This window comes from Nocardiopsis nanhaiensis (genome assembly GCF_054778635.1).
Genome location: NZ_BAAGZJ010000068.1, coordinates 1 through 42,088 on the forward strand (window position 1 = coordinate 1; position 42,088 = coordinate 42,088).

The 42,088-nt window shown below is 68.7% G+C and carries 38 protein-coding genes; 25 read left to right on the top strand and 13 right to left on the bottom strand.

What is annotated here, in order from left to right:
• Positions 1-871 precede the first annotated feature (871 nt).
• Genes ACYVD1_RS25800 through ACYVD1_RS25810 form a run of 3 tightly spaced genes read left to right on the top strand, consistent with a single transcriptional unit; the run spans position 872 to position 3,837 of the window.
• The gene (locus ACYVD1_RS25800) at positions 872-1,999 is read left to right on the top strand and encodes an extracellular solute-binding protein (RefSeq protein ID WP_460777075.1); all 1,128 of its coding nucleotides are present in this window, start codon (positions 872-874) and stop codon (positions 1,997-1,999) included.
• A gap of 5 nt (positions 2,000-2,004) precedes the next feature.
• Positions 2,005-2,931 carry a carbohydrate ABC transporter permease gene (locus ACYVD1_RS25805; RefSeq protein WP_460777106.1) on the top strand — a complete coding sequence of 309 codons (927 nt, stop codon included), beginning with the start codon at positions 2,005-2,007 and terminating at the stop codon, positions 2,929-2,931.
• A complete protein-coding gene (locus ACYVD1_RS25810) occupies positions 2,932-3,837 on the top strand; it encodes a carbohydrate ABC transporter permease (RefSeq protein ID WP_460777076.1) in 906 nt (301 codons plus the stop codon). It begins immediately after the preceding gene.
• Here the strand turns inward: ACYVD1_RS25810 and ACYVD1_RS25815 are convergent.
• The 6 genes from ACYVD1_RS25815 to ACYVD1_RS25840 all read right to left on the bottom strand — a co-directional run bounded on the left by ACYVD1_RS25815 (position 3,763) and on the right by ACYVD1_RS25840 (position 8,203).
• A complete protein-coding gene (locus ACYVD1_RS25815) occupies positions 3,763-4,530 on the bottom strand; it encodes a formylglycine-generating enzyme family protein (RefSeq protein ID WP_460777077.1) in 768 nt (255 codons plus the stop codon). The genes ACYVD1_RS25810 and ACYVD1_RS25815 overlap by 75 nt on opposite strands.
• Positions 4,531-4,551: 21 nt before the next feature.
• Positions 4,552-5,301 carry a sirohydrochlorin chelatase gene (locus tag ACYVD1_RS25820; protein ID WP_460777078.1) on the bottom strand — a complete coding sequence of 250 codons (750 nt, stop codon included), beginning with the start codon at positions 5,299-5,301 and terminating at the stop codon, positions 4,552-4,554.
• On the bottom strand, positions 5,298-5,999 hold the full coding sequence (locus ACYVD1_RS25825) for a phosphoadenylyl-sulfate reductase (RefSeq protein ID WP_460777079.1): 702 nt from the start codon (positions 5,997-5,999) through the stop codon (positions 5,298-5,300). The genes ACYVD1_RS25820 and ACYVD1_RS25825 overlap by 4 nt, the downstream gene beginning before the upstream one ends.
• Positions 5,996-6,202 (bottom strand): hypothetical protein, encoded by a 207-nt coding sequence (locus ACYVD1_RS25830; RefSeq protein WP_460763260.1) that lies wholly within the window; start codon positions 6,200-6,202, stop codon positions 5,996-5,998. The genes ACYVD1_RS25825 and ACYVD1_RS25830 overlap by 4 nt, the downstream gene beginning before the upstream one ends.
• Before the next feature lie 23 nt (positions 6,203-6,225).
• Positions 6,226-7,923: a nitrite/sulfite reductase gene (locus ACYVD1_RS25835; RefSeq protein WP_460777080.1), complete on the bottom strand. Its 1,698-nt coding sequence runs from the start codon at positions 7,921-7,923 to the stop codon at positions 6,226-6,228.
• 190 nt (positions 7,924-8,113) lie between these two features.
• Positions 8,114-8,203 carry a putative leader peptide gene (locus ACYVD1_RS25840; RefSeq protein WP_394296592.1) on the bottom strand — a complete coding sequence of 30 codons (90 nt, stop codon included), beginning with the start codon at positions 8,201-8,203 and terminating at the stop codon, positions 8,114-8,116.
• Positions 8,204-8,297: 94 nt separating this feature from the next.
• Between ACYVD1_RS25840 and ACYVD1_RS25845 the strand changes: the two genes are divergently transcribed.
• The 3 genes from ACYVD1_RS25845 to ACYVD1_RS25855 all read left to right on the top strand — a co-directional run bounded on the left by ACYVD1_RS25845 (position 8,298) and on the right by ACYVD1_RS25855 (position 11,912).
• Positions 8,298-9,308 (top strand): YihY/virulence factor BrkB family protein, encoded by a 1,011-nt coding sequence (locus tag ACYVD1_RS25845; protein ID WP_460777107.1) that lies wholly within the window; start codon positions 8,298-8,300, stop codon positions 9,306-9,308.
• Positions 9,309-9,713: 405 nt separating this feature from the next.
• A complete protein-coding gene (locus tag ACYVD1_RS25850; RefSeq protein ID WP_460777081.1) occupies positions 9,714-11,162 on the top strand; it encodes a hypothetical protein in 1,449 nt (482 codons plus the stop codon).
• 27 nt (positions 11,163-11,189) lie between these two features.
• On the top strand, positions 11,190-11,912 hold the full coding sequence (locus tag ACYVD1_RS25855) for a hypothetical protein (protein WP_460777082.1): 723 nt from the start codon (positions 11,190-11,192) through the stop codon (positions 11,910-11,912).
• A 110-nt stretch (positions 11,913-12,022) separates the two neighbouring features.
• On the opposite strand, the gene ACYVD1_RS25860 is transcribed toward ACYVD1_RS25855, so the two are convergent.
• Positions 12,023-13,201, bottom strand: coding sequence for an MFS transporter (locus ACYVD1_RS25860; protein WP_460777108.1), 1,179 nt, complete (start codon positions 13,199-13,201; stop codon positions 12,023-12,025).
• 343 nt (positions 13,202-13,544) lie between these two features.
• On the opposite strand from ACYVD1_RS25860, the gene ACYVD1_RS25865 reads away from it, so the two are divergent.
• Together ACYVD1_RS25865 and ACYVD1_RS25870 are read left to right on the top strand one after the other, a co-directional pair.
• On the top strand, positions 13,545-14,105 hold the full coding sequence (locus ACYVD1_RS25865; protein WP_460777083.1) for a GNAT family N-acetyltransferase: 561 nt from the start codon (positions 13,545-13,547) through the stop codon (positions 14,103-14,105).
• 450 nt (positions 14,106-14,555) lie between these two features.
• Positions 14,556-15,863 (top strand): phosphoribosyltransferase family protein, encoded by a 1,308-nt coding sequence (locus tag ACYVD1_RS25870; protein ID WP_460777084.1) that lies wholly within the window; start codon positions 14,556-14,558, stop codon positions 15,861-15,863.
• A gap of 167 nt (positions 15,864-16,030) precedes the next feature.
• Here ACYVD1_RS25870 and ACYVD1_RS25875 read toward each other — a convergent pair whose 3' ends face one another.
• A complete protein-coding gene (locus tag ACYVD1_RS25875) occupies positions 16,031-16,330 on the bottom strand; it encodes a WhiB family transcriptional regulator (protein WP_017588640.1) in 300 nt (99 codons plus the stop codon).
• Between the two features lie 741 nt (positions 16,331-17,071).
• Between ACYVD1_RS25875 and ACYVD1_RS25880 the strand changes: the two genes are divergently transcribed.
• The 11 genes from ACYVD1_RS25880 to ACYVD1_RS25930 all read left to right on the top strand — a co-directional run bounded on the left by ACYVD1_RS25880 (position 17,072) and on the right by ACYVD1_RS25930 (position 30,069).
• Positions 17,072-17,479: a YccF domain-containing protein gene (locus tag ACYVD1_RS25880; protein WP_460761693.1), complete on the top strand. Its 408-nt coding sequence runs from the start codon at positions 17,072-17,074 to the stop codon at positions 17,477-17,479.
• Positions 17,480-17,549: 70 nt separating this feature from the next.
• On the top strand, positions 17,550-18,860 hold the full coding sequence (locus ACYVD1_RS25885; protein WP_460777085.1) for an AI-2E family transporter: 1,311 nt from the start codon (positions 17,550-17,552) through the stop codon (positions 18,858-18,860).
• A gap of 215 nt (positions 18,861-19,075) precedes the next feature.
• Positions 19,076-20,674, top strand: coding sequence for an ABC-F family ATP-binding cassette domain-containing protein (locus tag ACYVD1_RS25890; RefSeq protein WP_460777086.1), 1,599 nt, complete (start codon positions 19,076-19,078; stop codon positions 20,672-20,674).
• 223 nt (positions 20,675-20,897) lie between these two features.
• On the top strand, positions 20,898-21,104 hold the full coding sequence (locus tag ACYVD1_RS25895) for a helix-turn-helix domain-containing protein (RefSeq protein ID WP_460761684.1): 207 nt from the start codon (positions 20,898-20,900) through the stop codon (positions 21,102-21,104).
• Between the two features lie 71 nt (positions 21,105-21,175).
• Positions 21,176-22,018 carry an enoyl-CoA hydratase/isomerase family protein gene (locus tag ACYVD1_RS25900; RefSeq protein ID WP_460777087.1) on the top strand — a complete coding sequence of 281 codons (843 nt, stop codon included), beginning with the start codon at positions 21,176-21,178 and terminating at the stop codon, positions 22,016-22,018.
• Between the two features lie 353 nt (positions 22,019-22,371).
• On the top strand, positions 22,372-23,877 hold the full coding sequence (locus ACYVD1_RS25905) for a DEAD/DEAH box helicase (RefSeq protein WP_460777088.1): 1,506 nt from the start codon (positions 22,372-22,374) through the stop codon (positions 23,875-23,877).
• Between the two features lie 203 nt (positions 23,878-24,080).
• Entirely contained in the window at positions 24,081-25,679 is a 1,599-nt protein-coding gene (locus ACYVD1_RS25910) for an alanine/glycine:cation symporter family protein (protein WP_460777089.1), read from the top strand.
• 144 nt (positions 25,680-25,823) lie between these two features.
• On the top strand, positions 25,824-26,906 hold the full coding sequence (locus ACYVD1_RS25915; RefSeq protein ID WP_460777090.1) for a permease: 1,083 nt from the start codon (positions 25,824-25,826) through the stop codon (positions 26,904-26,906).
• Positions 26,903-27,766 carry a TIGR03943 family putative permease subunit gene (locus ACYVD1_RS25920; protein WP_460777091.1) on the top strand — a complete coding sequence of 288 codons (864 nt, stop codon included), beginning with the start codon at positions 26,903-26,905 and terminating at the stop codon, positions 27,764-27,766. Before ACYVD1_RS25915 ends, ACYVD1_RS25920 begins: the two co-directional genes overlap by 4 nt.
• A 111-nt stretch (positions 27,767-27,877) precedes the next feature.
• Positions 27,878-29,290 (top strand): sensor histidine kinase, encoded by a 1,413-nt coding sequence (locus ACYVD1_RS25925; protein ID WP_460777093.1) that lies wholly within the window; start codon positions 27,878-27,880, stop codon positions 29,288-29,290.
• 20 nt (positions 29,291-29,310) lie between these two features.
• Positions 29,311-30,069: a TVP38/TMEM64 family protein gene (locus tag ACYVD1_RS25930; RefSeq protein WP_460777095.1), complete on the top strand. Its 759-nt coding sequence runs from the start codon at positions 29,311-29,313 to the stop codon at positions 30,067-30,069.
• Between the two features lie 19 nt (positions 30,070-30,088).
• Here the strand turns inward: ACYVD1_RS25930 and ACYVD1_RS25935 are convergent, their stop codons facing one another.
• Both ACYVD1_RS25935 and ACYVD1_RS25940 read right to left on the bottom strand, forming a co-directional pair.
• Complete coding sequence (locus tag ACYVD1_RS25935; RefSeq protein ID WP_460777096.1) at positions 30,089-31,402, bottom strand: ABC transporter substrate-binding protein; 1,314 nt, start codon at positions 31,400-31,402, stop codon at positions 30,089-30,091.
• Between the two features lie 283 nt (positions 31,403-31,685).
• The gene (locus ACYVD1_RS25940; protein ID WP_460777097.1) at positions 31,686-32,609 is read right to left on the bottom strand and encodes a LysR family transcriptional regulator; all 924 of its coding nucleotides are present in this window, start codon (positions 32,607-32,609) and stop codon (positions 31,686-31,688) included.
• A gap of 196 nt (positions 32,610-32,805) precedes the next feature.
• Here ACYVD1_RS25940 and ACYVD1_RS25945 point away from each other — a divergent pair, with 196 nt between their 5' ends.
• Positions 32,806-33,957 carry an acyl-CoA dehydrogenase family protein gene (locus tag ACYVD1_RS25945; RefSeq protein ID WP_460777098.1) on the top strand — a complete coding sequence of 384 codons (1,152 nt, stop codon included), beginning with the start codon at positions 32,806-32,808 and terminating at the stop codon, positions 33,955-33,957.
• 22 nt (positions 33,958-33,979) lie between these two features.
• On the opposite strand, the gene ACYVD1_RS25950 is transcribed toward ACYVD1_RS25945, so the two are convergent.
• Positions 33,980-34,750: a 4'-phosphopantetheinyl transferase family protein gene (locus tag ACYVD1_RS25950; RefSeq protein ID WP_460777099.1), complete on the bottom strand. Its 771-nt coding sequence runs from the start codon at positions 34,748-34,750 to the stop codon at positions 33,980-33,982.
• Positions 34,751-34,851: 101 nt separating this feature from the next.
• Between ACYVD1_RS25950 and ACYVD1_RS25955 the strand changes: the two genes are divergently transcribed.
• From ACYVD1_RS25955 to ACYVD1_RS25975, 5 genes are all read left to right on the top strand, one after another.
• The gene (locus tag ACYVD1_RS25955; protein ID WP_460777100.1) at positions 34,852-34,986 is read left to right on the top strand and encodes a hypothetical protein; all 135 of its coding nucleotides are present in this window, start codon (positions 34,852-34,854) and stop codon (positions 34,984-34,986) included.
• A gap of 58 nt (positions 34,987-35,044) precedes the next feature.
• The gene (locus ACYVD1_RS25960) at positions 35,045-35,851 is read left to right on the top strand and encodes a DeoR/GlpR family DNA-binding transcription regulator (RefSeq protein WP_460777101.1); all 807 of its coding nucleotides are present in this window, start codon (positions 35,045-35,047) and stop codon (positions 35,849-35,851) included.
• Between the two features lie 142 nt (positions 35,852-35,993).
• Positions 35,994-36,830 carry a polyprenol monophosphomannose synthase gene (locus ACYVD1_RS25965; protein WP_460777102.1) on the top strand — a complete coding sequence of 279 codons (837 nt, stop codon included), beginning with the start codon at positions 35,994-35,996 and terminating at the stop codon, positions 36,828-36,830.
• 50 nt (positions 36,831-36,880) lie between these two features.
• A complete protein-coding gene (locus ACYVD1_RS25970) occupies positions 36,881-37,174 on the top strand; it encodes a hypothetical protein (RefSeq protein ID WP_460777103.1) in 294 nt (97 codons plus the stop codon).
• A 140-nt stretch (positions 37,175-37,314) separates the two neighbouring features.
• Positions 37,315-37,605 carry a hypothetical protein gene (locus ACYVD1_RS25975; protein ID WP_460777104.1) on the top strand — a complete coding sequence of 97 codons (291 nt, stop codon included), beginning with the start codon at positions 37,315-37,317 and terminating at the stop codon, positions 37,603-37,605.
• A gap of 12 nt (positions 37,606-37,617) precedes the next feature.
• Here ACYVD1_RS25975 and ACYVD1_RS25980 read toward each other — a convergent pair whose 3' ends face one another.
• Together ACYVD1_RS25980 and ACYVD1_RS25985 are read right to left on the bottom strand one after the other, a co-directional pair.
• Positions 37,618-39,255, bottom strand: coding sequence for an MFS transporter (locus ACYVD1_RS25980; RefSeq protein WP_460777105.1), 1,638 nt, complete (start codon positions 39,253-39,255; stop codon positions 37,618-37,620).
• A 136-nt stretch (positions 39,256-39,391) separates the two neighbouring features.
• The gene (locus tag ACYVD1_RS25985; RefSeq protein ID WP_460777110.1) at positions 39,392-42,085 is read right to left on the bottom strand and encodes an ABC transporter permease; all 2,694 of its coding nucleotides are present in this window, start codon (positions 42,083-42,085) and stop codon (positions 39,392-39,394) included.
• Between the last annotated feature and the right edge of the window lie 3 nt (positions 42,086-42,088).

The following is a 42,088-nucleotide window of genomic DNA, read 5'->3' on the forward strand; positions in this document are numbered from 1 at the left end:
TGTTTTGTCATGGGTGCAGGGGTGTGGTGTTACGGACTTGACATCGGGCCCGGAGCGCTAACTACGCGGTCTTGGCGCGAAGCGCTCGATGGCGACGACCTTGAGGCGCGCAGCGGAGACGGCCACACTCGGGCGGCGGGAAAGGAGGACACCCTAGCCCGGGAGGCAACCTCAAGCTGACAGGGCAAACCCCCGTTGCCCCAGCCTGCCTAAGCCTGTCCACAGCTGCCCACAGCTGCCCACAGCTGCCCACAGCTGCCCACAGCCGTCCCAGCTGTCTCAGCTGCCCAAGCATGCCCACAGCCGTCCCAGCTGCACCATATGTCCATCTCTGTCAGCAGCTATCGCTTTATGTCACTATGCGTCCATTTATGTCGCCAACCGTCCTTGAATGGCCATAACTGTCAGTGCCGAACGTGGGCAACTATTCGAGATCATCGATGCGGCGGCCGACCTTGGATGGCGGGCCTTGGGTGCAGGTTCTTGGGTGCAGGTTCTTGGGTGTAGGACCTTGGATACCGGTCCATGGATGCCGCCCCTGGACACCGACCCCGCGCGTCCAGGAGTATCGCAGCGAAATCCCAAGTAGCAGGTTGGTAACCGCCTCTTGCCGTCGTGAGTGTTTTTGATGTCTAATCGCGAAAAAGAGGCAGAACTGATCACTGTGGTGCGTTCAGCGTGCCCGGTTGGCGAGCACGTGCCGAGCCACTCCCGGACACTTCACGCTCACCCAGCTCCAACGGAGAGACGGTGGTAAGACATGCATCCGCGAGCAAAACGGCTCCTCCCAAGCGCGGCGGCGCTGGGGCTTCTGATTCCCCTGGCGGCGTGCGAAGCCGGGGGTGGGGGCGGGGACAACACCATCACCTTCATGGCGGCCGAATACAGCCCCGAGACGCAGCCCTACTGGGAGAACCTCATCGATGAGTTCGAGGAGGCCAACCCGGACTACAGCGTCGAATTGCAGGTGGTCAACTGGAACGACATCGACCAGGAGATCGTCACCCGCATCCAGACCGGTGAACAGCCCGACATCCTCAACCTGAACAAGTTCTCCGAGTACGCGCTGGACGACCTGCTGGTGCCCGCAGAGGACGCGGTCTCCCCAGAGGTTCTCGACGACTTCGACGAGGGCTTCGCCGAGGCGGCCAGTTACGAGGGAACCCAGTACGCACTGCCGTTCATCGCCAGCACACGACTCCTCTTCTACAACGAGGAACTGTTCGACGAGGCGGGAATCGAGGAGCCGCCCGCCGATTGGGACGAGCTTCGGGAGGCCGCCGGAGCCATCGACGACCTGGACGGCGACTCCATCGGCTACGGCCTGCCGCTGGGCCCGGAAGAGGCCCAGGCCGAGTTCCTGATGTGGATCGCCGGCAACAACGGCACCCTGTACGACGGTGATGACTGGCAGATCAACAGTCCCGAGAACACCGAGACCTTGGAATTCCTCTCCGGGATGGTCGACGACGGTCTCACCCAGCCCAACCCGGGCGGGACCGACCGCACCGACCTGTTCAACGTCTTCGCGCAGGGGGACATCGGCATGCTCAACGGTGCCGTTTTCCTGCCCGGCATGATCGAGGAGCAGAACCCCGACCTGGACTACAACGTCGCGGAGATCCCGCTGGCCGACGCCGGGGACCCGCCGATGACGCTGGGGGTCCAGGACTTCCTGATGGCCTTCGACAACGGAAACGACGAGACCGTCAACCTGTTCCTGGACTTCTTCTACCAGGAGGAGAACTACTCGGAGTTCCTGGAGCTGGAGGGCTTCCTGCCAGCGACCGAGGCCGCCGTCGACCACATGGACGACGACCCGCTCATGGAGCCCTTCATCGAATCGCTGCCCACGTCGGAGTTCTATCCCACGGAGCACCCGGCCTGGACCACCGTAGACGGTGCGGTCAAGGAGGAGGTCGGCGCCGGAGTGCAGGACGGCGACCCGCAGGAGGTGCTGGACGAGATCCAGCGCCGGGCAGAGGAAGCATCGGATTGAGCAGGGTGACCGCTGAGCGGGCCAAGACCGGGCGGTCGCGACGTCTCGCCCGGGCCTTGGCCCCGCTTCCCTGGATCGGACCGGCACTGCTGCTGATCTTCGCCGTGGTGCTGTGGCCGGCGGTGGAGATGCTCCGCACGTCCTTCTCCGAGATCTCGCTCACCGGCATGGTGCGCGGTTCGGCCGGGCTGGACAACTACCGCACTCTGCTGGCCGAACCGGAACTGGTGCCGGTCGTCCTGCGCACCGTGGTGTGGGTGGCCGGGATCGTGACCATCACGGTGGTGCTCGGTCTGCTGCTGGCCCAGCTGTTGCAGCAGAGGTTCCCCGGCCGGCGTGTGGTGCGGTGGCTGATCATCCTGCCGTGGGCCGCCTCGCTGGTGATGACGGCCATCGTGTGGCGGTGGATGCTGGACTACTTCTATGGTCTGGTCAACGCCGTCCTCACCCGGCCGCTGCCGCTGGTCGGGCCCATTCTCGACGGCCCGGTGGACTGGTTGGGGCAACCCTCCACCGCCCTGCCGTGGATGATGTGGGTGGCGGTGTTCGTGTCCCTGCCGTTCACCATCTACGTGATCATCGCGGGGCTGTCCGCCATCCCCCAAGAGGTGTACGAAGCCGCCCGGATGGACGGGGCGTCCGCGTGGCAGGCCTACGTCGGCATCACGCTGCCGATGCTTCGCCCTGCCATCCTGATCGCCACCGTCATCAACATCATCAACGTGTTCAACTCCTTTCCGATCATCTGGGTGATGACCGGGGGAGGTCCGGCCTCGGCAACAGACACGACCACCACGTTCATGTACAAGTTGGCGTTCGTGCGAAACGACGTCGGTGCCTCGGCGGCCATGGCGGTGGTCAACTTCCTCCTGGTGCTCGTTGTCGTGCTGGTCTACCTGCGGATCGTGCGCAAACGCGGGATGGAGGTCTGAATGTCGAAGGCAGCCCCGGGGGGAACCCCGGAACGCAACCGTGCGCCGCGGCGCCTCGGAGCCAGTCGTACGGGCCGCCCCGCGGGATTCACGCTGCGCCGGGCGCTCATCACCGGTGGCGCCTGGCTGGTGGGCTTCGTCTTCTTGGCTCCCTACCTGCAGATGCTGCTGACCTCGCTGAAACCGGCGCAGGAGCTGTTCCGCACCCCGACCTCGATCCTGCCCGAGCAGTGGCAGTGGGCGAACTTCGTCGAGGTGTGGAATGTCGCGCCGATCGGTGAGCACCTGCGCGTGACGCTGATCGTGGCCACCTGTTCCACCTTGCTGGTGCTGTTGGTGGCCACTCCGGCCGCCTATTACACGGCCCGCAACGCCTATCGCGGCCGTACCGCATTTCTGCTGTTGGTGCTGGTGACCCAGATGTTCGCGCCGACGGCACTGGTGATCGGCCTGTACCGGCAGTTCGTGGCGCTGGACCTGGTCAATACCTACTTGGCCCTGATCCTGGTGAACGCGGCTTTCAACCTGGCCTTCTCCACCTGGATCCTGACGGCGACCTTCGCCGCCATTCCCAAGGACCTCGAGGACGCGGGCATGGCCGACGGGTTGGGCCGCATCGGTGTGCTGCTGCGCATCACCATTCCCACCGCGCTTCCCGGTGTGGTGACCGCGGTCATCTTCACCTTCATCTCGGCCTGGAACGAGTTCGTGGTGGCGCTGACCCTGAGTACCTCGGAGGACCGGCAACCGCTGACGGTGGGCATCACCGCCTTCATCGGCCAGTACGAGGTTCAGTGGCAGTACCTGTTCGCGGCCTCGCTGGTGGCGGTGCTACCGGTCGTGGTGCTGTTCGTCTTCATCGAGCGCTACCTGGTGACCGGCCTGACGGCGGGCAGCTTCCGTTGAGCGGGCGATGCGGAAGCCGAGGTCGTCGATACGCAGGCTCGGGTGGCTCTTCCGCCGCCCAGAGGCTTGGCAGCCCCAGCGCCGATCGTTCCAGCCTCCGCCGCGGAACACCCGGTACGGGCCGTAGACGCGGGGATCGTAGACGTCCCAGCACCACTCCCACACGTTGCCGATCATGTCGTGCAGGCCCCATGCGTTCGGCAGCTTGCCCGCGACGTCCCGCACCCGGCCCCCGGCATTGTTTCGGTACCAGGCGATGTCGTCCAGCTCTCCGTACCGGACGGCTGAGGTCCCGGCCCGGCAGGCGTGTTCCCACTCGACCTCGGTTGGCAGCCGGTACCCGTCGGCGGTCCGGTCCCAGGCCACGTCCTCCGCGTCGGGATCCGTCCCCGCTGAGTAGCAGGGACGCAACCCGGCCAGCCGGGAGAGGGCGTTGCAGAACCGAACGGCCTCCAGCCAAGAGACCTCCGTGACCGGTGCTTCCGGCCCCGCTGTGTCAGACGGCGGTGCTGCTCCGGTGACGGCGTGGTAGAGCCCTCGGGTCACCGGCCACGGGGCCAACTCGAATGCCTCAATCTCGACCATGGTCCCAGCGGCCGCTTGAGGCGCAGCGGACGCGACGGGGCGGGGAGGCCCCCACTCGGGGGCCACCCCGCCATCCTCGAACTCTCCGCAACCGTGTGCGTTCACCATCGTGATCTCACCGGGCTGGTCTCACACGGTGGCGTGCCGGTCCGCCACTGCCGCGTCGTAGCGCTCCAGCACCACCTGAGCGAGCTCTGGGACGACCCCGAGGGCATCGGCTACTATCGCGGCCCCCGCTTCCACCGCCCGGGTCCTCACCCGGTCGGAGAAGAAACCGGGCGCCAGCAGGTAGCCGCTGACGGCCACACGGCGGTGACCCCGCCCCAAGAGGGCGCTTACCGCCTCGTCCGGGGTCGGCTGCACGGCCGAGGCGTAGGCCGCCACGACCTCGCCCCACGGGCCGCGCTCGGCCAGCTGGCGGGCCAGGTCCTCCACGACGGCGTTGGCCTCCGGGTCACTCGATCCGGCCGACGCCAGCACCAGCGCGGTCCCGGGTCCGGCCTGCGCACCGGCCTCGGAGAGCCGACGCTCCACCGCGTCCAACAGCAGCGGGTGCGGGCCCAGGGTGTCGGCGTAGTGCACCCGCAACCACGGGCTCCGCTTCCGCGCCCGGTCCAGCACGGCGGGCAGGTCCACCTTGCTGTGGAAGGCCGCCGTCAGCAGGTGCGGCAGTACCACGACCTCACCGGTGCCGTTCTGGGCCAGCTCGTCAAGCGCGTCCTCTGCGCTGGGCGCGACATGGTCAAGGTAGGACAGTCGCACGTCCAGTTCCGGGCGTAGCGCGCGCACCCGGTCGAAGACCGCCGACACCGCTTCGGCCGACCTCGGGTCCCGGCTCCCGTGCGCCACCGCAAGCAGGGGCACCGTCTCCTCGCTCATACGTGGATCCCGCACTCGGTCTTGCCGCTTCCGGCCCAGCGGCCGCTCCGGGGGTCCTCACCCGGAGCCACTCGGCGTGTGCACGGCTCGCAGCCGATCGAGGGGAAACCGTCGTACTGGAGGGGGTTCACGAGTACACCGTGCTCGGCCATGTACGTGTCCACCTCCTCCTGGGTCCACCCTGCGATGGGGTTCACCTTGGTCATCTGACGCCGCCGGTCCCACTGCACGACGGGGGTGTCGCGGCGGGTTACGGAGTCTTCGCGCCGGAGACCGGTCAACCAGGCGGAGTACGGCTCCAGGGCGCGCTGCAGGGGTTCCACCTTGCGCAGGTGGCAGCAGATGCCGGGGTCCCGGTTGTGCAGCCTCGGGCCGAGTACCAGGTCCTGCTCGGCCACGGTCCGCTTCGGCTCCACACTGATCAGGTTGATGTCGTAGATGGAGGCCACGGCGTCCCGAGTACCGAGGGTCTCGGGGAAGTGGTAGCCGGTGTCCAGGAAGATCACGTCGATCCCCGGGGCCGCCTTCGACGCGAGGTCCACCATGAGGGCGTCGGCCATGGAGGAGGTCATGCACAGCTCAGCACCGAAGGCCTCGGACGCCCAGGTGATGATCTCCTGGGCCGAGGCCCCTTCGAGTTCCCGAGCGGCCCGGTCGGCCAGCTCGGGGCCACCCGTCTGGGTGATCGTGGCGTTCATTCGTTCCCTTCCGTCGGTCTGGAGGGGGCACCGCCCGCGGAGAACGAGGCGGAGCGCAGGCCCACGTATTTGACCCGGAACACCCGGGCGCAGGAGAAGCAGGCCCAGGGGTAGCCCTCACCCTTGACGGCGGCTCCCTCCTCCGGCACCAGGTCCTCGTCGCCGCAATAGGGGCAGTAATGGGGCGCGGCCCTCTCGGACATGGCGCACCTCTTCCTTGAGTTCCTTACTTGAGGTCGGCGTCCTCAGCGCGTCCGACCCAGTTCGCGAAGGTCTCGCCGTCCTGTTTCTGCTCCTGGAAGCGCAGCAGCAACCGCTCGATGTAGTCGGGCAGTTCGTCGGCGGTGGCCTTCAGTCCGCGGATCTTCTTGCCGAAGGCCTGGGTCAGCCCCATGCCGCCGCCCAGATGGATCTGGTAACCCTCCACCTGCTTGCCCTCGTTGTTCAGCATCAGCTGACCCTTGAGGCCGATATCGGCGACCTGGATGCGTGCGCAGGAGTTCGGGCAGCCGTTGACGTTGATGGTCACGGGGTCCTCGAAGTCCGGCAGCCGCTTCTCCAGCTCGTCGACGAGCGAGGCCGCGCGGCCCTTGGTCTCCACGATCGCCAGCTTGCAGAACTCGATGCCGGTGCAGGCCATCGTCTGGCGGCGGAAGACACTCGGGTGCACTTGGAAGTCCTCCGACTCCAGCGCCGCCGTGATCGACGGAACCCGGTCCTCGTCGATGTCGAGGATGACGAGCTTCTGGTCCGCGGTGGTGCGGATCCGGTCCGAACCGTGCTCCTCGGCGATCTCGGCGACCCGCAGCAGCTTGTTGCCGGAGACACGCCCCACCTTCGGCGCGAAGCCGACGTAGAACTTCCCGTCGCGCTGGCGGTGCACGCCGACGTGGTCACGCTCGGTGCCGGTGTCCAGCTCCACGGCGGGGCCGTCGGGCAGCGCGTACCCGAGGTACTCCTGCTCGAGTACTTCGCGGAACTTCTCCGGGCCCCACTCCTTGATGAGGAACTTGATCCGGGCGCGGGTCCGCAGGCGGCGGAAGCCGTAGTCGCGGAAGATCGCGCACACGCCCGCCCAGACCTCGCTCACCTGGTCGGGGCGCACGAAGGTGCCCAGGCGCTTGGCGAACATGGGGTTGGTGGAGAGGCCGCCGCCGACGTACAGGTCGTAGCCGGCCTCACCGGCCTCGTTGCGGACCCCGGCGAAGGCGACGTCGTTGATCTCGTGGTTGACGCAGTGCGTGGCGCACCCGGAGATCGACGACTTGAACTTGCGCGGCAGGTTCGAGTACAGCGGACTGCCGATGTGGTCCTCGTAGATCTGCTCGATCTCGGGAGTGGCGTCGAGGATCTCGTCCTCGGCGACCCCGGCCAGCGGGCAGCCGAGGATGACACGCGGGGTGTCGCCGCAGGCCTCCATGCTCGACAGGCCGACCGATTCCAGCTTCTCCCAGATCGCGGGCACGTCCTCGACCCGGATCCAGTGGTACTGCACGTTCTGCCGGTCGGTGATGTCGGCGGTGTCGCGGCCGTAGTCCCGCGAGATCTCGCCGACGGCGCGCATCTGGGCGATGGAGAGCTGGCCGCCGTCGATACGCACGCGCAGCATGAAGTAGCGGTCGTCGAGTTCCTCGGGCTCCAGGACGGCGGTCTTGCCGCCGTCGATGCCCGGGGCCCGCTGGGTGTAGAGGCCGAACCAGCGGAAGCGCCCACGAAGGTCGGCTGGGTCGATCGAGTCGAACCCGGCCTTCGAGTAGACGTTGATGATCCGATCGCGGACGTTGAGTCCGTCGTCGTTCTTCTTGTTCTCCTCGTTCTTGTTCAGCGGCTCGTGGTAGCCGAGGGCCCATTGGCCCTCACCACGACGGCGCCGGGGCTTGGCTGCTGTCGCTGCCTTGCCGGGCTGCGCGGAAGAGGGAGGCATCGCGGGTGTCTCCGATGGGGTCGCGGGATGCTCACGGTCCCGGCGCCCGCACCGCAGGCCCGTACGCACCGCACGTCGTCGTGCCAGGTGATACGGGTGAAATCCGCGGGTGTGGGAGTTCGATGCAGAGGGAAGCGCCGGGGCCGCGCACACCCCTGTGTCACGGGTGCGTCAATAAGGCGGCGAAGAGTTATCCGACGCTGCAACAGATGGCGCTGCTGACCCGAAGAAAGTCCACGTGGCGGCGCACGCGGAGCATGGGGTCAAGAACAGCGGTCATGGTTTGAGAATGGCACGCGGGCCGCGCCTTTGTCCAGGCGTGGCCGGCCCATGGAGACGTGAGTCACGTCATGCCTTCGACTAACGTTCCTCCTGTGGTGGGTTTCTGGGAGGGCCTGTGGCGAGCGTCCGACGCCTGGCTGAAACGTCATCCCGTGTTCCACAGCGGGACGCTCCTCGTGCTGCGCACCATCCGGGCCCTCGGTCGTGACCGAGTGATCGGCCTGGCCGCCGAGTCCGCCTTCTTCGCGCTGATCTCACTCCCCGCGCTGTTGCTGTGCCTCTTGGGTGCGCTCGGTCCGCTGGCGGCGGTGTTCGGCGAGGAGATCGTGGTCGAGATCCGAGTGTGGATGCTGGACCTGGCCGCCCGGGTCCTGACCCCCGCCACCGTGGACAGCGTGGTGGCGCCGCTGGTGGACGACTTCCTAGGCGGTGTCCAGGGCGGGATCCTCTCGGTCACCTTCCTGGTGTCCCTGTGGTCGGGATCCCGGGCGATGAACGTCTTCATCCGCTCGATCACCATCTCCTACGGCCTGGACGAGCTGCGCGGATGGGTGGGCCAGCGATTCCTGGCCTTCTTCGCCTACCTCGGCGGCTTGCTCTTCGCGGTGCTGGTCCTGCCGGTCATCGTGGCCGGTCCGGAGCTCGTCCACCAGCTCCTGCCGGTCACGGTGGGCCGCCTGAACCTCTTCTACTGGCCGATTGTGGCCCTGCTGGTGGTCACGGCGGTCACCTTCCTCTACGCGCTGAGCATCCCGGTGCGCACTCCGCTGTGGCGCCACCTTCCCGGTGCGGTCCTGGCCGCCGCGGTGCTCCTCGCCGGCTCCGCGGGTCTGCGCGCCTACTTGGACGCCTCCTTCGGCCAGGTGACCATCTACGGCTCGCTCGCCGCGCCGATCGCGATCCTGGCCTGGCTGTACGTCATGGCGTTCGCCATCCTGGTGGGCTCTTCGCTCAACTCCGAGATCGACGCCCTGTGGCCCACAGTGCGCACCGCCGCCGCCCGGGCCGAGCTCGCCAACCGCCGCTTCGAGCGAGCCGACCGCATCGCCCAGCGTCGCGAACAGGCGGTCATCGAGACCCTCCACGGCCCCAACGGCCGTTGAGTACCGGAGGGAAGAGGGTGTGCTCGGGGTCCTCCCGTGCCCCAGGGTGGCCGGATTCGGCCACTTTCGGCGTGAACCTCACTACGTTCTGACGTGTCAACACGAGCGTTGGCGTGATGGGCGCGATGCGTACCGTGACGCGACATCACACGTAGGAGCAGGTCAGCCCGGGTGGGGTGAGGAGTCGGGTGGAGATAATGCGATCGTTGTCCGATTTCTTGGCGAAGGAGCGAACTGATCATCCCCTGCGGCGGTCAGTATCATCGCGTGCAGCATTGACTACGCGTGTGCCGTTAACCCCCGCTTGGTCACCCCGCCAAGCCATGACCCACGGTCATCGCTGACCCAGTTTCCCCTGCTCCCGTACACGAACAGGTTCACGTTCCCCATGCCTTCGGAGGCACCATGAGCCGGGCGTCCCGTCCGGGGCACTCCCGGCCCACCGCCGTCATCGTCATCGCGCCCGACGAAAGCAGTGCTGAGATCGTCATCGACGGGCATCGTCAGGTCGTGACCGGACCTGCGCCCAAGGAGACCAGACGTGCTGCGCTGGACGTCGCCACCGGCCATGCCGCTCGCATCGGGCAGCCGGTCCTGGTCGATGCCCGGGACGCCAACGGATACTGGCGGCTGGTCGCCACGCCCGACGGGGTGGTGCAGGCGGCGGAGCCGTCCGTGCCGGACCGCCCCCAAGGGCCGCCGCAGGCCCCGGTGCCCGGGCAGCAGCAAGGCGGAGGCAGCAACGGCCGCAAGCTCCTGATCGTCGGGGCGGCCGCGGCCGCGCTGCTGCTCGTGGTCGGGCTCGGGGCGGCCGCGGTACGTTTCCTTCCGGGGCCCGCCAACGGCGCGGACGAAACGGACGAGGACAACACCGTGGCCCTGGAGTACTCGGCCCCTCCGGGCTTCGCCCCGGTGGTCGACATCTCCGAGGAGCTGGCGCCCGAGACCAGCCCGGGGGTGAGCCGGGACGGGGAGCACCTCGCCTACATCGACCCGGACGAACGCCTCAACCTGCTCGACTCCGAGGGTTCGCGGCAGTGGTCCGTGACCCTGCCCTTCGAAGCGGGTGAGGGGCTTGACGCCCCGCGTTTCGTGGAGTACGACGGCGAGTCCACCATCGTCATGGAGACGGCCGAGGCCCTGTACTTCTGGCCCGCCGGGGGTGGCAGTGGCAGCAGCGTCGAACTCCCCGAGTCCGCTTCGGCCCGGTTCGCGGGCGAATCCGCCCTGGTCCGTGACGATGACGACGCCTACCTTCCGTTGGGCGGTGAACTCGAGGAGGTCGAGGCCCCCGGGGGCTCCGCGCCGATGCTCGCCGCCGACGGGCGCGTCCTGACCGCCGTCGTCAGCGGCCCTTGGAACTGGGTGGAGTCCGATGGCGAGGCCGAGGAGGTCCACGCTGAACGCCCGGACGAGGCCGGCGAGATGGAGGCGGTGCTGACCGCCCTTCGCGAGTACGTCGTCGTCCGTTGGGAGCCGCTCCAGGGAGACGGGTCGGTCCTTGCCTTCCACGACCGCGAGGACGGCACCGCGCTCGGCAGCGCCGAGATCGACGAGGATGCGCTGGAGGAGACCCGTCACCTCTCCTCTCCCATCGGTCCGGACCTGGTCGCCTACGGCCCGGTGCTGTTCGATCCCGCGTCCGGTGAGACCGCCGTGGTCCCGGGATTCGAGCCGGAGACCGCGATCGGTGACCGCATGTTCGGGGAACTCGACGGGGCCCGGGTGGCGCTGGACGCCTCCGGCGACCCCACCGAACTCCCTGAGGACTCAGAGACCCCGTACGGCCTGCTCGGCGACCGTGCGGTGGTGGTCCACGACGACCACCTGTATGCCATCCCCCCTGAGGAATAACCACAACAAGAGAAAGAAAGGAGTGGGATGTCCCCCAAGAATCGGGTAGTTACCGTCACCGCGGCGGGCCTCTTCATGGCCGGTTTCTCGGTCGGTCCGGCTTTCGCGGCCGAGTCCGTGGACGAGACCGTTCCCGACGCCCCTGAGGCGACAGAGGAGACGGTCGAGGCCCCGGAGGCCGAAGTTCCGGAGGCCGAGGCCCCGGAGTCCGAGCTCCCGGAGATCGAGATCCCCGAGAGCGAACTGTCTCCGGTGGTTGAGGACGTTGTTGACGACGTCGTCTCCATCCTTCCGTACGAGCCGTCGGACGAGGGCGAGAGCCCGCCGCCGGAGGAGGATCCGGAGCCGCCGGAGGAGGACCCGGAGCCGCCGGAGGAGGAGCCGGAGCCGCCGCCGGAGGACGGTGAGGACCCGTCGGACCCGCCGGAGGAGCCCACGGACCCGCCGCCGGACGACGGTGAGGACCCGTCGGACCCGCCGACCGACCCGGAGGAGCCCACGGACCCGCCGGTGGACCCGCCTGAGGACGGCACCGACCCGGGTGACGACCTCCAGCCCCCGGCTGGTAGCGCCCCCGGTGACTCGACCCCCGAGTCCACGACCCCGACGAGCACCGCGGGTGGCGGTGGCGAGACCCTCGCCGCCACGGGCGTCGACATGTCGGGCTTCGTGCTCGGCGGCGCCGTCGTGACCGGTATCGGTGCGCTGGCCCTGTGGGCCGGCAGCCGTCGCCCGGGCACGGTCGAGTAACACCGCGTTCGCTCCCGCGTCCGCGCGGGTGTGACGGGTGTGCGGGCCCCGCCCGCCAGTACCTCAGGGTCTGGCGGGCGGGGCCCTTCTCCTTTGGCTCGCGGGTTCGGTCAGCCGCGGGGCCTGAGGGCGGGGGAGAGCAGGAAGGCGGCCACGCCGGCGGCCGCGATCACCCAGAGCGCACCGCCGAGGGTCACGGAGTCGGCGAGGAAACCGACGACGGGCGGGAATGCCAGGAACCCGGCGCGGCCCAGCCAGCCCACCACCGTGACCCCGTCCCCGGTGCGGACACCGGGCACGTTCCCGGCCGCGGCCAGGGTCAGCGGGAACAGGGTGGACACGCCCAGTCCCATCACACCGAATCCGATGATGGTGGTCACCGGGTGCGGCAGCAGGAGGGCGAAGGTCAGGCCGCCCGCGGCCAGGAGCCCGCCGGCGTTGCCGACCAGGGCGGCGCCGAAGCGGTCGGTGACCCGGTCGCCGAGCAGGCGCCCGACCGTCATCATCGCCTGGCAGGCCACGAACGGCATGGCGGCCAGGAACAGGGGTGCGCCCAGTTCGGAGGTCATGTACACCGCTCCCCACGAGGCCGCGGAGTCCTCGATGCCGCCGGCCATCATGAGGAGGACTCCCAGCATCAGCAGCAGGACGATCCCCTTCCCTGGGATGCGGGAGCGGGTGCCGTCGTGGCCGTCGGTGCCGTCCTCCCGCTCGCTGTTCTCCGGACCGGGCAGCAGCATGCGGCTCACGGCCAGGTTGACGACCACCAGAAGGGCCGTCACTCCGCCCAGGTGCCACAGGATCGGTACCCCGCTTCCGGCCATGGCCGCTCCGAGCAGGCCTCCGGCGACCGCGGCCAGGCTCCACACCGCGTGGAAGGTGTTGATGATGCTGCGCCGGTAGCGCCGTTGGACGCGCAGACCGTGGGAGTTCTGGGCGGAGTCGGTCCAGGCGTCGGCGGATCCGAGGACGAACAGTGCCGCGGCGAGCATCCACCAGTTCTGTGCGAGCGCGATGAATGGAAGCGCTCCCAGGGAGACCAGACTCGTGCCTACCGCGGTCCGGCCGCTGCCGAACCAGTGGATGAGCGGCCCCGCGAGCATCCCGGTCAGGATGGCTCCGAAGGGCATCGCCGCGATCGCCAGCCCCAGCTCCGCGTTGCTCAGGCCCAGGCCGTTCTTGATCACGGGAAGCCACGGCACCACGTTCGTGTACGTGAATCCGTTGACGAAGAACAGTGTGGAGACCGCGACGCGCGCCCGCTTGGCTTCGGGTGGGGGTGCGCTCATGGAAGCGTCGGTCTGCGTGTTCACGGGTATCTCCCACAGGTCGTTTCGGTGCCTGCGGATCGTATCGGGTCCTATGAGCGGACGACCAGAGTATTCTCAGCGCGATGGCCCTTCGGGCTTGCCATCGGACTCGGCGCCGTTTTACATAGGGATTCTGTCCCCGTCACCCAAGCGGCACAGGAGAACACGCAACCCGGCGTCGCACCCCGATCCGCCCTCCCAGCCCGGGCCCCTGTACCGGCCCCGCCCAGCGGCCCGCTCCCGCGTACGGCACCCCTGACCCCCGCCCCCACACCGGGATCCGCCGTGCCCCGACGGTCCTGGTCGGAACCGGAAGATCACCATGATCAACACGAGCGCGCTTCGAGAGACGCCCACCCTCACCGGGAAGAGCGTCCGGTTGGTCCCGTTGGGGCCGGAGCACACGGACGACTATTTCGCGGCGGGACTCGACGAGGAGGTCCGCAGGCTCACGGGTTCCCACGGCCACCTCACCTACGACCGTGCGCGCGAGTGGTGCGAGGGTGGCGCGGATAGGGACGGCCGCTTGGATCTGGCCATCATCGCGCCCCAGGACAGCCGCTACCTCGGGGAGCTCTCCATCTACGCGGTATCCGCGGAGAACGAGACCGCCGGGTACCGCATTGCCCTGTCGGCGATCGAGTTCACCGGTCAGGGGCTGGGAAGGGAGGCCACGGAGCTCGTCCTCGAGTACGCCTTCGAGCACATCGGCCTGCACCGCGTCTGGCTGTACGTGTACGCCTTCAACATGCGGGCCATCGCGGTCTACCGCTCTTGCGGCTTCTACGTCGAGGGCAGGATGCGCGACGCGCTTCTCTGGGAGGGCCGCCGACACGACGCCTTGTTGATGGCGGTGCTCCGCCGCGGGTTCCGAAGGCGTTAGGGCGTGCTCGGCGGGCACGTACTCTGCTGCGCGTCGCCCCAGCGGCACTTGCACTGCGCATCTCTCAGTCGACAGCCGAACCCGGGCGGGCCCCCGCTGTGCGATGCTGCCGAGCTTGCGAGGCAGTGCACAGTAGGGGAACTCCTTCTTCGGCCTTGTGCTGGCACCGCCCACCCGTCGCCCGCCACCACCCTCAACGGACGCCTGCGGCGCAGTACCCCCTGTTCGTCGCCCGCCACCACCCTCAACGGACGCCTGCGGCGCAGTACCCCACACCGCTCGCGACGGGCAGCATCCACCGAACACGCCCTGAACCGTCGCGCTTTTTGCGGCTGGCCGGGGTTGTAACCCGTGCACCGCGGGGTATGCCGGTATCACTTTTCCAGCGGCTCACTCCATACAGCCGGAAGGAGCGGTGCCGGGCCACGCGGCCCCGGCGCCGGTGAGGACATGAACCCGGTACCCGTTTCACTGCCCTTCGCTGACAGGTCCGAGGCAGGCCGACGCCTCGCTGAGCGGGTGCGTCCCCACGCCGTCAACGATCCGGTCGTGCTCGCGCTGCCGCGGGGCGGGGTTCCGGTCGGCGCGGAACTGGCCCAGCGCCTGGACGCCGATTTCGATGTGCTCGTGGTCCGCAAGATCGGTCTGCCGGGGAGGCCGGAGACCGGAGTGGGCGCGATCTCCGAGGACGGACACGTCCTCTACGACGACCGGGCCCTCGCCCGGCTACGTGTGCCACGGCAGGCCCTGTCCGACACCGTGGCCTCCGAACGCGACGAGCTCGACCGCAGGCGCCGCGTCTACCGGGGGGAACGCCCCGGTCCCAGAATCGCCGGGCGCGACTGCGTGATCGTCGACGACGGGGTCGCCACCGGTGGCACCGCGCGCGCCGCGCTGCGCATGGTCCGCCATGCCGCCCCGTCGCGGTTGGTGCTGGCCGTGCCCGTGGCCTCCCCAGAGGCCATAGAGACCCTGCGGGCTGAGGCTGACGCCTTGGTGGTGCTCAGCGCGCCGGACAATTTCCGGGCGGTGGGGGAGTGGTACAGCGACTTCGACCAGCTCTCCGACGGGCACGTCACCGCGATCCTGGACGAACGCGACCGCCTTCACCAGCGTCCCGACGCGGCCAGGGCCGTGCGGATCCGGGCCGGACAGGTCTACCTGGACGGTGACCTCACCATGCCGACGGCGCTGCGCGGTGTGGTGGTGATGGCCTTCGGGGAGAGTCGGAGCGACCCCCGGTGGCGGGCCATCGCCTCGGCCCTGCACCGTGCGGGATACGCCACGCTGCTGCTGGACCTGCTCACCGGGGACGAGCGGGGCCCGGGTGACACCGGAACGGAGACGCGGGTGCTGGGTGAGCGTCTGAGCGCCGCCGTGACCTGGTTGCGCCGCGCCACTGACGCGGCGAGCGAACCGTTGGGCGTGCTCGGTTCGGGCGCCGCCGCCCCCGCGGCCCTGGTGACGGCAGCGGAGCGGCCGCAGGACGTGGCGTCGGTGGTGGTCCACGGCGGGCGTATCGACCTCGCTGAACCGAGCCTGCCCGCGGTGCGGGCCCCTGCCCTGATCCTGTTGGCGAGTGAGGACTCGTTCGTGCGTGAACTGGGGGAGTGGACGCGCGGACGCATGGGTGGACTGTCCGACCTGCGGGTGGTGTGCGGGGCCGAGCAGCTGTTGCACGGTGCCCAGGAATGGCGCCAGGTTGCGGTGGCGACGCTCGACTGGTTCGGCCGGCACCTGTCGCGGCACGCGGAGTGAGTCCGCCCCTTTGTGGGAGGTTCCTGCCGGCTGGGCCGGACGGGTGTGGAAATGTCCGGAGGGCATGGAAAACCCGCGGCGCCCTCGACGTCGATCGTCGGGGCGCCGCGGGTTAACGGGGCCGGGGCCACCGGGAGAGATCCGTTAGGCGGGGGAACTCCTGGAATTTAGGCGGCGTTGGCGCGTCGCATACGGCGACGGCGCTCGGAGGCGCGCTCGTCCTCGTTCAGTCCACCCCACGTGCCGTACTTCTCCGGACGCGAGATCGCGTAGTCCAGGCAGTCGGTTCGAACGGGGCAGGCCGCACAGATCTCTTTGGCCTTGCGCTCGCGAATCTCCCGCTCCGGTTGGCGCTCGCCATCGGGGCCGAAGAAGAGCACAAGGTCCTCGCCCCGGCACGCGGCGGCATCCTGCCACCCCCAGCTCGGGCGGGGGCGCAGCGCGGCCTGCCGACGTACCTGAGACATGCTTGAACCACCTCTACTGAAATCACTAGTAAGCTGTCTGAAAAAGCTTCAGTCACCAAAAATTGGTCATGCGGCGCGAGTCACCCCGCACGACGCAAACGTCGAGCGGTGCTGGCGTTGTTCCCCGGTGTGGCTGAAACCACGAGAAGCGCCATCACAGAGGCGATGCCTGCCGATGATGGGGTGCTCACGCGAACGGCTGGGGAGGCGGTGACAGCCCCCGTCCTAGCCGGTACGTAATCATGCCATCCCCACTCCCGATCATGCACGGGGGGTGGGGAAATTGCTCATCCAACCGTTACCGAAACCTGATGCCTGGCGTCCGGTCTCTGGTTGTCTGTCAGATTTTGTCGCAAATCGCGAGATCTACCGTCTTGCGAAGGACATAGGTCATCGTATGGCGCCATGTCCCTCCTGCCTAGGGGGTCGCCCTGATGCGCCCATCACATTGTGGTCCCGCACGGCCTCCGAGATTGTGTGTGACCGTATGTCCTCACCCAGAGCGACGGCAGGTCGGCCTCCCAGCGGTCTCCTGACACCGGCACCCGGGACCCGACGTTCGGTCGAACCCGCCCTGCCCCGTCCTGCGCTGCCCCCTAGGGGAAGGGCCAGGGAAGAAGTGGGGAACAGGTCATGGTGTGTGGGCGTCCCAGACGATAGAAAACAGGATGCGCTCGTTTCGGCTCCGCCGGACGAACGCGCGCCCATCCCACTCGGGACCGAAGCAAGGAGACGAACACCGTGGCCCTCTTGCGGCTCATCCTGAACATCATCTGGATCTTCGTGGCCGGATTCTGGCTGGCGATCGGCTATGTCATCGCCGGGATCATCTGCTGCATCCTCATCGTGACGATCCCCTTCGGTATCGCCTCCTTCCGCATGGCCAGCTACGCGATCTGGCCCTTCGGGCGCGACCTCGTGCGCCGCCCCGGTGCCGGTGGCGGTACGACCGTCATGAATGTCATCTGGCTGATCGTCGCAGGCTGGTGGCTCACCATCGGCCACATCGTCACAGCGTTCGGTCTGGCGATCACCATCATCGGCCTGCCGATGGCCTGGGCCTCCCTCAAGATGATCCCCGTGGCCCTGGCGCCCTTCGGCAACGAGATCGTGCACAGCGGACGCCCGCGGGAACCCTGGCAGTTCTGACAGTGTTGTCCCCCGCGGTTCGCGAGAACCCTGACCCCCATACGTGCATCCCCCGGAGAATGGAGTACATGTGCAAGCCCAGCGGCCGGGAGTATGGGCGCTCCTGAACAAGTGGCTTAGCGCCCGCAGAGCTCGTGCCGAGCGCCTTGCCCAGCTTGAGGCCCAAGAGGCTGAGGAGCAGGCGGAACCGGAGGCCGAGAAGGAGGCCGAACCGGACGACGACATGGGCGCCGGTGACCTGCTGCGGGTTGTCAGCGACGTCGCCTGGCGGGTCCTTCTCGTCGGGGTGGTCGCGGGTCTGCTCGTCTACGCGGCCATCTACCTCTCGATCGTCACCCTGCCGGTCATCATCGCGGTCTTCATCACCGCGCTCCTCATGCCCCTGGCCAGCTGGTTCCGTCGCAGGGGACTGGGCCGCGGCCTGTCCACCGCGGCCACGGTCCTCACCGGACTGGCCGTACTCAGTGGTGTGGTCACGCTGGTCGTCCAACCGGCCATCCAGGGCTTCGACGGTCTGGTGCGCAGCGTCTCCCGGGCGGTGACGCAACTCCAGGAAATCGATGTCCCCTTCGGGCTCGATCCGGCGCTCTTCGCAGAGATGATCGACAACGCCTGGGAGCAGATCCAGGGGATCATCACCGACAACACCGACCAGCTGCTCACCGGGGCCTGGACCGCCGGCGCGGCCGTGGTCCAGATCCTCATCAGCCTGGTGCTGATCATCGCGCTTACCGTGTACTTCCTGCACTCCGGTGACAAGCTCGTCGACTGGTTCGTCAGCCTGCTGCCGCCCAAGTCCCGTCCGGGCCTGCGCCACGCCAGCAACGTCGCCTACGGGGTGATGGGCCGGTACGTGCGCGGAGTGGCCATGGTCGGTGTCATTGACGCTGTCGGTATCGGCATCGTCCTGCTCATCTTCCTGGACCCGAACCTCGCGATCCCCCTGATCGTGCTCACGTTCGTCGGGGCGTTCCTGCCGGTCATCGGAGCCTTCCTCACCGGCCTGCTCGCGGCGCTGGTCGCTTTGGTGACCGAGGGGCCGGTGATCGCCCTCGTCATCGTGGCTGCCGTGGTCGTGGTCCAGCAGGCCGAGAGCAGCATCTTCGCGCCGCGCATCTACGGGCAGGCGTTGGAACTGCCCTCGCCGATCGTCCTGATCGCCATCACCGCGGGCGGCATACTGGGCAACATCGTCGGGATGTTCCTGGCCACCCCGATCGCGGCTGTGCTCGCGGCGCTGCTCCGCAACCGGCCTCCGTCGCACGTCAACGAAGAGCAAGAGGAACAGGGTGACGACAGGCGGTCGCCACCCGACAAGGAGGCGGCCGCTGTCGTGGTCGTCGCGCCCTCCTCGGAGAAGGAGGGGCCCGCCAAGGAGTGACCTCGCACCGGGTTCCTGTTCCCGGGGAATGCGCCGTGCCCCCGCCCCCGTTGTGTGGGTCGGGGGCACCCCCGTGTCCGGAGGCCGGTCGGCGGAAAACCTCTCGCTCCACTCCGCGCCCGTGCCGTTAGGCTGGGTCGGTCCGTCTGTAGGACCCCGTCCTCGACGACCCCGCCGCGACAAACCCTTCAACCACCTTTGAGGATGCCCCACCCATGTTGATCGCCACCGACCTCGAACTACGCGTCGGACCTCGACTCCTGCTGGAGCCGACGACCTTCCGTATCGCCTCGGGGGACCGGATCGGACTGGTCGGCCGCAACGGTGCGGGCAAGACCACCATGACCAAGGTGCTGGCGGGTGAGGGCATACCCACCGGCGGCACGGTGACCAGCTCGGGCAGTATCGGCTACCTGCCGCAGGACCCCCGGACCGGCGACCTCGACGTCATCGCCAAGGACCGGGTGCTGTCCGCACGCGGTATCGACGAGGCGCTCAACGGTCTGCGCGAGGCCGAGAAGAAGATGACCAGCGACCACGAGAAGACCCGTAACAAGGGTGTGCGTGCCTACGCCCGCTGGGAGGAGCGCCTCCACGTGCTGGGCGGGTACGCGGCCGAGTCCGAGGCCGCCGCCATCGCCTCCAGCCTGGGCCTGCCGGACAAGGTACTGTCGCAGCCTCTGCACACGCTCTCCGGTGGTCAGCGCCGCCGGATCGAGCTGGCCCGGATCCTGTTCAGCGGCGCGGACACCCTGCTGCTGGACGAGCCGACCAACCACCTGGACGCCGACTCCATCGTGTGGCTGCGTGATTTCCTCAAGTCCCACCAGGGCGGGCTCATCGTGATCAGCCACGATGTGGAACTCGTCGAGCACGTGGTCAACAAGGTGTTCTACCTGGACGCCAACCGCAGCGTCATCGACATCTACAACATGGGCTGGAAGCTCTACCAGACCCAGCGGGAGGCCGACGAGCGCCGTCGGCGCAGGGAGCTGGCCAACGCCGAGAAGCAGGCCGACACCCTGCGCAAGCAGGCCGACAAGTTCCGCGCCAAGGCCACCAAGGCGCGCGCCGCACAGCAGATGCTCAACCGTGCCGACAAGCTTATGGACGGGGTCTCCGGGGTCCGCAAGTCCGACAAGGTCGCCAAGCTGCGCTTCCCGGACCCGGCTCCGAGTGGTCGCACACCGCTGATGGCAGAGGGGCTGTCCAAGTCCTACGGCTCCTTGGAGATCTTCTCCGGTGTGGACCTGGCCATCGACCGGGGTAGCCGCGTGGTGATCCTGGGTTTGAACGGTGCGGGCAAGACGACGCTGCTGCGCCTTCTGGGCGGGGTCGAGGAACCCGACACCGGTGAGGTCCTCCCAGGCCACGGACTCAAGCTCGGCTACTACGCTCAGGAGCACGAGACCCTGGACGTGGAGCGGAGCGTCCTCGAGAACATGATGAGCGCGGCACCCGACCTCCCCGAGGTCGAGGCCCGCAAGACCCTGGGTTCGTTCCTGTTCACCGGGGACGACGTGGCCAAGCCCGCCGGGGTGCTCTCCGGCGGCGAGAAGACGCGCCTCGCCCTGGCCACTCTGGTGGTCTCCAGCGCCAACGTCCTCCTGCTCGACGAGCCCACGAACAACCTTGACCCGGCCAGCCGCGAGGAGATCCTGTCGGCCCTGCGCAACTACAAGGGCGCGATCGTGCTGGTGACACATGATGAGGGCGCGGTCGAGGCGCTGCAGCCCGAGCGCGTCATCATGCTGCCCGACGGTGTCGAGGACGTGTGGAACGCCGAGTTCGAAGACCTCATCGCACTCGCTTGAGGGGTTCCTGTACGAGGTGGGCCGTGTGACCACGGTGCGGGGGTGGACGTCCGGAATCCTGGGAGGTTCACCCCCCTCCTTTTCGGTCGGGGTTAATGTCCCTCCGAAACCGGGGTCGGTCGGCGTGGCGCCTGGTGAATGTGGCGGTGTGTGAGGGCGATGTCCGATCATTGTCCGTGCCGGACCAGTAGGGATGCCGGTCATCGTCAATGGGGAGAGAACTGTGAGTGACGCCTTGAGAAAGGGCGCCCGGGTTTCGGGTGCGGACCGCTCCGAGCTGGCGGCGCAGCTGAAGAGTCGGTACGACGCGGGTGAGAGCATCCGGGCCCTGGCGGCCGCGACCGGCCGTTCCTACGGTTTCGTGCACCGCCTGCTCGGCGAGGCCGGGGTGGAGCTGCGCGGACGCGGCGGGGCGACACGCAAAGCCTGATCCCGGTAGCACCCATGGTGTTACTGGCCAGTAGGGTCGGTGCATTGCCAACCGATGTGACGGAGGAACCCATGGCACAGGCATCGGCGGAGTCCGGGAAACTGGATTTGCCCACCGAGGCGGAGCTGACCCGGGCCGGCTTGAAGCTCGCGGTGGAGGGTGCGGTCGCGCGCATCACCATCAGTCGACCTGAGCGGCGTAACGCGATGACCGGGCGCACCTGGACGACTCTGGCCCACATCGGCCAGGCGCTCCCCGGCGATGTCCGAATCGTCGTCATTGCCGGAGACGGTGGCATCTTCTCCGCGGGTATCGACCTCAACATGTTCACCCCCGAGGGGGTCGAGGGCGAGCGTTCCATCGTCGCCGGGATCGCCGACGGGTCGTCGGACGAGGCCGAACTGGACTCCTACATCGACGAGCTCCAGCAGGGTTTCCGCTGGCTGCGCCGACCCGACCTGGTCACCATCGCCGCCGTTCGCGGTCACGCCATCGGCGCCGGATTCCAGCTCGCGCTCTCCTGTGACCTGCGCATCCTCGCCGACGACGCCAAGTTCTGCATGAAGGAGCCCGCCCTTGGTCTGGTCCCGGACCTGACCGGCACCAAGCCCCTGGTGGACATCGTCGGCGTGCACCGTGCCACCGAGATCTGCCTGACCGCGCGCAAGGTCGGAGCCGAGGAGTCCCGCGACCTCGGACTGGCCACTCTGGTGGTCGGGACCGACGAGCTCGACGGCGCGGTGGACGACGCCGTCGCGGGTCTGTTGGCGACCAACCCCGACGCCGCCGTCGCGACCAAGGCGCTCCTCCAGGAGGCCGTCGGCAACACGCTCGACGAGCAGTGCGCCGCCGAGCGCAAGGCGCAGGTGGGCCGCCTGACCGCGCTGGCTAAGAGCATGGCCCCGGGCGCCTGACCTCGGCACACCACACGGGGCGGGGTGGGGAGATCCGTATCACCGGCGAAAAGCGCCCATCCCGTCCCCGCCCTCGGAGGATCTCTAGTACGCTGCTGCAAGCGGTCGTTCGATAGCCGCGCGCATCCGGGCGCGCCGGGCCGCCAAGACGCGGAGAGCGTGTCGACCCAGTCGGCGTCACTCTTAACCCGAAGAGCACACGAGCCCCACATGCATCGGGGCCGCTTCCGCGTGTGATCAGGCGCGTTTGTGTGATTTCTTCGCTGGGTCCGCTGTGGCCGTGTGGAGCCTTCCTCGAAACGCTGCCAAACGATGAGGAAGGTACACGTCACTTGACGACGGACACTGCCGTAATGCCCGCTTTCGACAGCCTTGGTCTTCCCAAGGACGTTGTCGGTGAGCTGGCGAAGAACGGTGTGACCAACCCGTTCCCGATCCAGGCCGCGACCATCCCCGACGCCATCGAGGGCCGCGATGTCCTCGGCTGCGGTCGTACCGGATCGGGCAAGACCCTGGCTTTCGGCCTGCCGGTCCTGATGCGCTGCTCCGAGCGCCGTGCCGCCGCCAGCCGCCCCCGTGCGCTGGTCCTGGTGCCCACCCGAGAGCTCGCGCACCAGGTGCGCGACGCGTTCCGCACTTACGCCCGCGTTCTGGGCGTCAAGGTCGGCGACGTCGTGGGCGGTAGCTCCTACACCCGCCAGATCAACGAACTGCGCCGCGGTGTCGACGTCCTCGTCGCCACGCCGGGCCGCCTCACCGACCTCATCGACCAGGGCGCCTGCGACCTGGGCGACGTCGAGATCTCGGTGCTGGACGAGGCCGACCAGATGTGCGACATGGGCTTCATGCCGCAGGTCAGTGAGCTTCTCGACCAGGTGCACCCCGATGGCCAGACCCTGCTGTTCTCGGCGACGCTCGACGGTGACGTCGACAAGCTCGTCCGCCGGTACATGAAGAACCCGCAGACCCACTCCGTGGACCCGCCGGTCTCGCAGGTCACCACCATGGAGCACCACCTGCTCAAGGTGCTGCCCCGCGACAAGAACAAGATCGTCGCCCAGATCGCCGCGCGCGAGGGCCGTACCCTGCTGTTCGTGCGCAGCAAGTACCGCGCCGACACCATCAGCGAGCAGCTGGCGGAGGCGGGCGTTCCCAGCGCCTCCCTGCACGGCGGCAAGACCCAGAGCGTGCGCACCCGCACCCTGGCCAAGTTCCGTGAGGGCAAGATCCAGGCCCTGGTCGCCACCGACGTCGCCGCCCGCGGCATCCACGTCGACGGCATCGACCTGGTCGTCAACATCGACCTGCCCACCGGGCACAAGGACTACCTGCACCGCGGTGGCCGTACTGCCCGAGCCGGCTCCTCGGGCGCCGTCGTGTCCCTGGTCGCGCCGAACCAGCGCCGTATGGCCCGCCGCCTGATCAACGACGCCGGTGTCGACGCCAAGCAGCACCTGGTCAACCCCGGTGACGAGCTCCTCTCCGAGGTGACCGGAGCCAAGGAGCCCAGCGGGGAGCCGTGGATCGAGCCCCCGGAGCCCGAGCGTCCCCGCCGCGGCCGTGGCGGTCCCCGTCGCGGTGGTTACCGCGGTGGCGGCGGCGGTTACCGCGGCGGTGGCGGCGGTTACCGTGGCCGCCGGAACGACCGCGGTGACGGCGGTTACCGTGGCGACCGCCGCAACGACCGCGGCGACGGCGGCTACCGAGGCGACCGCCGCAACGACCGCGGCGACGGCGGCTACCGAGGCGAGGGCGGCGACCGTCGCGGCGGTGGTGGTTACCGTGGCAGCGACTCCCGTGGCGGCTACCGAGGTGGCCCCCGCCGCAACGACCGCTACAACTCCGCTCCGCAGAGCTAGCGATACCTGAGGTCCGGCGCATGTGAGGGCGGGACACCAGACCCCGAGGCGGGTCCGACTCCGGTCGGGCCCGCCTCGTCAGCGTTTACGGTCCTTTACCGCCCCTTCGCATGTCCCAGTTGGCCGAAACCCGGTCCGACGAGGACAGTTGCCGGAAACCCCGATGTCGTACTCGGGACCACACGCCGCCTGAAGGGGAACGCGTGACCGTCCTCAACAACGTCCTGGTCGCCCTCAACGACGCCTTCTGGACCTTCTTTCTCATCCCGCTCTTGGTCGTGCTGGCCCTCTACTTCACAGTGCGATCGGGGTTCGTCCAGATCCGGCTCCTACCGGAGATGTTCCGGGTCCTGCGAAGCAGCCCCGGCACGGCACCGGACGGCGGCAGGGAGATCTCTTCCTTCCAGGCGTTCGCGCTCTCGGCGGCCTCCCGAGTGGGCACCGGCAACATCGTCGGTGTCACGTTGGCGATCATGCTGGGCGGCCCAGGGGCCGTGTTCTGGATGTGGGTGATGGCCGCGGTCATCAGCGCGGCGTCGTTCGTGGAGTCCACGCTCGCCCAGCTGTACAAAGTGCGCACCAGTACCGGATTCCGCGGCGGTCCGGCCTACTACATGCTCTACGGCCTCAACCGCCGGTGGATGGGTGTGCTGTTCGCGGTGGTCATCACCGTGACCTTCAGCTTGGTCTTCAACTCGGTGCAGGCCAACAGCATCGCGGGGGCTATCGGCACCACTGTGGGCGAGTTCGGCGGCCCCACGGGCTTGGCCCTGAACGCGGTGGTCGGCCTCGCCCTGGTCGCCCTCACCGCGGCGGTCATCTTCGGCGGCGTCCGCCGTATCGCGCACGTCGCCCAGGGCTTGGTCCCGTTGATGGCCATCCTCTACATCCTGCTGGGCGTCGCGGTCATCATCGTCAACATCGAGTCCGTGCCGGGGGTCTTCGCCAGCATCTTCGCCCACGCCTTCGGTATCCGCGAGGTCGCCGCGGGCGGTGTGGGTACCGCGATCCTCTGGGGTCTTCGGCGCGGCATGTTCTCCAACGAGGCGGGCCTCGGTTCGGCACCCAACGCCGGTGCGACCGCGTCCGTCTCCCACCCCGCCAAGCAGGGTCTGGTCCAGACCCTGGGGGTGTACTTCGACACCTGGATCGTCTGCTCGGTGACCGCGTTCATCGTGCTGCTGTACGGCACGGAGTTCGCCCCTGACCTAGAGCCCATCGTGGTCGCGCAGATGGCGCTCCAGGAGTCGTTGGGCACCTGGTCGATCCACGCTCTCACGGTCATCCTGTTCCTGCTGGCCTGGACCTCGGTTCTGGGCAACTACTACTACGGTGAGTCCAACCTCCAGTTCATGGACGCCAGCCCTCAGCACATGACCTACTTCCGTTCCGCGGTCCTGGCCGCGGTCTTCCTCGGTTGCGTGGCCCCGCTTGTCGTGGTCTGGAGCTTCGCAGACATCACCATGGGCGTGATGGCCGCCGTCAACCTCCTGGCCCTGGCGCCGCTCTCTACGGTGGCCTTCCGGCTCCTGGCCGACTACAGCCGCCAGCTGCGCAACGGTCTGGACCCGCAGTTCAACCTGGCCAAGATGCCGGACCTGCAGAACGTGTACTGCTGGGGTGAGGCCGGAGGGCCGCTCCCCGACGACGTGGACCGGGCTGATGGGCCCCCGGTCGGTGACCCGGATCCGCAGGAGGCCCCGGTGGTCGATGGCGGTGAGGGCATGCACAGCCCGGATCGGCAAGAGGGCCACGACGAAGAGGGGCCGGAGACCGGCCGCGGCGACGGACGGGACTCCTGAACCCCCTGACGGCCCGGGGAACGGGTGCCCTGGGGCGCACTTTTGTGCGTTGTCCTGTCCACAGCTTGGCTAGGTGCGCGCAAACGATAATGATTTTCGGCTACTATGCGGGGAGATCCCAACCGAGCCCGACGGAGTACCCCTGTGTCCGAACGGAAGACACCGGCGCGCGGCTCCGCGCCCCCTAGTTCCACCTCGCTCGGCGACTCGTTCGGCGATGGCTGGGACGACCGCGGAGACGAACTGCCCCCTGCCGAGTGGGGGCGGCGCAACAGCTCGCGGAGAACCGGAACGGTATGGCTGTTCGCCCTCTTCATCACGGCCATGGCGATGGTGCACGCCTGGTTCTCCGATGAACTGACCAACCAGGCCTTTCTGGCCTGGGCGACCATCTTCACCGCGATCAGTTTCCAGGCACTGCCCTTTCTCGTCTTCGGTGTGGCGTTCTCCGCCGCACTCGTCGCCTTCGTGCCCGCATCGTTCTACCGGAGGTTCCTGCCCAGCGACCCCCGCCGGGCAGTGCCCGTGGCAGGTGCCTCCGGTGTGCTCCTGCCGGGTTGCGAGTGCGCCTCTGTCCCCATCGCGGGCAGCCTGATCAAGCGCGGGGTGGCTCCAGCGGTCGCACTCACCTTCCTCCTTGCCGCTCCGTCCATCAACCCCATCGTCATGATCGCCACGGCCGTGGCCTTCGCCGGACAACCGGAGATGGTGCTCGCCCGCTTCCTGGCCTCTCTGCTCGCCTGTGTGATCGTGGGTTGGATCTGGGTGCGCTTCGGCCGCGCGGACTGGCTGCGCCTGCCGGCGCGCATGCACACCCCCGGGGCCTCCAAATGGAAGGCCTTCCGGGAGTCGATGCTGCACGACATGATGCACGCGGGCGGCTACCTGGTGGTGGGCGCGGCGGCTGCCGCCACGCTCAACGTGATCGTGCCCCGGTCCTGGCTGATGGCGGTGGCTGACGCGCCCGTCATTTCGGTGCTGGTACTCGCACTGCTGGCGATCATCCTGTCCATCTGCTCCGAAGCGGACGCCTTCGTCGCGGCCAGTCTCACCGATTTCTCCCCGACCGCGCAGCTCGCGTTCATGGTGGTCGGTCCTATGGTGGATCTCAAGCTTATCGCCCTGCAGGCCGGGGTGTTCGGCTGGAGGTTCGTTGTTCGCTTCGCTCCCATCTGTCTGGTGGCCGGTCTGGCCTGTACTTTCCTCGTGGGAGGTCTGATCCTGTGAACCGCATAGCCCAGGGGCTCACGCTCGTTCTGCTCGGAGCCGCGGCGCTCACCAGTACGGTTCCCACAGACCTCTACCTGAACTGGGTCAAGGCGGGGTTCGGGCCGTTTCTGGTCGCCACTGGCGTGGTCATGATCGCGCTCGGAACGCTGGTCATCGTGGCCGAGGTGCGTGGCGAGGACCCCGCCCTCGACCAGGGGGAAGCTGTCGCGGACGGGAGGGCCGAAGACACTCCAACCGTTGAGGGTGCCGTCGACTCCGGCCGCACGGAGCTGCACCAAGCCGTTGCGGACTACGACGGAGGGCGGTCCGCCGCGAGCGGCGGACACGGGCACGACCACGCCCGCGCCCCCGGTATGGCCTGGCTGCTCCTGCTTCCTGTCGTATCGGTGTTCGTCGTGGCGCCGCCCGCGCTCGGCTCCTACTCCGTCGAGAGCTCCGGTGGCTCCTCCGGTCCGCCGCCGAGGGACGAACGGTCCTCCTCCCAGTTCAGCGACGGCCTGGAGGACGCCGCTCCGGGAGAGGCCGTGGAGCTCGGCATCCAGCAGTTCGTCATGCGGGCCTGGGTGGATGAGGAGCGGGAGCTCTCGGGCCGGGACATCAAGCTCACCGGCTTCTCCGTCCCCAACGAGGACGGGGACGGCTGGTACCTGGCCAGGCTCCAGATGGCTTGCTGCGCCGCGGACGCGGTCGTCAACAAGGTCCTCGTCACCGACCACCCGGAACCGGAGGCCGACACCTGGTGGGAGGTCACCGGCACCTGGGTGGAGCCTGAGGGAGACCTGTACGACGCCGCGGAGCACGAGATCGCGACCTCCTCGGTCGTGGAGGTGACCAACCCGCCGGACCCCTACGAGTAACCGGGTTCGACCGAAAAGGGCTGGTTGGGACCTTGTTCCCGTTCGTGCTGTTCGGCCGCCACACCGGGGGCAATTCGCCGGTTTACTGTCGCGCTGGGTGACAATGGGCGAGTGGGAGAACGGTATGAGCGGCTCCGGAGATCATGGCGCGCACTGCGGCCACGCTCCATCCGTGCCCGGGTCACCGCCGGGGCGGTCGCCATGCTCGCCGCGGTCGTCTGTCTTCTCCTCGTCCTCTCCTTCCTGGTGATTCGGCAGGTGGCCCTCGACCAGGTGCGGGACCTCGCGGCCGAGGGAGCGCGCCAGGTGGTCGACCACATCGTGACGGATCGTTACGAGGGGTCGATCCCGTCCACCGGAGCCGTCATCCAGCGTCTCCAAGTGGTCGACCAGGAGACCCATGAGGTCCTGGCCGCGAGCGAGCCCATACGCGGCCTTCCCGCGCTGACGGACGAGTCCCCCCAAGAGGATGACTTCCGACTCGACACCACCGTCTGCGGAGGGGTCGCCGGGGAGGGCCCCGGGGAATGCCTGCAGGTGGTGGGGTACTCCGTCACCGACTCGGCCTACGGGGACGTGGTCGTCCTCGGGGCCGCTCGGACCCCGCAGCTGCTGGTCACCAACGCGCTGGAGTACGTGCTGGTCGGACTCTCGATACTCCTGGTTACCGGGACCGCCCTGATCATCTGGTACGGGGTCGGCAGGGCCCTGCGCCCAGTGGAGGAGATCAGTGCCGAGATGGACCGCATCACCATGAGCGACCTGCACCGCAGGCTGCCCGTGCCCAAGAGTGATGACGAGATCGCCCACCTGGCCCGTACCGCCAACGCCAGCCTCGTCCGGCTTGAGGAGGCCGTCAGCCAACAGCGCCGGTTCGTCTCCGACGCCTCTCATGAGCTGCGCAACCCCATCGCCGGGATGCGCACGAAACTGGAGGTCGAACTCTCCGACCCCGAACCCGATCCGCGTGCCAGGGAGAGGACCCTGAACGGGTTGCTGTCCGACACCGAGCGGTTGGAGAACATCGTCTCCGACCTGCTGGAACTGGCCCGGCTGGACAACGACATGGCGCTGACGCGCGAACGCGTGGACCTCACCGCCTTCGTGGAGCAGGAGTTCACCGACCGGCACAGACGTCCCGAACTGCGCGTGCACGCTTCCGGGCCGGTGTACGCGGTCGTCAACCGGCTCCGGCTCGTGCGGGTCCTGACCAACCTGGTGGCCAACGCCGAACGCCACGCGAACAGCCGCATCGACATCATCGTCCAACGCGAGGACGGCGCCTCAGTGGTGGAGGTCCACGACGACGGAGCGGGGATCCCGGTCGAGGACCGCGAACGCGTCTTCGAGCGCTTCGCACGGCTGCCGGAGTCGAAGGAGCGCGACCCCGGGGGGAGCGGTCTGGGCCTGGCCATCTCCCGGGAGATCGTGCGCGCCTACGGTGGGAGCCTCGTCGCCCGGCACAGCGATCTGCTCGGTGGTGCCCAGTTCCTCCTGCACATCCCGGACAGGAATGCCCCATAACACGCCCTACCCTGGGTGGAATGGGGGAGAAGAAGGCAGGTTGGGTCGGGCGCGCGGCGCTGCTCACCGGGTGGTTGCTGCTGGTGCTCTGGGCCTTGCTGAGCGGACTCGACCTGGAGACCGTCCGGTCCTGGACCGATGATGCGGGCCTGGGCGGCTCCCTCGTGTACCTGGCCTCCTACACCTTGGCCGTCCAGGCGATGCTGCCCCGCCCCGCGCTCAACATCGCGGGGGGACTGTTCTTCGGCCTGGCCCTTGGTGTGGTCCTTGCCCTGATCGGTGGGGTCCTCGCCGCCTTGACCCAGTTCGTCGTGGCCCGGCACGTGGCGCGGGACGCGGTCTCGCGCAGGCTGCCGAAGAGAGTCCGGAGCAGGCTGGAGGGCCTGTCCGGCGGCCGCGCGCTCTTGACGGTGGTGCAGTTGCGGCTGATACCGGTCCTTCCCTACCAGGTGGTCAACTACGGGTTCGGGCTGACCGGGATGCGGGTGATGCCCTTCGTGCTTGGAACCGCGATCGGGTCGCTGCCCACTACTGTCGCACTGGTCCTGGTGGGGGCCGGCGGGGCCGATGTCGGATTCCAGGTCGCACTGGGCACCGGTGCCGTGGCCGTGGTCATCGGCGCGGGCTGGTGGCTGTACTCCCGCCGTTCGACGGCCGGGCGTGCGGCGGCGGAGAACCCGGCCGCTGAGCCTGCGGAGGCCGGGCCTTCGGAGAAGGTGCCCTCGGAGGACCGGCCCGCAGAGCCGGGGTGTTCGGAGAGCGGGCGGGCGCGGGGCTGATTCCCGCGCCCGCCGCCCCTCACCCGGTGCCGTCGTACAGGTCGACCTCTTCGGGATCGGGCCGGTCCAGGTCGAAGGGCAGGATGTCCCCGCCATCGCTGTCGGTCACCCGTGGTTCCTGGAGGACGTCAAGCTCCTCGTCGGCGTTGTTCTGGACCACCATCACACCTGAGTAGCCGCTGTGGTCATCTTCGGTGGCCACGAAGGGCACCAAGCCCGGCCCGGCCCACTCATGGGCGTGCAGGGTGTCGATGAGGGTCTCGCGGTCCAGGTCGGGGCCGACTTCCATGAGGAGCTGGGCGAAGAGGGTGGCCTGCACCATGCCGTACACCGTGGTGTCGGTGAAGGGCGCGCCTTCGTTGTACTCGTCGTGGAGCTCGCGGTAGAACTCGGTCCACGGGTCGTCGGGCTGGGCCACCATCGGCAGGAACGCGGTGATGATCAGACCGTCGAGGAAGGCTTCCGGCGGTACGTCCTCCGCGGGGGTGCCGTCGGCGTACTCGGAGATGAGGTCGGTGACGACCTCGACGTCGCCGCCGAAGCTGGGGGCCACCCACTGGGGTTCGTAGCCGATGGACTGGGCCTGGAGGACGGCCAGGCCCAGGAAGGCGGGGATGCAGTAGCACACCGCGACGTCGGCGCCGGACTCCTTCAGCTCGGCGATCTGGCCGTCGAGTTCGGGGACGCCGGGGTCGTAGGACTCCCAGGCGACGATCTCGTCCATCAGGTACTGCTCGATACCCGCGTGGGAGGCGGGGCCGACGTCGTCGTTCTGGTAGAGCAGGCCGACGTCGTCACCGGAGAAGTTGTCCGCGATGTAGGACCCCTGGACCTTGGCCTCCTTGGAGTAGTCCACCTGGAATCCGTAGCTGAGAGGGTACTCGTCGGGCTGGTCCCATTCCAGTGCGCCGGAGGAGACGAAGAGGTCGGGGACGCCCTCCTCGTTGAGGTCGTCGATGATCGCCTCGTGGGTGGGGGTGCCCAGACCGCCGAGCATCGCGAAGATCTCGTCGTCGTTGATGAGGGTGCGGGACGCTTCCATCGTTTGGGCGGGGTCGAAGCTGTCGTCCTCCACCCGGTAGTCGATCTGGCGGCCGTGGATGCCGCCGTTCTCGTTGATGTAGTCGAACACGGCACTGGCACCGGTGGAGACGTGCTCGAAACCGGGGGATGCGGCCCCGGTGAGCGGCTGGTGGGTTCCGATGACCACGCTGTCCTCGGTGACCCCCATCGTCGCGTTCTTCCCCGTGTCGCCCGCCGATTCGGGGTCGCCGCAGGAGGCGGCGAGAACCGCGACGGCGAGCGCCGACGCGATGATTCTCAGTGATCGCATGGTTGAAGTCCTGAACTCGGTTGTGCCTTCGCAGCGGGAGGCCTGGTATTCGGCCCGTGGGGGAAAGCGGCTTCGTAGCTCGGGAGAGGTATCGGGGGGCGGGTACGCCTACTCGCTAGTACGTTACCGGTTGGTAAACATCATACGAGTGCTGTTCATTACTGCAACCCCCGGTAACCCCCAATGGTGTGACCAGTTCGGGTGGGGGTCAGGACTCGGGCCGGCTCTCGAAGCTCGGTCCGGTTCTCCGTCCCTGGGGTGGGTCTCAAAGCCATGCCCGGGTTCAGGTCGTGGTCGGCGCGGGCTCCCCGCCGGTCGGCGGCCGACCCAGGAGCTCCCTGGCCAGCCGTGCGACCCGGTTCGCTGACTGGTGTACTGCGCTGTCCCGGCGCCAGACCAGGAGATGGCGGAGCTGTATCGGGGCGCCGTCCAGCTGGCGCACCACAACGCCCCGGCCCGAGTCGAAGTCCGACTGGCACGGGGCGATGGCCCGGCGGTCGGCGATGAGGTCGCGGATCTCGGAGCGTTCGTAGAGGCGGTAGGGGACTTCAGGGCTGAATCCCGCCCGTTGGCAGGCCAGGTAGAAGCATTCGGGCCAGCCGGTGCCGTCCGGCGGCGTCAGGGCCCAGGAGTTCCCGGCCAGGTCCTCCAAGCGTATGAACGGCTTCTCCGCGAGGGGGTGGTGGGCCCACAGCGCGACGTGGAGCGGGTCCACCGCGAGCATCGCCCAGGCGAGCGGGCCGTCCGTGGGTAGGTCGCGGTCCACGTAGTCGATGGTCGTACCCATGTCGAGACGGCCGGCCCGGACCAGGTCGGTGACCAGCTTGGGCGAGTACTCGGTACGGACGTGGACCGGCACGTTGGGGAAGATCTCGGGCATGCGCGCCGACAGTTCCACGGTGAGCGGGCCGATGCCGCCCACTCTCAGCGTGCTTGGAGAGGCCCCGCGCGCGGTGATGTCGTGCAGGAGGTCGTCCATGGACAGCAGGACCGCCCGTGCGCGGACGAGGACGAACTCGCCGAGCTCGGTCGGTCGCACCCCCGAACGCCCGCGTTCGAACAGCTGCCCGCCGACCTCGCGTTCGATCCGCTGCAGCTGGGTGGTGAGCGCGGGCTGAGAGGTGGAGAGCGCCGCGGCCGCCCTGGTCACGCTGCCGGTGTCAGCCAGGAGGCAGATCGTACGGAGGTGGCGGAGTTCGAGGTCCATGCGTGGAATCTAAGGCGCGGAAGGCCCTTGTGTACAGACGTGCGTGCCAGAACGGATGCGATGCACATCCCGTCCAGTGGTCCGGGTTCATACGCCGCCGCTGTCCAGGGTGGAGGTCGATCGGGCGGGGCGGTGGGATACAGTGCCGTCGGTCACCATATAGTTGGACGACCTACTAAATCCGTGGGGAGAGGTCATGGCGGTCGAACGCACGCTGCACACACCCGAGGCTGAGCAGCTCATGGAGCTGACCCGGGAGATCGTGGACAAGGAGATCGCCCCGCGCGCCGCCGCGGACGAGGAGAACTCCGTCTTCCCCCGCGACGTCTTCGCCACCCTGGGCGGAGCCGGGCTGCTCGGCCTTCCCTACCCCGCCGAGTACGGCGGTGGCGAACAGCCCTACGAGGTCTACCTCCAGGTGGTGGAGGAGCTCGCCCGTGGCTGGCTCGCGGTCGGACTGGGCGTCAGCGTCCACACGCTCTCCTGCTATCCGCTGGCCGCATTCGGCACCGACGAGCAGCGCGCGGCGCACCTGCCCGCGATGGTCGGCGGTGACCTCCTTGGTGCCTACTGCCTGTCCGAGACCGCCTCCGGCTCCGACGCAGCAGCCCTGACCACCCGTGCCGAGAGCACCGAAGACGGATACCGCGTCAACGGTGCCAAGGCGTGGATCACCCACGGGGGGCGGGCCGACTACTACGCGCTCTTCGCCCGCACCGGCGACGCGGACTCGGGCGCACGGGGCATCAGCTGCTTCCACGTCCCGGCGGACGCCCCCGGCCTCGGATCGGCGGCCCCGGAACGCAAGATGGGCATGTGCTCCTCGCCCACGGCCGGTGTGCTCTTCGAGGACGTCGAACTGGGCGCGGACGCGCTCGTGGGGGAGGAGGGCCGGGGCTTCGGGATCGCCCTGTCCGCCCTGGACTCCGGTCGCCTGGGCATCGCCGCGTGTGCGGTGGGACTGGCCCAGGCCGCCTTGGACGCCGCGCTCGCCTATTCCCGCGAACGCCGCCAGTTCGGCACCGCCATCGGTGACTTCCAGGGGGTGGGCTTCATGCTCGCCGACATGGCCACGCAGGTCGCCGCCTCCCGCGAGCTGTACCTGGCGGCCGCGCGCAGGCGCGACGCCGGACTCCCGTTCGGTAAGCAGGCCGCAATGGCCAAGCTCATGGCCACCGACACGGCCATGAAGGCCACCACCGACGCGGTCCAGGTCTTCGGCGGCTACGGGTATACCCGCGACTTCCCCGTCGAGCGCTACATGCGCGAGGCCAAGGTCCTGCAAATCGTCGAGGGCACCAACCAGGTACAACGCATGGTGATCAGCCGTCACCTGGCCACCGCTTAGTTCCGCGCGAACCGCGCCGGGGTCAGGAGCGCAGGAGGTCGGCGGTGCGCTCAGGGGGGTGCACCGCCAGCTCCACGGGGCGGTCCGTCAGCACGGCCAGCGCTGACCGGTAGTCGGGCCCGCGCTCCAGGTCCGACAACCACGTGGACCCGGGTGCGCCGCCGCCTTCCCAGGACACCAGCCGCGGCTCGGTGTGCGGCGGGGTGACGGCCACTCGGCGCAGCCCGCCGGACAGGCCCAGGCCGGTCGCCTTGAGCAGGGCTTCCTTGCGGGCCCAGTAGCCGAAGAATGCGCCGATCTGACCTTCGCCGGACAGCTCCCGCCAGGCCTCTTGCTCGGTGTCGGCCAGCGTATACCCGGCCAGCCCCGCCAGGTCACGTGTGTCCGAGACCCGTTCGACGTCCACCCCGACCGGCGCGCCCGAGGACAGGGCCAGGACCACCCACTCACCCGAGTGGCTGACGGAGATCTCCCACCCCTTGGCCGCACCGGAGGGCACCGGCTTGCCGTGGGGCGTGTCGTCGCCCCCGCTTGCACCGGTCCGCGACTTCTCGTCACAGGACAGGCAGTGCAGGTCGAAGGTGACCTTCTCGGGAGCGCAGCCCGCGCGCTCGGCCAGCGCCAGACGGGCCAGCGAACGGCCCAGCAGGTGGCGGTCGCGGTCGGCCTGGAGCCGGAATCGGGACTGGCGGGCGAGTTCCTCGCTGTCCAGCAGACGCAGCAGACGTTCGCTCGCGGTGGAGGTGTGGGCCCACCACACCGTGGACTCAAGTGGCGCGGAGCTGAGGGTCATGCCTCCATTGTGGCTGATCTTCCGGCGGATCGGTGGTGTGAGCGGGAGGGAAACGGGGCATCCGGTAAGTGGCAGGTCAGCCCGCCCCCTTGGAGGCTCAGATGTCTGTCGTCATGTTGTTCGGGGCCGCGTCGCTCATCGGACTCGTGGCCCTCACCGCGGTCATCCTGGTGACGCTCCTGACGGAGAAGCCCGAGGCCGGGACACAGTCCCGTGAGGACCGGCCCGTACCCTGATCCGGCGCGGTACCCCTGCCGTGCACAACACGAGAGCACGGAAAGTGGGTCCCCAGCCATGGTCGAGGAGAGCCGCCCGGCCTTCGCAGCCGAACGCCGGGAACGCATCCTGGAACTGGTGTGGGCCAACGGCAGCATGTCCCTGCGGGACATCGCCGCGAAGGTCCGCGCTTCGGAGGTCACGGTCCGCCGTGATGTGCGCGCCATGGAGGCCGAGGGCCTGCTCGATCGCCGCAGGGGAGGCGCGGCGCTGCCCGGGCGGATCGTCCACGAGCAGAGTTACACGGGCAAGAGCGGGCAGTGCGCGGCGGAGAAGGCCGCCATCGCCGCCATCGCGGCCCGTCTGGTCCGCCCCGGAGACGCCATCACCATCGGCCCGGGGAGTACCGCAGAGGCCCTCGCCCGCGCCCTGCTGGGCCACGGCGACCTCACGGTCGTCACCAACTCCCTGCGGGTGGCCGACATCCTCGCCGGGGCCGCCGGGGTGGAGGTCGTCATGACCGGCGGTACCGTACACGCACCCATGAGAGCCCTCGTCGGGGTCAGCGCTGAGGCCTCGCTGACGGGACTGCGGGTCAACCGGGCCTTCCTCTCCGGCAACGGCGTCAGCGCCGACCGGGGCCTGAGCACCCCCAACCCCGCCGTAGCCAGCGTCGACCGGGCGCTGTCCGCCTGCGCGGAGGAGACCATCGTCCTGGCCGACCACACCAAGGTGGGCGCCGACACCATGGTGCCCACCGTCGCCCCGGAGGAGATCGCGCACCTGGTCACCGACAGCAGCGCGGACCCGGAGGTGCTGCTGACCTTGGAGGAGACCGGCGCCCTCGTCCACGTCGCCGTGGTGGACGGCGAACGGGGACAGTGACCCCGGGTGTTCCCCGCTTTCGGCGGTGAAAGGGGCGTATCCTACCGTTTGCGCGTATTGTGCGGTGAACGCAGTATGCGTGATCCTGGACGCACCTCCGTCCAGCCAGCACTCGCCGCCCACCCCTCAGGAGCCGCCGCGCATGCCCTCCCAACCGACGCATCCGGAGCACGACCCGTCCGCGCCGGTGCGGGTCACCCCCCAGCCGGTGGCGCTCCCCGAGCCCTGGCGGAGTTCGCGGATCACCGTGGTCGTCCCCACCTTCAACGAGGCCGACAACCTGCCGGTCCTGGTGTCCCAGCTCATGGCGCTCGACCTGTCCGAACTGCGCGTCGTGGTGGTGGACGACAACTCGCCCGACGGCACCGGCGAGGTCGCGGACAAGCTCGCCGTGGACCTTGGCGCAACCGGGGCCGGCAACGACCGGCTGACGGTGGTGCACCGCACGCGCAAGGACGGACTCGGCCGCGCCTATGTGGAAGGCATGACGCGCGCCCTGGCCGACGGCGCCGACTACGTGGTGCAGATGGACGCCGACCTCAGCCATCCGGCGGGCTATGTCCCCCAGCTCCTGGGCACCCTGCACTCGACCGGCGCCGGGGTGGTCATCGGGAGCCGCTACGTGCCAGGCGGCAGCCTCTCCGCGGCGTGGGGGCTGCGCCGCCGCCTGCTCAGCGGCTGGGCCAACACCTACGTCAAGACCGTCCTGGCCATCCCCGTCCAGGACGTCACCGCGGGGTTCAAGATCTGGCGGGCCTCGGCCCTGGCGGTGCTGGACCTGCCCAGCATCGAGAGCACCGGTTACGCCTTCCAGGTGGAGATGCACTACCGGGCCTACCGCCGCGGTCAGAAGATCATGGAGATCCCCATCCACTTCGAGGACCGGGTCGTCGGCGAGAGCAAGCTCGACGGTGCCGTCGCCCTCGAGGCGGCCCTGCGTCCCCTGAGGTTGCGCCGTGCGGAGAACGCCCGCCGCTGACCGGAGCCGTGTCCCCTTTCGTGTGAACGCCCTGACCTGCGATCATCTGGGTGAACGCGAACTATGGGGGCGAGATCATGTCCGAACAGCCCTACGACGTGGACTCCGACATGGGGGAGGACCCCCAGGAGAGCGAGATCGCCGAGGCCGAGAGCCGCCAGAACCCGGGAGCGGGCGTCTACGGCTACACCTTCGAGGACGAGGGCGCCGCGACCGGACGCGGTATCGACCAGGAGGTCCGTGAGGAGCGCGACGACGTCATCCCGCGTGAGGACTTCGGCATCGACGACCCCGCTGCTGAGGAAGCGGCGGTCCGCGAGGTGGACGAGCCCGAAGACACCTGAACCCGCAAGGCAGGGCCTAGAGGACGTTCTCGCCTCGGGGCCCTGCCCGCTGTCCGCCCTCCGATTCCTTCACAAGTGCACGAGGATTTGCGATCATCGAGGTCACAGCGGGGAAGACCACGGGCAAGGAGGCGGACACAGTGACCGAACAGCCCTACGAGGTGGACTTCGACCTGGGTGACGACCCCCAGGCGAGCGAGGTCGCCCAACGCGAGAGGGTCATCGACCCTGACTACAACATCCTCGTCTACAACTTCGAGGACGACGACAGCCGGGGGTGGCTGGGGATCAACGACGGAGTGCGCGCCGAGCGCCTGGGCGTCGTGCCGCGCCAGCGTTGGGGCGGTGAACGCAGTGCCGAAGAGGAGGCACTGACCGTGGTACCCGACCCCGACGCCGTCAACGACCGTCCCCCGGAAGGCCAGGACTGACCGGACGGGACCTCACCGCCGCGTCGGCCCGCCCTCGGTGTTCCCCGCGGTCGATCCAGGGCATGCGCGCATGGGCGGCCCGGATACGCCGCAGAACCGCGTGGGCCCTTCCTCAGCGTGCGGTTCGGCGGGGCCAGCCCTTTCGGGCGTTCCGGCCCCTTCGGCTGCGCCTGCCCTCTCGGAACCTGAGCTCTGGCCGGTGTCCACGTCGGTCTCGGGCATCCGCCCGCGCGGCAGCGCCAGCGCGCACACCGAGGCCAGTACGCACAGACCGGCCAGAATCAGCATCGCCGTGCCGAACCCGGCCGCGATCGCTGAGGCGTCGCCGTGTGCCCCTGTGCCCTCACCGCCGGAGCCGCCGATCCCGGCCAGTACCGGCACCGCGGCCACACCGATCAGCTGCGCGCCCCGCGCGAACGTGTTGTTCACCCCCGACGCCAGCCCCGCGTGCCGTTCGGGGGCCGAGGCCAGGACGGTCGCCGTCAGCGGGGCGACGGTGGTGGACAGGCCCAGCGCCACCAACACGACCCCGGGCAGCACCCCCGTCAGGTACGGGGCCTCTTGGTCCAGCCGTGCGAGCAGCAGGAAGCCGGCGGCGAGCAGGAGGGGCCCGACCACCAGCTGGAGTCTGGGGCCGAACCGGGCGGCGAGCTTTCCCGAACGGGCCGACAGCAGCAGCATGAGGACGGTGATCGGGAGGGAGGCGGCCCCCGCTGCGATCGGCGAGTACCCCGAGACCTCCTGGAGGTAGATCACCAGGAGGAACAGCAGCGGACCCAGCGAACCGTAGATCATGACGGTGGCGGCGTTGGTCACGCTGAACGGCAGCGACCGGAATATCCCCAGCGGCAGCATGGGCGCCCGGCTGTGCGACTCCACCACCAGGAACGCGGCCAGGGCCAGTACACCCACCACGGCCCCGGTCCACACTGCCGGGGTCCCGCCCACCGAACCCCACTGGATCAGGGCGTAGGTGATACCGCCCAAGGCCACCACGCCCAAGAGGGCGCCGTTGTAGTCCAGCTGCCGGGCGGCGGAGGTGTCCCGGGACTCCGGCACCTTGAACCGGGCGATCAGCAGTACCACGACCGCGATCGGCAGGTTGATGAGGAAGATCAGCCGCCAGTCACCGATCTGCACCAGCCAGCCGCCCACGAACGGTCCCACCGCTGAGGCCACACCGGTGAGCCCCGACCAGGCGCCGATCGCCCGGGCCCGGTCGTCCTCCCTGAAACCCGCCTGAAGGATGGCCAGGCTCCCCGGGGTCAGTAGTGCGCCGCCCACCCCCTGGATCACGCGCCCCGCGACCAGCCACTCCAATGTGGGTGCGAACGTGCACAGGGCCGAGGCCAGCGCGAAGACCGCGCCCCCGACCATGAACAACCGGACCCGGCCGAACCGGTCGGACAGCGAACCGCTGAGCAGGATGAGCGCGGAGAGCGTCACCATGTACCCGTTGACGATCCACTGCAGACCGGCCAGCCCCGTGTCCAAGTCCCCCTGAATGGCGGGCAGCGCCACCGTCACCACGGTCGAGTCCAGGAAGGCCATACCCGAAGCCAGGACCGTCGCGGTCAGCATCCACCGGGCCGCCGGTGTTCCCCATCCCACCTGCCCGCCGGTGCCCGGTACCGAGGTCGAACCACTCATGAGTAACCTTCCCGCGGGCAAGCCCTTCGGTGGACTACCGACACCATAGGAGCGGACCCCCGCCCGTAGGAGAGGGTCCGCGCCGACTTTCCGTCGCCCTGTTCGGTTTTGATCTCCGGGTTGCTGGGATCCGTGGCTACTCGCTGGCGAGCGCCCCCGTGATCGAGGTTCCGGCGGCCCGGCGCGCGGGTAGCACGGCGGCCAGCAGCCCGGCCAGGAGTGCGACCCCGATGAACACCGTGATCTGGGCCGTGGGGATACTGAACATGAGGTCTGGCAGCACGGCCGCACCCGCGGCCCAACCGAACACCACGCCCATGACGATGCCGATCCCGGCACCGATCAGGCACAGCAGTACGGCCTCGATGCTGAGCATCCGGCGCAGCTGCCCCTTGGTCAGACCCAGAGCCCGCAGCAGCGCGGACTCCCGGGTGCGCTCCAGAACGGACAGCGCCATCGTGTTGGAGATGCCGAACACCGCGATGATGATCGCCAGGCCCAGCATCGCCGCGATGGTGTAGAAGGCGATGTCCATCATCTCGGAGAACTGGTTCCTCATCTCGGCGGCCGACTCGACCTGCAGGGCCGGCTGGTCGTCCACGGCGCCGTAGACGTCGGCGCGCAGCTCGGCCGGGTCGGCATCCGGGACACCCTGGACCATCATGCTGGTGTATTCGGTCTCATCGGGGAACATCGCCGCGAAGTCCTCGGTGTCGACCGTGGCACCGGAGACCATCTGCATTGCCTCGGTGATCGCGACGATCTCCAAGTCCAGATCGCCCTCGGGGGTCGAGAAGGTGAATGTGTCGCCCACCCTGTGACCGTCCGCGTAGTCCTCGGAGACGACCACACCGGCCGGGTCCAGGTCGGCCAGGTCGCCCTCGACCGTCTCGCTCTGGATGTCGGTGCCCAAGTCGGCACCGACGTAGGTGGTTACCGGAACGCTTCCGTCGCGGCCGACGACCGCGGCGTCGTCCACCTCCGCGGTGCCCGAGCGCTCACTGAACACCTTGTCCACGGCGGCCGAACCCTCCAGGTCCTGGCGGACCTGAGCGGGGATGCGGGCCAGACCGTCCAGGCCCGTGTCATCCTCGACGGTGTCCTCGGTGCCCGGTCCGTCCTCCGCGCCGGGCCCACTCCCGGCGAGGGCTTCGTCGGAACCTTCGGCGCTGTCTCCGCCCCCCGGGGTTCCCACCTCGGCCGCGGACTCCTCGTCCAACCCGAACTGCGGGCTGATCTGGTAGTCCACCGGGAACTGCTCGTCCAGCATCTGGGTCATGGTGGTCTCGAGCGAGGAGCTGACCACGGAGTAGCCGGTGATGAGGGTGGCGCCCACGGTGAGGGCGATCATGGCGGTGGCGGCCCGGCGCGGGCTCCTGGTGGAGTTGTCCACGGCGAGCATGCTGGGCACCCCCACCCGGCGGAGCGGGATCCCGACCAGGCGAACGATGCCGCGCACCAGCAGCGGGCCGAGGACGACCACGCCGACGAAGGCGATCAGGGCGGCGCCCACCACGGTGAACAGTCCGTTGGGGCCGGGGCCCGTCATCTGGTTCATGCCGATCAGGGCCGCGGCGACCGCGAAGGCCGCCAGGCCGGACAGCACACGGATCCAGCCGGTGCCCTTCTCCAGCCCGGCGGCGGTGGCGCTGGCGCGTAGGGCCGCCAGCGGCGCCACCCGAGTGGCTCGGGTAGCCGGGATGAGGGCGGAGGCGACCGTCATCAACGTGCCGACCAGTAGGCCGACGATCACCGTGGTGGGACTGATCACCACGGAGGCGGTGACGTCGGTGCCCATCATCTGACCGCCGAACCGCGCTGCCAGCATGCCGATGCCCACGCCGGCCAGGACGCCGAGAGCGGAGGCGATGAGTCCTACCACGAACGATTCGGTGAGCACGGAGCGGAAGACCTGGCCGCGCTTGGCGCCCACGCAGCGCAGCAGGGCGAGTTCGCGCTGGCGCTGGGCGACGAGGATCGCGAAGGTGTTGTAGATGACGATCCCCGCGACGAACATCGCGATGACGCCGAAGAGCAGCAGGCCGATACGCAGGGTATCGGTCTGGCCGCCGGCGTTCTCGGCCATCTCTTCGCCGTACTCCGTGCCGGTGCTGACGTCGGTTCCGGTGACCGAGGCGACCGCGGCCGCGGCGTCGCTGTCCGTCACACCCTCGGAGGCCAGCACATTGATCTCTGAGTAACCGCTGGCCCCGGTCATCTCCCCGGCCGTCTCTTGGTCGAAGACCAGCCCACCGCGGAACCCGTAGGTGCCGCTCACCCCGAAATTGACCAGCCCGGTGACGGTGAAGTCGCGCTCGGCCTGCTCGGGGTCGAGCACGGTGACGGTGTCGCCGACATCGAACCCGGACTGGTCCGCGGTGGAGGTGGCCAGAGCGATCTCGTCACTGGAGGCAGGCAGTGCACCCTCGCTCGGGGAGAACCGGGTGGTGTCGCCGAACGTCATGGCGGCGGGCGGCACCTGGCCGAAGGCGCGGCCGTCGGAGTCCAGGAGCACGGCCTGGCCCTCAATCAGTCCGTCGGCCTCGGCGACCTCAGGCAGGGCGCGGACGTCGTCGAGCACGGTCTGGTCGAAGGGGACGGGCTGTTCGGGTGGCCCGTCCGCGGGCTGCGGACTCTCCGGCTCTTCGGGGACGGCGATGGCGTCGACGCTGGTGGCCGAGCCCATCACGGTCTCTTCGTAGCTGTCGTTGAGGGTGTCGGCGAAGACCATCGTGCCGGAGATGAACATGACGCCGAGCAGGATCGCCAGTGTGGTGGTGACGTACCGGGAGGCGTGCAGTCTCAGTCCGGCCAGTGTGGTGCGCAGCAACTC

Bases quoted from the DNA above. Each gene is read 5' to 3' on its own strand.
- ACYVD1_RS25800 (WP_460777075.1), top strand. From the start codon at position 872: ATGGCGGCCGAATACAGCCCCGAGACGCAGCCCTACTGGGAGAACCTC.
- ACYVD1_RS25810 (WP_460777076.1), top strand. From the start codon at position 2,932: ATGTCGAAGGCAGCCCCGGGGGGAACCCCGGAACGCAACCGTGCGCCG.
- ACYVD1_RS25815 (WP_460777077.1), bottom strand. From the start codon at position 4,530: ATGGTGAACGCACACGGTTGCGGAGAGTTCGAGGATGGCGGGGTGGCC.
- ACYVD1_RS25820 (WP_460777078.1), bottom strand. From the start codon at position 5,301: ATGAGCGAGGAGACGGTGCCCCTGCTTGCGGTGGCGCACGGGAGCCGG.
- ACYVD1_RS25825 (WP_460777079.1), bottom strand. From the start codon at position 5,999: ATGAACGCCACGATCACCCAGACGGGTGGCCCCGAGCTGGCCGACCGG.
- ACYVD1_RS25830 (WP_460763260.1), bottom strand. From the start codon at position 6,202: ATGTCCGAGAGGGCCGCGCCCCATTACTGCCCCTATTGCGGCGACGAG.
- ACYVD1_RS25835 (WP_460777080.1), bottom strand. From the start codon at position 7,923: ATGCCTCCCTCTTCCGCGCAGCCCGGCAAGGCAGCGACAGCAGCCAAG.
- ACYVD1_RS25840 (WP_394296592.1), bottom strand. From the start codon at position 8,203: ATGACCGCTGTTCTTGACCCCATGCTCCGCGTGCGCCGCCACGTGGAC.
- ACYVD1_RS25850 (WP_460777081.1), top strand. From the start codon at position 9,714: ATGAGCCGGGCGTCCCGTCCGGGGCACTCCCGGCCCACCGCCGTCATC.
- ACYVD1_RS25855 (WP_460777082.1), top strand. From the start codon at position 11,190: ATGTCCCCCAAGAATCGGGTAGTTACCGTCACCGCGGCGGGCCTCTTC.
- ACYVD1_RS25860 (WP_460777108.1), bottom strand. From the start codon at position 13,201: ATGAGCGCACCCCCACCCGAAGCCAAGCGGGCGCGCGTCGCGGTCTCC.
- ACYVD1_RS25865 (WP_460777083.1), top strand. From the start codon at position 13,545: ATGATCAACACGAGCGCGCTTCGAGAGACGCCCACCCTCACCGGGAAG.
- ACYVD1_RS25870 (WP_460777084.1), top strand. From the start codon at position 14,556: ATGAACCCGGTACCCGTTTCACTGCCCTTCGCTGACAGGTCCGAGGCA.
- ACYVD1_RS25875 (WP_017588640.1), bottom strand. From the start codon at position 16,330: ATGTCTCAGGTACGTCGGCAGGCCGCGCTGCGCCCCCGCCCGAGCTGG.
- ACYVD1_RS25890 (WP_460777086.1), top strand. From the start codon at position 19,076: ATGTTGATCGCCACCGACCTCGAACTACGCGTCGGACCTCGACTCCTG.
- ACYVD1_RS25900 (WP_460777087.1), top strand. From the start codon at position 21,176: ATGGCACAGGCATCGGCGGAGTCCGGGAAACTGGATTTGCCCACCGAG.
- ACYVD1_RS25905 (WP_460777088.1), top strand. From the start codon at position 22,372: ATGCCCGCTTTCGACAGCCTTGGTCTTCCCAAGGACGTTGTCGGTGAG.
- ACYVD1_RS25930 (WP_460777095.1), top strand. From the start codon at position 29,311: ATGGGGGAGAAGAAGGCAGGTTGGGTCGGGCGCGCGGCGCTGCTCACC.
- ACYVD1_RS25935 (WP_460777096.1), bottom strand. From the start codon at position 31,402: ATGCGATCACTGAGAATCATCGCGTCGGCGCTCGCCGTCGCGGTTCTC.
- ACYVD1_RS25940 (WP_460777097.1), bottom strand. From the start codon at position 32,609: ATGGACCTCGAACTCCGCCACCTCCGTACGATCTGCCTCCTGGCTGAC.
- ACYVD1_RS25945 (WP_460777098.1), top strand. From the start codon at position 32,806: ATGGCGGTCGAACGCACGCTGCACACACCCGAGGCTGAGCAGCTCATG.
- ACYVD1_RS25950 (WP_460777099.1), bottom strand. From the start codon at position 34,750: ATGACCCTCAGCTCCGCGCCACTTGAGTCCACGGTGTGGTGGGCCCAC.
- ACYVD1_RS25955 (WP_460777100.1), top strand. From the start codon at position 34,852: ATGTCTGTCGTCATGTTGTTCGGGGCCGCGTCGCTCATCGGACTCGTG.
- ACYVD1_RS25960 (WP_460777101.1), top strand. From the start codon at position 35,045: ATGGTCGAGGAGAGCCGCCCGGCCTTCGCAGCCGAACGCCGGGAACGC.
- ACYVD1_RS25965 (WP_460777102.1), top strand. From the start codon at position 35,994: ATGCCCTCCCAACCGACGCATCCGGAGCACGACCCGTCCGCGCCGGTG.
- ACYVD1_RS25980 (WP_460777105.1), bottom strand. From the start codon at position 39,255: ATGAGTGGTTCGACCTCGGTACCGGGCACCGGCGGGCAGGTGGGATGG.